The following is a 57,671-nucleotide window of genomic DNA, read 5'->3' on the forward strand; positions in this document are numbered from 1 at the left end:
AGTTTTAGGAGAGGCATTAGGTGATCACTATTGCACCCGTTTGAGCAATCAAAATACTATCAATACAGTAGTTAATGGCAGCTTAGCACCATCCAATGGTCTTGAGCGTGTAACAGATATCAATATCTATGCTGGCGATCAAATTGTGCGTCGTTCATCTGCACTGCAATTAACCCGTGATGCAAAACGTGCCAATCAAGTTGGTTTAGGGCAAGCACTCTTCTCAGAATTCAGCCTGAAAGAGGGGGATGTTGTTCGCGTCACTCAGGGTAGCCAATCCATTGATTTGCCAGCGACACTAGAATTGAATTTAGCCCCTGGTGCCGTCAGAATTTCTGCAGGCACCGTGGCGAGCACACGATTGGGATCCATGTTCGGTCCTTTAACAGTTAGTAAGGTGTAGAGGGTCGAGATGAATGATTTCTTGAACCTCATTACCACCCAAGGGGAAGCTATTTTTGGTTCCTTGTGGCCACTCATTTGGGCCTTGGTCCGAATTGTGATTATCGTTTTGCCCATGTTTGCTTGCGTCGCTTACTTGACGCTTTGGGAACGTAAGTTAATTGGTTGGATGCATATTCGTATTGGACCTAACCGGGTTGGACCTTTAGGTTTGTTACAGCCAATCGCTGATGCATTAAAACTCTTGATGAAGGAGATTATTGCTCCTGCACAAGCTAGTAAGGTGCTGTATTTCATTGCGCCAATTATGGTGATCATGCCGGCGTTTGCTGCCTGGGCAGTGATTCCATTTCAAGCCAAGATGGTCTTAGCCGACGTCAATGCTGGCTTGCTTTACATTATGGCAATCTCATCGATTGGTGTTTATGGTGTGATTCTGGCTGGTTGGTCTTCAAACTCCAAGTATCCATTCCTTGGTGCCATGCGCGCATCTGCGCAAATGATTTCATATGAAATCGCCATGGGCTTTGCCTTAGTGACAGTATTGCTAACTTCAGGCTCTTTGAACTTGAGCACTATCGTAGCTTCGCAAGAGCAGGGCTATTTTGCGAGCCTAGGCTTGAATTTTCTCTCTTGGAACTGGTTGCCATTGTTGCCCATGTTCTTGATCTACTTTATCTCTGGCGTTGCTGAAACGAATCGTCATCCGTTTGACGTGGTTGAAGGGGAGTCTGAGATCGTTGCTGGACATATGGTTGAGTATTCCGGTATGTCATTTGCCATGTTCTTCTTGGCTGAATATGCCAATATGATTTTGATTGCAGCAGTAGCATCCATTATGTTTTTAGGTGGTTGGTTGCCAATCGTTGATTTGCCTATCTTGCGTGATATCCCAGGATTCTTCTGGTTGTTCGGCAAAACTTTCTTCTTGCTGTCTTGCGTTATTTGGTTGCGTGCGACATTACCTCGCTATCGTTATGACCAGATTATGCGTTTGGGCTGGAAGATCTTTATTCCCATCTCAGTATTTTGGGTGGTTGTTATCGGCGCGTGGGTTGTATCCCCATGGAATATTTGGAAATAAGTTGATCAATCATGTTTAAGAAAATTTCCCAATTCCTTGACAGCTTGATGCTCAAAGACATCTTGACTGGCATGTCAATTACTGGTCGTTATCTCTTTAAGCCCAAAATTACTATTCAATACCCAGAAGAAAAGACGCCTTTATCACCGCGTTTCCGTGGCTTACACGCATTGCGTCGTTATGAAAATGGAGAAGAGCGTTGTATCGGTTGCAAACTCTGTGAAGCAGTATGCCCGGCATACGCCATCACTATTGAGACAGCAGAGCGTGATGACGGTACTCGTCGTACTTCTCGTTATGACATCGATTTAACGAAATGTATTTTCTGCGGCTTCTGTGAAGAGGCTTGCCCTGTAGATGCTATTGTCGAAACCAATATCTTTGAATATTTCGGTGACAAACGGGGTGATCTGTATTTCACGAAAGAAATGCTCTTGGCTGTGGGCGATAAGTATGAAAAAGACATTGCCGCTAACCGCGCTATTGACGCACCCTATCGCTAATCGAATCGAGCACCTATCACTATGACATTCGATCCCTCCACTTTATTTGCTGTTTTCTTCTATGGCTTTGCAGGCCTATTGGTTATTTCTGCATTGCGCGTGATTACAGCGCGTAACCCAGTGCATGCCGCTCTGTTTTTAGTATTGGCCTTCTTCTGTGCTTCTGGTCTTTGGATGTTGCTCAAAGCTGAATTCTTAAGCTTGGCTTTGATCTTGGTCTATGTTGGGGCGGTGATGGTCTTGTTCCTGTTCGTTGTGATGATGCTCGACCTTGATCTGGAGCATTTACGCCGTGACTTTAAGAAATATCTGCCGGTCGCTTTCTTAATGGGTGCAGTGATTGTGCTTGAGTTATCAATCGTCATTATTCGCAGCTTCATTGGCACTAATGCACCTGTGCAGCCAATGCCTGAAGAAGTCATGGCCAATAATACCCAAGCATTGGGTATGCTGATCTTTGGTGACTATGTCTACGCCTTCGAAGTTGCCGGTGTGATCTTGTTGGTAGCCATTATTGCGGCAGTTGCCTTGACTCTCCGTAATCGTAAAGACTCCAAGTCGCAGAATATTCATGAGCAAGTGAATGTGGTTGCTGCAGATCGCATGCGCATTGTCAAAATGGGTTCAGACATGGCAGCAAAACAAGACGTTAGAGGAGGGAAGTAATGAATATCACTCTAGCGCACTACTTGGTACTGGGTGCGATCTTATTCGCAACTAGTGTTATCGGAATTTTCCTGAACCGCAAGAACGTGATCGTGCTGTTAATGGCTATTGAATTGATGTTGCTTGCGGTCAACATGAACTTTGTTGCCTTCTCGCATTATTTGGGTGATATGGCAGGTCAAGTATTCGTATTCTTTATTCTGACTGTAGCAGCTGCTGAAGCGGCTATCGGTTTGGCAATTCTGGTTGTGCTCTTCCGTAAGGTTGACACCATTAATGCCGAAGACCTTGACCACCTCAAAGGCTAGTCATGCAATTGACCCTAAATATTCCCGTGCTCTGCGCAATTCCATTGGCTCCTTTAGTGGGTTCAATCATTGCCGGCTTCTTTGGCACCAAGTTAGGTGGTAATCGCATTGGTCGCGGCGCAAGTCAGTTCGTCACTATTTTAGGCGTAACGATTGCTTTCATTCTGTCATGTAATGTTTTGTCGCAAGTCATGGATGGTTTCTACTTCAACGGCACCGTCTATCGCTGGATGCAATTAGGTGAACTCAATTTAGATATTGGCTTTCTAATCGATCCTTTGTCGGCAACCATGATGTGCGTGGTGACCTTTGTGTCCTTAATGGTCCATATCTACACCATTGGCTATATGCAAGGCGAAGAGGGCTACAACCGCTTCTTCTCTTACATTTCCTTGTTTACTTTTGCCATGTTGATGTTGGTAATGAGTAATAACCTCTTGCAACTCTTCTTTGGTTGGGAAGCCGTAGGTGTTGTGTCTTATCTCTTGATTGGCTTCTACTTTGAGCGTCAATCAGCGGTCTTTGCCAATATGAAGGCTTTCTTGGTGAATCGCGTAGGCGACTTTGGCTTTATTCTCGGCATTGGGCTATTACTAGCCAGCACAGGCTCCATGCAATATGACGTGATCTTCGCGCAAAATACTGCCTTAGCTGCGCAAACATTGCCTGGTACCGGCTGGAATCTGCTAACGGTTGCTTGTATTTGCTTATTCATCGGCGCTATGGGTAAATCAGCTCAGTTCCCATTGCATGTCTGGCTACCTGATTCCATGGAAGGCCCAACCCCAATTTCTGCTTTGATTCATGCTGCAACCATGGTAACTGCTGGCATCTTCATGGTCTCACGCATGTCACCATTATTTGAGCTCTCCGATGTTGCCTTGAGCTTCATTTTGGTTATCGGCTCTATTACCGCGCTTTTTATGGGTTTCTTGGGGATTGTGCAAAACGATATCAAGCGCGTTGTGGCGTATTCCACATTATCGCAATTGGGTTACATGACGGTAGCTTTAGGTCTATCTGCATATCCAGTTGCTATCTTCCACTTAATGACGCATGCTTTTTTTAAGGCCCTGTTGTTCCTTGCTGCTGGTAGCGTTATCTTGGGCATGCACCATGAGCAAGATATGCGCAAGATGGGCGGTCTTTGGAAATATATGCCTGTTACTTGCCTGATGATGCTATTGGGTAATTTGGCTTTAATCGGCACACCATTCTTCTCTGGTTTCTATTCTAAAGATTCCATCATTGAAGCGGTTGCTGCAAGCCATATTCCTGGTTCAGGGTTTGCTTACTTTGCAGTTATGGCAAGTGTATTCGTTACGGCTTTATATTCCTTCCGTTTGTATTTCTGGGTTTTCCATGGCAAAGCACGTTGGGGTCATGCTGATTCACATGATCACCATCACGATCATGCAGAGCAGGGTGATGATCACGCTCATCACGGATTATCCCCAGGTGAGAAGCCGCATGAATCTCCTTTAGTAGTGACCTTGCCTTTGATTCTGTTGGCTATTCCATCCGTGATTATTGGTTTCTACACTATTAGCCCATTATTGTTTGGCACCTTTTTTGGCGATTCCATCTTCATTGATTTGGCTCGCCACCCAGTGATGAAAGAACTTGAAGATGAATTCCATGGCCCAATCGCCATGGCAATACATGCATTTACTTCTCCTGTATTAGGTCTAGTAGTGCTTGGCGTTTTAACGGCTGCCATTGGTTATCTCTGGGCTCCGAAGTTGCCTGCAGTTGTTGCGCAAATATTTGCTCCACTCAAAAAATTATTTGATAACAAATACTATTTAGATGATTTAAACCAAGCTGTATTTGCTAAAGGTCTGATTTGGATTGGTAGTGTCTTGTGGCATCGCGGCGATCAAAAGGTTATAGATGGCTTTTTTGTGAACGGCAGCGCCCATACAGTAGGGCGCTTTGCTGGCGTGATTCGTCATTTGCAATCCGGTTATGTTTACCACTATGCGTTTGCAATGATTGCAGGCCTTGCGGTATTGCTAGCTTGGGTTTTGTATGCTTACCTGCCTTTTGTTCGATAGGCCTTTGTTACTTAAGTAGCCACTATGATTCTTTCTTACACCATTTGGACCCCAATTGTTTTTGGACTCATTATTTTGTTTTATGGGTCTGAGAAGCCGTCTGCTGGAGTACGGTGGTTAGCCCTCATCGGTTCTATTGTTGGATTTATTGCAACTCTTCCCTTGATTATTAATTTTGATATTGCCAATCCAGGGATGCAGTTTGTAGAGAAGATCAGCTGGATTCCGCGCTATGACATTAATTATTTCCTTGGTATCGATGGTATTTCCGTTTGGTTCATCGTACTGACTGCCTTCATCAATATTTTTGTCGTGATCGCTGCTTGGGAGGTTATTGATACTAAGGTTTCACAGTACATGGCTTCGTTCATGATCCTATCGGGATTGATGATTGGTGTTTTCTGTGCGCTTGATGCCTTATTGTTTTATGTCTTCTTTGAAGCAACCTTGATTCCGATGTACATCATCATTGGTGTGTGGGGTGGTCAGAACCGGATCTATGCGGCTTTCAAGTTTTTCTTATACACCTTGCTTGGCTCCTTATTGACCTTAGTAGCCATGCTTTATCTTTATAACGTCACCAATAGCTTTGATATTTTGGTTTGGCAAAATGCTCGGCTTGATATCGTTGAACAAATCTTACTGTTCTTTGCATTCTTCATGGCCTTTGCAGTGAAAGTGCCCATGTGGCCACTGCATACCTGGTTACCAGACGTTCACGTGGAGGCACCTACTGGTGGTTCTGTAGTGTTGGCTGCAATCATGCTGAAACTCGGGGCTTATGGCTTCCTTCGTTTCTCACTGCCAATAGCGCCAGATGCAAGTCAATATCTTAGCCCCTTTGTGATATTCCTCTCCTTGGTAGCTGTGATTTATGTCGGCGCAGTGGCCTTAGTTCAAAAAGATATGAAAAAGCTGGTTGCTTATTCATCTGTGGCTCATATGGGATTTGTTACTCTCGGCTTCTTCCTCTTTAGCCCATTAGGTATTGAGGGTGGCATCGTGCAAATGATTTCACACGGTTTTGTGGCTGGTGCGATGTTCCTGTCTATTGGTGTTTTATATGACCGGATGCATACCCGTCAAATTGCAGATTACGGTGGCGTAGTACACCGTATGCCGGCTTTTACTGCTTTTGCAGTTTTGATGGGCATGGCTAACTGCGGATTACCAGCTACATCAGGCTTCGTTGGTGAATTCATGGTGATATTGGCTGCAGTTGATTACGACTTTGTGATCGGTGTCTTAGCAGCAACTGCATTGATCCTTGGAGCTGCCTATTCATTGTGGATGGTCAAACGCGTATTTTTTGGCACTATCAACAACGTACATGTTGAGACACTCAAAGATCTCAATACCCGTGAATATTTCATGATGACTGTATTGACGATCTGTGTGATTGGAATGGGTGTATATCCAAAACCATTTACCGACATCATTCATCCAGCCGTAATCAATCTGCTGCAGCATGTTGCTGTTAGCAAACTCTGAGTAAAAGCAAATGCAAGCATTCGACCTATACGCTATCCTGCCGGAACTCGTTTTACTAATTGCTACCTGCATATTGCTGGTAGCCAGTGTTTATGTTCGCGAAACAGTCACTTCAACCCCTGGAGTTGAGCAAGATATTTTCCATACACCCCGTGGTGTAGGTTTTGTTTATTTCTTCTCTTTAATTCTGCTGATTTATTTGATTTTTGCTTTTGTGGGTCGTTTGGGTGACGTGTCTTTAGTGGCAATGAACGGCTTATTCCAGTCCGACCCTTTGTCAAATCTGCTCAAAGCATGTTCTTGTGTGGCCGTATTAGTGAGCTTGATTTATTCCAAGCAATATTTATCGGATCGTGCTTTATTCCGTCCAGACTTTATTGTGCTGGTGCTGTTGGCTCTATTGGGTCAACTGGTATTAATCTCAGGCGCGAATCTCTTAACCCTTTATCTTGGTCTCGAGCTCATGGCTTTGCCGATGTACGCCTTGGTCGCGATGCGCCATACTAGTGAGAAGAGTGTAGAGGCTGGTATTAAGTATTTCATCCTAGGAGCTCTTGCTTCAGGCTTTCTTCTGTACGGTATGTCCATGCTGTATGGCGTGACGGGTTCTCTAGATTTAATTGAGATTTTCAAAACAGTTGCTGACCCTCGCGTTAACCACTTAGTCATGGCTTTTGGTCTGGTATTTATTGTTTCTGGTTTGGCATTCAAGTTAGGCGTTGTACCTTTCCACATGTGGGTTCCTGATGTTTATCAAGGTGCGCCTACTGCAGTTACCCTCATGATTGCTGCGGCCCCTAAGTTAGCGGCATTTGCATTGTTATTCCGTTTATTGATTAATACCTTATTGCCGTTGATGGGCGACTGGCAGCCAATGTTAGTGCTGTTGGCTGTTCTATCCTTAGTTGTTGGCAATGTGACTGCGATTGCTCAGACTAACGTGAAACGTATGCTGGCTTACTCAGCGATTGCGCAGATGGGTTTTGTACTGCTTGGCATGTTGTCGGTGTTTGATGATCATGCCTTTAGTGCATCGATGTTTTACGCCATTACGTATGTTTTGACTACCTTGGGTACCTTCGGTCTCTTGATGGCGCTCTCGCGCAAAGGATATGACTCTGAGACCTTAGAAGGGCTCAAAGGTTTAAATAAGCAACATCCTTGGTTTGCCTTTATTGGCTTAGTCATGATGTTCTCATTGGCAGGTATTCCGCCTACAGTTGGTTTTGCAGCTAAATTGGGCATACTAGAAGCCTTGGTGGATGCTGAGCATACCTTCTTGGCTGTCATTGCCGTAATGGCCTCTTTGATCGGTGCTTTCTATTACTTGAGAGTGGTAAAAGTCATGTACTTTGATGAACCATCTCACGAAGTTACAGTCTCAGGCTCTGGATTTGCCAAGGGATTATTGAGTCTGAACACGATCTTGGTATTATTAATCGGTATTATTCCTGCCGGATTGATGAGTGTTTGCTTAGATGCAATGCGCCGAACTTTATTGGGCTCATAATTTCATTTGCTGGATGAATTAAAGGCTCCCATGGGGGCCTTTCTTGTTTTAGGTAGCTCGTATGACATTTGAATGACATAAGGCCTTTGTACGATTGCTTAATTATTGATTGAACCCATTGAAAGATTCTCCATGACCGAAAAATCATTCAAAGACCTACCTGTAGGTGATGAGCATTTACGCGAAGATCGAATTTCTGGCGAAGATATCTATGGCGGCATCTTTTTAAATATGAAACGAGACCAAGTGCGTCTACCAGATGGTGAGTTAGCAGCTCGAGAGTATTTAACGCATCCTGGTGCAGTGGCAGTCCTTGCATTATTAGAGGATGGTAGGGTTCTGCTTGAGCGCCAGTACCGGTACCCTATTGCAAAAGCTTGTATTGAAATCCCAGCTGGAAAATTAGAAATTGGTGAGGATCATCTCTTGTGCGCAAAACGAGAGTTAGAAGAAGAGACTGGCTATACCGCCAGAAAATGGAGTTACATTCGCCGCATTCATCCAGTCATTTCGTATTCAACAGAATTCATTGATATCTATTTAGCGGAAGACTTAGTTCCCGGTAAGAGCAAATTAGATGATGAAGAGTTTTTAGACGTCTTTGCGGCGCCTTTAGAGCAATTACTTGCTTGGGTGGAAGAGGGCGAGATTACAGACGTTAAAACCACGATTTCGACCTATTGGCTGGATCGTTATCGCCGTGGCTTGATTAGCCCTAGGCCTATTGAATAGGTCATTTTCAAATCCTATTAAAATAAGACCTATTGATTTTGGTAATTTTGCCCCTATATAGGTCTTATGAAAGTCTACAACCTCGCTTGCCCCTTGGATCATCGCTTTGAGGGATGGTTTGCCTCAGAGGACGATTGTCTTGCTCAGCAGGATAGGGGTATGCTCGCCTGTCCAGTTTGTGATAGCCCTGAAATCACGCGTATGCCTTCTGCACCTCACATTGCAAAGACCACCTCCACAGCGCTAACTACTCCCAATGAGAATATTGGCTCTACCAGCGGCGACGTGGTTGCCTTAACTGGAAATGATCATTCCCATCTGGAGGCCCAGGTTCAGGCTGCCTTTTTGAAGGGGATGCGTGATTTGATGGGTAAATCTGAAGACGTTGGCACTTCGTTTGCTGAAGAAGCTAGGAAGATCCACTACAAAGAGTCACCGGAGCGGAGCATCCGTGGACAAACTACCCTAGATGAGGCTGAGTCTTTAAGGGAAGAGGGTATTGAGGTCTTAGCCGTTCCTTTAATGCCGGCTTTCAAAAATACCCTGCAGTAATTTCTTGGCTGCAATATAAAAAATAGCGATCCGAGATCGCTATTTTTATTTGGATTGATGAGTGCTTATTTTGAGGTCGGCATGACAAACTCTGCGCCCTTGGCAATACTTTCAGGCCAGCGCTGCATGACACTCTTTTGCTTGGTGTAAAAGCGAACACCTTCTTTGCCATAGGCATGCATATCGCCAAACAGAGATTTTTTCCAGCCACCAAAACCGTGCCAAGCCATGGGTACAGGAATAGGCACATTGATACCAACCATGCCAACTTGCACGCGTCGAGCAAATTCACGGGCGATATTGCCATCGCTAGTGAAACAAGCAACACCGTTACCAAATTCACAAGAATTGACGAGGTTTAGCGCCTCAGTGAAATTGGCCACACGCAAGCAAGAGAGAACTGGCCCAAAGATTTCCTCGAGGTATATTTTCATATCGGGGGTCACGTTATCAAATAAGGTGCCGCCCAAGAAGAAGCCATTTTCATTGCCGGGAACTTTGAGTCCACGACCGTCTACAAGTAGTTTGGCTCCAGATGCAACGCCACTAGCAATATAACCAGTGATGCGCTCTAAAGCGGCTTTAGTAACGATAGGACCCATCTCAGCATCAAGCTCCATACCATTTTTCACTTTGAGTGTCTTGGTGCGCTCAATTAGCTTAGGCATAATCTTCTCAGCAGCATCACCAACTAAAACAGCAACAGAGATTGCCATGCAGCGTTCACCAGCGGATCCGTATGCTGCGCCTACCAAAGCATCAATGGCTTTATCAATATCAGCATCAGGCATGATCACCATATGGTTCTTGGCACCACCTAATGCTTGTGAACGTTTGCCAAAGTGGGCGCAACGCTCATAAATATAGTTCGCAATGGGTGTCGAGCCAACAAAACTGATGGCTTGTACGTCAGGATTTTCGATCAAGGCATCAACCGCTTCCTTGTCACCCTGAATCACGTTAAATACACCATCAGGAAGACCTGCTTCTTTTAGTAACTTCGCCATGAGCAAAGATGCGGAAGGGTCTGTTGGACTTGGCTTCAGGATGAAGGTATTACCGCAAGCAATCGCAACCGGGAACATCCACATCGGGACCATGACCGGGAAGTTAAATGGTGTAATACCAGCGACAACTCCTAAAGGTTGGCGCATGACCCAGTTATCAATATCAGTTGAAACCTGTTCGGTGTATTCACCTTTGAGGAGTTCTGGAATCCCAGTAGCAAATTCCACGATCTCAATCCCACGGGTGACTTCACCTTGAGCATCTGTGAATACTTTGCCGTGTTCAGCGGTAATGATGGCTGCTAATTCATCTCGGTGAGTGTTGAGCAGATCAAGATACTTAAAAAGGATGCGAGCGCGACGCAGTGGGCTAGTTTGACTCCATGAAACAAAAGCCTTTTGGGCAACGGCAACGGCAGCGTCTACCTCCTTACGACTAGCTAATGCAACCTTGCGAGCAACTGAACCCTTTGCTGGGTTATAGACATCCGCAAAACGACCATCTTTAGGATTAACAATAGAGCCGCCAACAAAGTGGCCGATATCTTCTTTAGATTCAAAGGCTTGGGGTGCATTCATAGTATTTTTTGCTTGGTTTGGATAGTTTTTCAGGGTAGAAAAGCCGGATGCTAGGTTAGCCTGCGCGACTTTGCTGTCTCGTATATTCTGGTTTTTAGTATTCTATCGCTTTAAGGCATTTTTAGTATTTTGACCCATTTTTCGACCTTTAAGACACCTTTATGAGCCTGCTGTTTTCAAGCTATACCCTTCATTCTCCGCGTGGACCCTTAGCGCTGGCCAATCGCATTGTTGTCGCCCCCATGTGCCAATACTCAGCCTCTAATGGCGAGGCAACAGATTGGCATTTAATGCATTGGGGTAACCTGCTCAATAGCGGGGCAGCATTATTTATTATTGAAGCAACAGCGGTTACTCCAGAGGCTAGGATTACCCCGGCCTGTTTGGGATTGTGGGATGACCACACTGAAGCAGCTCTAAAAGACAAGCTGAGTCGTGCACGTCAATTGGCCCCAGCAACCCCAGTGTTTATTCAGTTAGCTCATGCTGGCCGCAAAGCCTCGAGTGCAACACCTTGGCATGGTGGTCAGCTATTGCCAGTTGGTCAGGGTGGCTGGGAAACGGTAGCTCCTTCAGCGATCCCTCAGCTAGAGGGCGAGCGTTTGCCGCACGAACTCTCAAAAACAGAGCTTAAAGAATTAATTGATGCATTTGTGATTGCGGCTAAACGCGCAGATCGCATAGGCCTTGATGGGATTGAGCTCCATGGTGCCCATGGTTATTTACTCCATCAATTTTTATCGCCGATTGCCAATCAACGAACCGATGAATACGGTGGCTCTTTTGAGAATCGCATCCGTTTTCCCTTGGAATTGTTTGCAGCAGTAAGAGCTGCCTATTCAGGTGTATTGGGTATTCGTATTTCAGCCAGTGACTGGGTGGAGGGCGGCTGGACTCCTGAAGAGACTGCGAACTTTGCAAAGCAACTCAAACCTTTGGGTTGTGACTTTGTTCATATTTCTTCAGGTGGAATTTCGCCTAAACAAAAAATTGCCTTAGGACCAAACTATCAAGTGCCTTTTGCAAAGATTGTCAAAGATCAATCTGGTTTACCAACCATGACGGTTGGTCTAATCACTGACCCTCATCAAGCCGAAGCTATTTTGCAAGCTGGTGATGCTGATTTTATTGCCTTGGCTCGGGCTTTTTTATACAAACCGCGATGGGGCTGGGAAGCTGCAGCAGCTCTAGAAGGCACAGTGAATGCGAATGAGCGTTATTGGCGTTGTTTACCACGAGAGGCTCAAGCAGTTTTTGGTAACGTTAAGGTAGGCCAGAGATAAGCTTATTCAAGAAATGATCAGGAGATAGACATGAACACATACACTCTTACAAAAAAAGTATTGGCAATCTTCAGTTTTATGGCGGCTACCAGTATTGCTAGCGCGCAATCCTATCCCGATAGGGCAATCACCTTGGTCGTACCAAATCCTCCAGGTGGTTTGGTTGATACCTCTGCCCGCTTACTCAGTGAGCCGCTTACAAGAGTGATTGGTCAAACTGTTGTGGTGGACAATAAACCAGGTGCCAGTGGAAACATTGCCTATCAATACGTGGCCAATGCAAAACCAGATGGCTACACATTATTAATTTCATACTCTGGTTATCACGTTGGTAATCCAGCCTTGATGGATAAATTGCCCTGGGATCCTGTTAAGGATTTTTCACCAATTGCTTTACTGACTGTGTCGACCAATGTGATCGCAGTTCACCCTTCAGTACCAGTCAATAATTTGAAAGAATTCATTGCCTACGCAAAAGCCAATCCAGGTAAGCTCAATTACGCCTCACAAGGTAACGGTTCTGTTTCTCATATTGGTACTGAAATGTTTAAGCAAACTACTGGTATTGATATGGTTCACGTTCCCTATAAGGGCTCTGGTCCAGCGATTCAGGATGTATTAGCAGGGCAGGTGCAGGTATTTATCTCTACGCCACCGTCAGTCATGCAACACGTTCAGAGCGGCAAGTTGAAGGGCTTAGCGGTAACTGGTAAGAATCGTCACCCTGGTATGCCTAATGTTCCAACGACTGCCGAAGCTGGTTTACCATCATTTCAGTTGGAATCATGGGTTGCATTATTTGCCCCTGCTGGAACTCCTGCTCCAATCGTGACAAAGCTCACTGATTCTGTCAAAAAAAGCTTAGTGCTGCCTGAAGTGAAAGAGCGTGCGGATGCAGCAGGTGTGGAATTACGTTATCTCACTCCAGCTCAAACTGAAGCTTTGGTAAAGAAAGAATTGCCTTATTGGAGCAAAGTCATTAAGTCAGCGAATATCACCTTGGACTAAATCTTTAATAAATGAAGCCTGATCTCGTGCTTAGGATCCGGGATCAGGTAATGAAGAGGATTGGGTAACTTGTGATGTGCTTACCCTTTTCAGACCTTCCGCCCATTCTATTGTTGGTGGCGCATAATCGTCGTTTACCTTTTTTCTTAATCTAAATCTTTATATAAATGAAGCAACATTCTGTTCGTGAAGCATGGTTGGAAGATGCCGTGAGACATCTTGAGCCAGTATTTTCTAAAGCCGGTTATGCTATTCCTCCTGTCAGAGTTTCTTGTGGTTTTCCTGCATCTAGTAGCCCCAGAACGACTTTAGGGCAATGTTGGCCGCGTGAGCGATCTGGTGGAGGAGTCAATGAGATTTTTATTTCTCCTAAGATTGATGATCCAGTTCAACTGCTAGATACCTTGGTGCACGAGCTCTGTCATGCAGTAGATGATTGTTTCAGTGGACATGGAGAAGATTTCAAGGGCATTGCGCAAACCGTTGGCCTTGAGGGTCCTGCCAGAATGGCTCATGCCACTGAAGAACTCACCGTCAAACTCATGATGATTAGCCAGGAGCTCGGTCCGTATCCTCATCAGGCTATCGTTTTTCCACCACCAAGACCTAGCAATGCCAGTCGTAGCAAAGCGAAATGTGGTCAATGTGGTTACGAGGTCACATTATTAAAAAAATGGGCCAGTTATGGTGCGCCTATCTGCCCAAAAGACAATATTCGGATGCTAGAGGATGCTCCTGAAACAATTGAAAATACCAGTGATTACGACAGTGATTCTGTCGGCAAGGGTGGCAAAGCCCCGCCTGATGAGATCCGTCGCGCTATTAGCTAGTGATAGATAAGTGGGTAAAATTAAGGTTTTATGCCAATTATTTGGCCAACAATCATTACTTGAGACTACTAACAAATGAACGCCAAAAAAATATTTAAGAATCCTAAAATTGCAGTAATCCCAGGCGATGGAATTGGTAAAGAGGTTATTCCGGAGGGTGTGCGTGCGCTGGAGGCTGCCAATCGTAAATTTGGTATTGGTATGCAGTTCGATCACTTTGATTTTGCAAGCTGCGATTACTACCTCAAGCACGGCAAGATGATGCCGGATGATTGGTTTGATACCCTAATGAAGTATGACGCTATTTTCTTTGGCGCAGTGGGTATGCCTGATATTTTGCCGGATCATGTGTCATTGTGGGGTAGCTTGATTCAGTTCCGTCGCGGATTTGATCAATATGTCAATTTACGTCCAGTACGTCTATTGCCCGGAGTACCTTGCCCGCTTGCAAATCGTAAACCAGGTGATATTGATTTCTTCGTAGTACGTGAGAACACGGAGGGAGAGTATTCCAGCGTTGGTGGAAAAATGTTTCCAGATACTGACCGCGAGTTTGTGATTCAAGAATCGGTCTTTACAAGACAGGGCGTTGATCGTATTTTGCAATATGCCTATGATTTAGCCCAGAGTCGTCCTAAGAAACACCTCACTTCAGCTACTAAATCAAATGGTATTGCGATTACGATGCCTTATTGGGATGAGCGCGTAGAGTCGATGTCTAAAAAGTTTTCTGATGTAAGAACGGATAAGTACCATATCGATATCTTGGCAGCGCACTTCGTAATGAATCCTGATCGTTTTGATGTAGTTGTTGCTAGTAATTTATTCGGAGACATCTTGTCAGATTTAGGCCCTGCGTGTACTGGCACTATTGCGGTAGCTCCATCGGGAAGTATTAATCCAGAAGGCAAGTTTCCGTCACTATTTGAGCCGGTACATGGTTCAGCCCCCGATATTTACGGGAAGATGATTGCCAATCCCATTGGGCAAATTTGGAGCGGTGCAATGATGCTCGATCACCTGGGATATCCAGAGGCGGGTAAGGCGATTTTTAACGCCATCGAAAAAGTCTTATCAGCAGGCCCAGGCCATGCACCATTAACCCCTGATCTTGGGGGTACTGCTAAAACGGATGATCTTGGTAAAGCGATTGCTGCAGCAATTTAATTGCTTGATGAATTAAGCCATGGCTCAGCCCTACGCGCCATTACTACAGCAAATGATGCTGGAGTTTCAAAGCCAGCGGCTTGAGTCTGCAGAGAGAATAGCGCGCTCAATATTGCGCATTAATTCTAAAGATATCGTAGCTCTTCAAGTTCAAGGCCTATGCATGGCAATGCAAGGGCGAGTAGCAGAGTCTGTAGAGCCCTTTACTAGAGCTTCAGCATTAGACCCTAAAAATCCTGAGCTACTTACCAATCTAGCGAAGGCCCAGCATCAATCTGAACTCTATGATGCATCAACTAAAACATTTGAAAAGCTTAATCAAGTTACACCCAATAGACCACAGGTACTAACTGATCTGGGTACTGGGTATAGTAAACAGAGGCAATATGAAAAGGCGGCAGTTGCTTTTGACAAAGCAATTCAGTTGGACCCAAACTATTTTCTAGCATGGTCCAATCGAGGTAACCTATATGCAGACCAAGGCTACCCTGCTGAAGCGATTGAATGCTTTGAGAAAGCCCTTCAATTAAATTCAGGTTATGCTGAAGCTTGGTCTAACTATGGCAATGCTTTATTTGATTTGGGTAATTTTGAGGAGGCCTGTAAGGCACATGATCAATCTTTAGCATGTGATCCCAATTATGCGGAGGCTTGGTTTAATAAGGCAAACTCCCTAACTGAGATGAAGCAGGGAGAGTTGGCCCTAGAGAATTACTCTAAAGCCTACGAACTAAAGCCTAAGATTCCATTCTTGATTGGACAATTGATCAATTCACTGGCTACCCATTGCAGTTGGGAGAAAAATGGTGCGCTGATTACAGACGCGCTCAAGGCAGTATCTGAAAATAAATCTGTCGTTCCTCCATTTATATTGCTTCAAACACCAGCGTCTCCTCAGCTACAGAAACAAGCTGCCCAAATTTATATTCGCGAGCGTATTTCGTATATAAATCCTGCTAGCCAACCAGTAAAACCCCGAGCTGCTGGAAAAAAAATCAGGATAGGTTATTTTTCAACTGATTTCAAAGAGCATCCTGTTGGAATATTGATAGAGAATTTAATCAAACTCCATGATCGCTCAAGTTTTAAAATTTACGGATATTTTCTAAATAACAAATTAGGAGATGCTTTAGAAAATAGGCTTAAGCAATCTTTTGATAAGTCTATTGATTTGTTTGGCATTCATGATGTTGATGCTCATCAATTGATTGCTGAGCATGATCTTGATATTGCTGTCGATCTTAATGGTCACACGGCAGGAGCTAAAACTAGCTTGTTCGCAAGAAAAATTGCCCCAGTTCAAGTTAACTACCTTGGTTTTGCTGGAACGTCAGGGGCTAATTTTTATGACTATTTAATAGCTGACAAAGTAGCAATTCCACCGACCATTCAAGACTGTTTTACCGAAAAGCTTGCCTACATGCCACATTCTTTTTTCCCTGTGGATACTTTAGTCTCGCTCGAGGAATTTGGATCCCTTCCTACAAGGGAAAGTCAGGGGCTACCATCGGAAGGTTTTATATTCTCTAGTTTTAACAATTCTTATAAGATCACCCCGCAAGTTTTTGAGTTGTGGATGAAGTTACTTAAACAAGTCACAAGTAGCGTATTGTGGTTATCAACGCCATCGGAATTAGCTATTAAAAATTTACGTGAAAGTGCTGCAAAGTTAGATATTGATCCTGCGAGATTGATATTCGCGCATCGTGTTCCAGCAAGGAAGGATCATTTAAGTAGACTGCGCTTAGCTGATCTATTTTTAGATACACCGTTTTTTAATGCCCATAGCACTGCTGCCGATGCTTTATGGGCTGGTGTGCCTGTCTTAACGCAGCTAGGTCAGACCTTTGCAGGCAGAATAGCAGCTAGTCAGCTGTCTGCATTAGGTATGCCTGAATTGATTGTGAATACCCCAGAAGAGTATTATGCAAAAGCTCTAGAGCTTGCTACTCAACCGCAACTAATAAAAGATTTACGCATGAAACATGAGGCTAATCGCTTAACAGCCCCTTTGTTTAATACCAAAGAATATGTGAGAGATTTAGAAAAACTTTACACGGACTTTCTTGAGCAGAAGTCTTAGTTGCTAACATTCATAGCACTCCAAACGGGGTCTTTTTTGCTTGATTTAGCGATCTCAGCCAAAATCTTTTCATGCTGTTCCAAGTCTTCACTATTAGCTAGCATTAATTTTAAGCTTGTTGGCAGTGCTTTTGTATGGCCGGTTGAGTCAGCGCCTACTGTGTAATCGATTAAGTCAATGGAGAGGTCTTCCTGACCTCGAGTCATTGCGATATAGACTTCAGCTAACAGCTGAGCATCTAATAACGCTCCATGCAGAGTACGATGTTCGTTACTGATTGAGAAGCGATCACATAAGGCATCTAGAGAGTTTCGTTTACCCGGAAACATTTGCCGTGCATCTAGCAAAGTATCAATAATCTTAGAGGCTAGGCCACGAAATGGTGGTCTCTTGAGAAGTGCAAATTCATTGTCCAGAAATCCCAAGTCAAAGGCTGCGTTATGAATCACAATCTCAGCACCATCTACAAATTCAATCAACTGTTCAACAATACTGCCAAATAATGGCTTGTCAGATAGAAATTCCCTAGAGAGGCCGTGAACGGCAAAAGCTCCCGCATCAATATCTCGCTCAGGGTTGACGTAATAATGGAAGGTGCGATCCGTCAAGCGACGGTCGATAACTTCAACGCAGCCAATTTCAATAATGCGATCACCAGTTGCTGGATTTAAACCAGTAGTTTCAGTGTCTAAAATCACTTGACGCATTAGGTTCCCTCAAGAACGGATGGTGGAATTTCCATGGGACCATTACCTGCATATTTATCTAGATAGAGATAAATCACGGGTGTAATGATCAGAGTTACAAACTGAGAGAAGATGAGCCCACCTGCCACGCTAATGCCTAAGGGTTGTCGTAACTCTGCACCTGCACCAATACCAAATGCAATAGGTAGAGCACCCATCAACGCAGCAAAAGTTGTCATCATGATTGGGCGGAAACGCAAGATACAGGCTTCACGGATTGCTTTCTCAGGCGTCATGCCTTGGTTACGTTGGGCATCTAGAGCAAAGTCAATCATCAAAATCGCATTCTTTTTAACAATACCAATTAAGAGCAAAATACCAATCGAGGCAACGATGGTTAATTCAAAACCGAATAAGCGCAATGAAACAATTGCACCAATTGCGGCTGAAGGTAGGCCTGCCAAAATAGTCAGTGGGTGAATATAGCTCTCATAGAGAACACCCAGAAGAATATAGATCACACCTAAAGCAGCAAAGATTAATATCAACTGGCCAGATTGATTGCTCTTAAAGACCGCGGCATCACCGCCGTAGCTCGTGATGATGGAGGGTGGTAGGTCAATTTGCTTGGTGTATTCCTCTATCTTCTTGGTGGCGTCACCCAGAAAGATATCTGGAGCTAAATTAAATGACAATGTTACCGCTGGAATTTGCCCCTGATGGTTTACCGCAGTTGGACCAATGGTGCGCGTGAAGCTTGCTAAGCTAGATAGAGGGATTAATTTATCTGTTGCGCGACCACGTACAAAAATCTTATTTAGATCAGTCTCAAACTGACGATCATCCTCAGAAGCCTCAAGAATGACGTAGTAAGTATTTACAGGGGTATAAATGGTTGAAACTTGCTTCTCGCCATAGGAAGAGTAAAGCGCAGTTCGAATATCAGAAATGGAAACGCCAGCGCTAGCTGCCTTCTCGCGATTGATATCAATTTTGACATTCAGGCCCTTGAGTTGTGAATCCGAAGTCACATCCCGGAACGTGGGATCAGCACGCATTTTTTGCATGAGCTTGTCTGCCCACTCGTTAACGCCTTCAAAACCAACGCTTTGCAAAATGAATTGATAGCGAGATTTACTATTTTTACCGCCAAGTTGTAAGTTCTGAACAGGACGCATGTAAACCTGTAAACCTGGTAGCTCTCTAAATTTAGCACGTAGACCTTCCATCACCTTAGACATCTTCTGGCGATTGGCCTTGTCTTTTAAAATAATGAAGATACGGCCTGTATTGGTTCCAGAACTAGCGCCACCACCAACAACCGAGATCGAGCTGGCAACGTTAGGGTCGTTATTTACAAGTTCCGCAGCTTTATCCTGCAATTCCAGCATCGCTCTAAAGGATATATCTTCTGAAGCTTCGGTAGTCGCCTGAATTTGACCGATATCTTCCTCGGGGAAGAAGCCCTTTGGGCTATTGATGAACAGCACAACGGTAATGACAAATGTAGAGACTGCACCCCAGAGTACTATTTTGCGATTCTTGAGAGCAAGGTCTAAGTAGTGAATATAAGTTTTGAGCATCCAGTCAAAGAGGCGATCAAACTTTTTATTAATTGCATATTCTTTAGCATGCTGCCCGGGCTTTGGCAAAAAACGACTGCAGAGCATTGGTACAACTGTCAGAGAAACAATAGCCGATACCAAGATTGAAAGGGAAACTACGACAGCAAATTCTCTAAAGAGGAGGCCTATTGGACCAGCCATAAAGAAGAGCGGAATAAAGACCGCAACCAATGAAATCGAAATCGAAATAATAGTGAAGCCGACTTCTTTACTACCTTTAAGGGAGGCTTTGAGTGGATCCATGCCTTCTTCAACATGGCGCATGATATTTTCAAGAACAACGATCGCATCGTCAACTACCAAACCAACTGCCAAAGTAATGCCTAACAAAGAGATGTTATCTAAGCTGTAGCCTAAGAAATACAGTAAGAAAAAAGCACCAATCAACGAAATGGGTAGACTAATAGATGGAATGACAGTGGCTGATACATGTTTTAAGAACAAGAAAATCACTAGTATCACTAATGCCACTGTTAAGGCTAAGGTGTAGTTCACATCATGAATCGCCTCAATAATCGATAAAGAGCGATCATTTAAAAGCTGTAATTTGATGGACTCTGGCATTTGTTTTTGGAGTTCTGGCAGCAATTGCTTGACAGACTTGACGACTTCAACGGTATTTGCGCTGGGTTGACGCAAAATAGCGATTGCAATAGAGCGCTCACCATTGGCAGTTGCTAATGTTTTAACATCTTCGTAACTCTCAGTAACTTCAGCAATATCTTTCAAGTAAACCGGTAAACCATTTTTTTGGCTAATGATGAGGTTGCCAAATTCTTCAGGTCTAACTAATTGAGGATTTGCATAAATCGTAATTGCTTGACGAGGACCGTCCAGAATACCGACTGGACTATTGGCATTTGCTTTATTGATTGCAATTGCTACGTCATCCATTGTTAAGTTGCGATTCGCCAAGGCGTCAGGATGAGCGCGAACACGAACTGCATAGCGCTTTGCGCCGTAGACCAGTACTTGAGCTACACCGCTGATCGTAGAGATATTGGGTGACAGCAAGTTCTCTGCATAGGCATTGAGGTCAGAAAGGTTCACTGATGGAGAGCTCAAGCGAACTACAAGAATTGGCGTATCGGCAGGGTTGACCTTGCGATATGACGGTGGGATCGTCATTTCAATCGGCAATCGTTTCTGTGCTCGCAAGAGTGCGGCTTGGACGTCTACTGCCGCCTTATCAATATCACGATCATTATTAAATTCAAGCGTAATACTGGTGCTACCCAAAAAGTTTGTCGAGCTAATTACAGTAATACCGTCAATGGTAGAAAACTCTTTTTCCAGTGGTAACGCAACAGAAGCAGCCATGTTCTCTGGTGATGCTCCCGGGAGAGAAGCGCTGACAGAAATAATGGGAGAGTTAAAGCTAGGAAGGGCGGCTACTGGAATCTTTAAATAAGCTATTGTGCCAGCAACAACGGTCGCTACAGAAAGCAACACCGTCATTACGGGCCGCCGAATACATAACTCAGATAGCGTCATTTTTTATCTGTTGTGCTTTTTGCAGTTGTAGGGTTTGCGGTAGCAGGGGCATTTTTTTCAGTCTTAGCTTCAGCCTTGGTGTTTGACTTTGCTTCGCGAGTTTTGCCGCCTGGTCGTAAGTTCTGCTTACCCTCTACAACAACTTTATCACCCGCTTGTATGCCGGTGATGACTGAATTACCCAGATATTCGTAAACCACTTTAATGGGGACCATACTGGCCTTGCCATCTTTGTCTAAGGTGAAAACAAACTTGCCGCGGGGATTAATTACTACAGCCTGAGACGGTACTGATAAAGCATCTTTCAAGTCACTAGCAACTAAAGACACACGGGCAAACTGACCCGGAAGCAATGTCATCGCATTGTTTTGAATTTGTGCTTTCACGCGGACCGCTGCAATAGAAGGATCCACTTGGTTATCTATAACAAGTACCGTACCTTCATAAGCTTTCTTACTAGAATCTCCTACGGTCACTTGGACTTTCAGCGGCTCACCGTCAAGTTGATTTTCAAGCAGGGTTGGTATGTCTTTTTCCGGGATAACAAACTGAACATTGATTGGGTTAAGTTGAGTAATGGTCACCATCGAACCAACGCTTGAAGTGGCGGTTGAGCTGGTAGCAGTGGTAACCACGTTACTTGCTTGTACCAAGGATCCTGGGAATACATTCACAATACCAGCACGACCATCAATTGGTGAGCGAATGTAATCAAAAGAGAGTTGAACTTCTGCTGCTTTGGCAGCGGCCTGTGCAGACTTAGCATTGGCTAGGGAAGTTTCTAGCCCTGCTTTGGAAATAAAGTTTTTCTCAACTAACTCTTTAGCACGTAAATATTGCTTTTGAGCATCGTCAGCCAATGCTTTAAGCTTTTCGTAGTTAGCTTTATCGTTCCGATCATCGAGGGTAAATAGGAGGTCGCCAGCCTTCACCTCTTGACCATCTTTAATGTTGATTTTTGCAACAGTATTGGTAACCATTGGTCGAATATCAACAATACTGTTCGATACGATAGTGCCGGTAGCCTCAATGATGAGTGGCACATCTTTTTTCTCAACAACAATCGTGGTTACGGTAACCGGCCCACCGGCTTTATCTGCAGGTGGAAAGAAATAATCATACGCTTTAGATCCTGCGTACAAAATGATGATGACTATTAGGATCCGCCATTTGTATCGAATCGCAAAGGATTTGACAGTAGCAAAATCGAGCAGCTTTAACTTATCAGTAATGGGCGATAGTTTTTGCCAAAGTGCACACATACGGGCTTTGCCAACATTTTTAAGCTGGCCTAACTTGGCGACTAACTGATCGAGAGAAGATTCTATTTTTGACACAGTCTCGTTTTTCTAAGTTTTTTGTAGTTTAAATGCGGTTTCTGGCTAAATGATGCCTGCCCATTCTCTCATAAGCGGGCTTTAATCGCGCTGGGCGAGGGCTAATCTAACCTAGGGTAAAAACTCTTCAACACCCTTATTAGCAAGCTGATCAGCCAGCTCGTTTCCGGGATGGCCATTGTGACCCCTGACCCAGTGCCAAGAAATATCGTGGTCAGGGAGCAAGGCGTCCAATTCTTGCCATAAATCAGCGTTTTTGACTGGATCTTTGCTGGCGGTCTTCCATCCACGCTTTTTCCAGCCCTCAAGCCATTCAGTGACCCCTTTTTGGACATATTGGGAATCCGTCCAAAGCTCAACGGAACTTCGTTGTTTCAAGGCGCGAAGGGCAAAGATCACGGCACAGATTTCCATGCGATTGTTGGTGGTGAGTTTTTCACCGCCATGGATCTGCTTCTCATGATTACCTGAACGCAGGACCGCACCCCATCCTCCTGGCCCGGGGTTACCTTTGCAGGCACCATCGGTATAGATGACGATATGAGGAGGGTGATGTGCTGGTTTGGTATGAGGCATATTGCTAATTTAATTGACCTCAGTCTTGTTCAAGGAATCGCATAATTGATTACGTTCGGCAGCAGGGGCTAACTGGTTGATTGCTGGAAGGCGAACAGATGCCACTTGACCTATTAGCCTCATGCCTTTGTGACGCTTGATTGCCGAGACGATGAACACTGCACCAAAGATAGGCCACCAACGGTTGCCCATCGGTTCGAGAAAGTCCATGCGGTTCATGGCAGGTTCGCCGTGCAAAGGAAATTTGTAACACCCGAAGTGACCACGGTCGAGTGAATAATTCAATAGTTGCAGCCAATCTTTAATACGTAAGAGGCCAATAAATTGGCCATCCCGCGGTAGATAAGGATTGCCAACCAGCCTACTGAGATATTGTCTTGCGCCCCATAAGCTGGCAGGATTAAAACCAGAAATGACCAAGCGACCCTCGGGGAGCAATACTCGATCCACTTCACGCAAAATTTGATGGGGATCGGCTGCAAACTCGAGGACGTGAGGCAAAACAATGAGGTCAATACTTTCATTGGCAAAGGGGAGCTCATTCGCGTTACCTTCTATGACACGCCAACCAAAACGGTGCGCATCTTTTCGACTATCTTGTGAGTTCACCAAGAGGGCATGCAAGGGCATGCGGTTTTCGCTTAGGGCGTTAATTTGGGGTAGGCCAATTTGGACGGCATGGAAGCCAAAAACATCCGCAACAATGTGATCAAAGCACTTTTGCTCCCAGCCGAGCACATACTGCCCAGGAGGCGACTGGAGCCACTTCTCCCATGAACTCCAAGGGGGTGCTGGCATCTGCGAAGGAATAGGTGGGGTTGGTATCATCGGTTTATGGATAAGAATACTTTATTGCAAGTTTGGCCGATCCCGGCCTTTGATGACAACTACATCTGGTGCATCCATGATGGAAAGTCAGCCTTGGTGGTTGATCCGGGCGATTCTGCTCCTGTTCTGGATTACCTCTCAAAGTCTGAGCTGACGCTAAAAGGCATTCTGATTACCCATCATCATGCGGACCATACTGGTGGCATTCTCAACTTATTGAATGCATTGGGTCCCCAGATACCGGTATATGGCCCTGCCGGTAACGATATTCCTGGGCGAACTCAAGTGGCAAAAGAGGGCGATCAGTTTGAGATCGATTCCCCGCGTATTAGTCTAAAAGTTTATGAGGTGCCAGGCCATACCCTAAGTCACATCGCTTATTTTGCGGATATGCAATCTAACCTTGTCGAGCCTATGTTGTTTTGTGGCGATACCCTATTTGCTTCTGGGTGCGGACGCTTGTTTGAGGGCACACCAACCCAGATGACAGAGTCTTTAGCCAAGTTTGCTGCACTCCCTATGAATACATTGGTGTACTGTACCCATGAATACACTTTATCCAATATTCGATTTGCACTTGCAGTCGAGCCAAATAATGCGAACTTAATCTCTTGGTCAGAGCGTGCGCAGAAACTTCGTCAACAAGGTTTGCCAACGCTACCGACAACAATTGGACAAGAGCTACAAGTAAATCCGTTTATGCGCAGTGATCAGGCGGTGGTGATTGCGTCTGCCAAAGCGGCTTCTCATCAAGCAGATCTTCCGAGTCCAGCGCATGTGCTAGCAGTGATTCGTGCTTGGAAAGATCGATTCTGATGCGTTTGATCTATGCGGCAATCGCGGTTGCCGTTTTTTTATCAGGCTGTGCCAGCACGGGTGTTTGGTCATCGGATACGCCAGCTAAAGCAGGCTCTAAAGCATCCAAGGCTACTTCCGTTAATCTGAAGAATCAGTCTGTTAGTAAGGTGTATGCACCTTCTGATAATTTATGGATACGGATTCGGGATGGCTTTCAAATGGAGCCGATGAATACCCCATTAGAGATTGAGCAAGTTCGCTGGTTAAGTGCTCGACCTGATTATGTCAACCGCTCTATGACACGTTCATCGCGTTACCTTTTTTATATTGTGCAAGAAGTCAATGCGCGCAATATGCCAACCGAAATAGCCTTGCTTCCCTTTGTGGAGAGTGCATTTGTTACCCATGCTAAATCGAGTGCAAAAGCGGTAGGCCTGTGGCAATTTATGCCAGCAACTGGAAAAGATTTTCAATTAACGCAAAACGTCTTTCGCGATGAGCGTAGAGACGTTTTGCAATCCACCGATGCTGCTTTGGATTATTTACAGCGTCTCTATAATCAATTTGGTAGTTGGGAGTTGGCTCTCGCAGCTTATAACTGGGGTGCCGGCAATGTTGCTAAAGCCCAAAAACGCAATCTCGCTGCAGGCCTATCAACGGATTATGCGAGTTTGAACATGCCTCGCGAAACCCGCATGTATGTTCCTAAATTGATGGCCTATCGACAGATTGTTTTAGATCCATCAGCTTATGGCATCGTCTTGCCAGAATTAGAAAACCACCCTTACTTTGTTGCGCTAGATGTTGGTAATGATATTGATGTTGCCTTGGCGATTAAGTTGGCAGAAATTCCAGAAGATGAATTTCATAGTTTGAATCCCTCATTTAATAAGCCTGTAATTCTGAGTAATGCTAACCAACAAATCTTATTGCCGTTCGGCCATGCAGAAATCTTTCAAGAAAATCTCAAGAAGTACACGAAACCCCTGTCTTCTTGGACCGCAGTGAGGATTAGTAAAACTGAAAGCGTTGATCAAGCTGCCAAAACATTGGGCGTCAGTCCAGAGGCGCTAAGACAAGTGAATGCCATTCCGAGTGGTATGCGTATCAAGGCGGGATCTACCGTGATCATTCCTAAGGTTGGTAATCGTTCAGGAGATGTTTCTTCGGCGATGGCAGACAATGCCAGCCTGAGTCTAGTTAAGCCACCGCCACCCACACCGAATTGCCCTAAACCCGCTAAAGGGGTGAAGAATGTTAAAGCAGTGAAATGCGCCCCAGTTAAACCAAACAAAGGCGTTGAAACGGTTGCTAAGGCTAAATCTCCGCAAAAAAATGCTGCATCTCAGCATAAATCCGCATCGACAGGACTTGCAAAATCTGCGAAAAATGTTAGTTCAGCGTCCTCAAGCGGTAACCCTAGTGCCAAGGGGGCGAGTAAAAACCCGTAATTTCAGAAACTTTTAGATTAGGTTGACCATGTCTTATAAAGCACATCACGAACGCTCGATCAAAGACCCAGACGGATTTTGGGCTGAGCAGGCTAATTTGATTCATTGGGAAAAGCCCTTCGATCAGGTTCTGAACTACGACAACCCCCCATTTGCAAAATGGTTTGAAGGTGGCCTAACGAATCTTTGCTACAACGCTGTGGATCGTCACTACCAAGTCAACCCAAATCAAATTGCATTAGTAGCGGTTTCTACAGAAACCGATCAAGAGAAGGCGTACACATTTAAAGAGCTCTACGAAGAAGTGAATCGTATGGCTGCTATTTATAAAGCCAATGGCATTAAAAAAGGTGATCGTGTATTGATTTATATGCCGATGATTGCCCAAGCCTGCTTCGCAATGTTGGCTTGTGCCCGTATCGGGGCTATTCACTCAGTAGTATTCGGTGGCTTTGCTTCCCATAGCCTTGCTTCCCGCATTGATGATGCAAAACCAAAAATGGTGGTGACTTCTGAAGCAGGTATGCGAGGTGGTAAAGCGGTGCCATATAAGCCACTATTGGATGAGGCAATTACTCTCGCCAGCTACAAACCAGAAAAAGTATTGATCGTAAATCGTGGACTGTCTGAGTTCACTACTGTGGCTGGAAGAGACTTGGACTATGCGTCTGAGCGCCAACAACACCTCAACGATATTGTTCCGATTGAATGGGTAGATGCAACGCATCCTTCCTACATTCTCTATACCTCAGGAACGACCGGTAAACCTAAGGGTGTTCAACGTGACACCGGTGGTTACGCAGTGGCATTGATGTCCACCATGAACCATATTTTCTGTGGCAAAGCTGGTGAAACGATGTTCACCACCTCAGACATTGGTTGGGTAGTTGGGCATAGCTACATCATTTATGGCCCATTGCTCAATGGCATGGCAACGATCATGTATGAAGGCACGCCATTACGTCCCGATGCTGGCATTTGGTGGGAGTTGGTTGCCAGATACAAAGTATCCGTGATGTTCTCTGCACCTACTGCGGTGCGTGTTCTCAAAAAACAAGATTCTGCATTCTTAACCAAGCATGATCTTTCCACATTACGTGCTTTATTCTTGGCTGGTGAGCCACTCGATGAACCAACAGCAAGTTGGATTCATGATGCGATTAAAAAACCAATTGTCGATAATTACTGGCAGACTGAAACTGGTTGGCCAATGTTGGCGATTCAACGTGGCGTAGAAGTGATGCCCCATAAGTTCGGTTCACCAGGCGTGCCATCCTTCGGTTACAACATGAAACTTCTAGATGATGCTAGCTCCGCCGAGTTAGGCCCTGATCAAAAGGGTGTCATCGCGATTGAAGGTCCGCTACCTCCAGGTTGTATGCAAACTGTTTGGGGCGATGACAAGCGTTTCGTGAGCACCTATTGGGAAACGATTCCTGGGAAGTTAATTTATTCCACCTTCGACTGGGGTATTAAAGATAAAGATGGTTACTTCTTTATCTTGGGTCGTACTGATGATGTGATTAACGTTGCTGGCCACCGCCTTGGTACACGGGAAATTGAAGAAAGCATCTCTAGTCATCCCAATATTTCTGAAGTTGCGGTGGTTGGTATTGAAGACAAGCTAAAAGGTCAGGCAGCCATTGCCTTTGTTATTCCTAAAGATTCATCCAAAGCGGACAATTTAGAAAAAGAGTGCATGAAGACAGTAGATAGCCAGTTAGGAGCGATTGCTCGTCCCGGCCGTGTTTATGTCGTGACCGCATTACCGAAAACCCGTTCTGGCAAGATCGTGCGCCGCGCATTGCAAGCGGTTGCTGAAGGGCGCGATCCAGGTGATATCAGCACTATGGAAGACCAGACAGTGTTAGCTCAGATCAAGACCATTATTGAGCAAGGTGCAGCTGCTTAAACTCCAGCAGCAAAAAACACTTTTTTGCATCACCCCAGATTTCGAATTTGGGGAGGAGCCACCTCTAAAGCCCATTAGGCTGGGGATTCAAGGGTTTATGGACCAAAACTGGTATGATTGCAAGGTTCGAAACTTATTAAATACCCTAGCGCTTAAAGACACTCACCTCCCGCATAAACAAGCCTCGGGTTAGTCTTTTTAGGGGTTTTGAGCGTCGGATGGAGCAGGGACTGGAGATGGTTTGTCACCCTTGCTTCCTTCTTTTCCTCCTGCCGTGTTGGCTCTAGCCGATGGCACCATATTCCCCGGTTTTAGTATTGGCGCTCCTGGCGAAACTACCGGTGAAGTTGTTTTCAATACCGCCTTAACGGGTTATCAAGAGATCATTACCGATCCAAGTTATTCACGCCAAATCGTGACCTTGACCTACCCTCATATTGGGAATGTCGGCGTAAATCCACAAGATGCTGAATCAGATCAAATTCATGCTGCTGGTCTCGTGATTAAAGATCTACCAAAACGGGTTTCTAATTTCCGCTCTGAGGGGAGTTTAGATAGCTACCTCACTAAAGCCGGAGTTGTTGGGATCTCTGGAATCGATACCCGTAAACTCACCCGTATCTTGCGTGATCAAGGCGCCCAATCTGGCGCTATTGTGGCGGGTAAGTTGGGCGAGGATTACGAGGTCTTGTCTAAAAAGGCGCTTGAGCTAGCTAAAGCCTTTACTGGAATGTCTGGACTGGACTTAGCCAAAGTAGTGACAACTCCCAAAGCGTATGAATGGCGTGAAGCTGAGTGGGAATTACATGGTCCCGATGACAAACCAGTTTATAGAACTCTAGATAAAACCAAACCCACCAAAAAAGTGGTTGCTTATGACTTTGGCGTGAAGCGCAATATTTTGCGCATGCTCACTGAACGTGGATGCGAGTTGACAGTGGTACCTGCACAAACCTCTGCTGCTGAAGTTTTAGCAATGAATCCCGACGGCGTATTTTTCTCAAACGGTCCTGGAGATCCTGGTCCTTGTGATTACGCAATCGCTGCTGCAAAAGAAATCATTGAAAAAGGCGTACCCACTTTTGGTATCTGCTTAGGCCATCAAATTATGGGCTTGGCAGCAGGCGCTAAAACCCTGAAGATGAAGTTTGGTCACCATGGTGCAAATCATCCAGTGAAAGATTTGGATACTGGCCGTGTTGCTATTACTTCTCAAAATCATGGCTTTGCTGTGGATGCCAATACCTTGCCAGATAACATTCGCGTGACGCATGTTTCCTTATTTGATGGATCGTTGCAAGGCTTGGCTTGGAAGGATAAGCCAGCGCTTTGTTTCCAGGGCCACCCTGAAGCATCACCTGGACCGCATGACATCGCCTATTTATTTGATCGATTTGTGGAGCTTATGAATGCTGCCAGCAAGAAGGAGGGCAAATAATGCCTAAGCGTAGCGACATTCAGAGCATCTTGATTATTGGCGCTGGTCCGATTGTGATCGGACAGGCGTGTGAGTTTGACTACTCCGGTGCACAAGCTTGTAAAGCACTACGAGATGAGGGTTACAAAGTCATTCTAGTAAACAGTAATCCTGCAACTATCATGACCGACCCTGAGATGGCTGATGTAACTTATATTGAGCCAATCTCTTGGGAGGTAGTAGAGCGCATCATAGCAACCGAAAAACCAGATGCCATCTTGCCAACTATGGGCGGTCAAACTGCTTTGAACTGCGCATTAGATTTGCATCGCTATGGCGTATTAAAAAAATATGGCTGTGAATTAATTGGTGCTTCACCAGAAGCTATTGATAAAGCAGAAGATCGTCAGAAATTTAAAGATGCAATGACCAAGATTGGTCTTGGCTCTGCAAAATCTGGTATCGCTCACTCCATGGATGAAGCATTAGATGTCCAGCAGCGGATTCAACAGGAAACTGGCAGTTCTGGTTTCCCAGTAGTAATACGTCCTTCCTTCACCATGGGTGGATCGGGTGGCGGGATTGCTTATAACCGTGAAGAGTTCGAAGAGATTTGCAAACGTGGTCTTGATTTATCCCCAACTCGTGAACTCTTAATTGAAGAGTCGTTGCTTGGTTGGAAAGAATTTGAGATGGAAGTGGTGCGTGACCGTAACGACAACTGCATCATTGTTTGCTCAATTGAAAACTTAGATCCAATGGGTGTCCACACGGGTGACTCCATTACTATTGCGCCCGCCCAAACATTGACCGATAAAGAATATCAAATTATGCGCAATGCATCGATTGCGGTTCTCCGTGAAATCGGTGTGGATACTGGTGGCTCAAACGTTCAGTTCTCTATCAATCCAGTGGATGGTCGCATGATTGTGATTGAGATGAACCCTCGAGTTTCCCGCTCATCAGCTTTGGCATCCAAAGCCACTGGCTTCCCGATTGCCAAGATCGCAGCCAAATTAGCAGTGGGTTACACACTGGATGAACTGAATAACGACATCACTGGTGGCGCTACTCCAGCATCATTCGAGCCATCGATTGACTACGTAGTCACCAAGATTCCCCGTTTTGCGTTTGAAAAATTCCCACAGGCCGATTCCCGTTTGACAACCCAAATGAAGTCGGTTGGAGAAGTAATGGCTATTGGCCGCACTTTCCAAGAGTCTTTTCAAAAAGCCTTACGTGGCTTAGAGGTTGGTGTGGATGGTTTAGACGAGTTCTCGACAGATCTGGATGACATCATCAATGAAATCAATGAGCCCGGACCTGACCGTATTTGGTACCTTGCTGATGCCTTCCGCATGGGCATGGGTTTAGATGAAATCTATAACGAAACCAAAGTAGACCCTTGGTTCTTAGAACAAATTGAAGAACTCATTACGATTGAGACTGAACTGAAGCTACGCAAGATTGATAGTCTCTCAGCTGCAGAACTGCGTTTTGTAAAGCAAAAAGGCTTCTCTGATCGTCGCTTGGCAAAGTTACTGGGAGTTGACGCATCTTCCGTGCGTGCTGCACGTCATCGCTTAAAAGTAGTACCAGTCTATAAGCGGGTAGATACCTGTGCCGCTGAGTTCTCGACCAATACAGCCTATATGTATTCGACATATGAGGCTGAGCATGGTGAATGCGAATCTCGTCCCACAAGTAAAGAGAAAATTATGGTCTTGGGCGGCGGCCCTAACCGTATTGGTCAAGGTATCGAATTTGACTATTGCTGTGTGCACGCTGCCTTAGCGATGCGGGATGATGGTTATGAAACCATTATGGTCAACTGCAATCCAGAAACTGTTTCTACTGACTACGATACTTCGGACCGCTTGTATTTTGAGCCCCTCACGCTTGAAGACGTATTAGAAATTGTTGCGAAAGAAAAACCCAAAGGGGTAATTGTCCAATACGGTGGCCAAACGCCTCTGAAACTCGCTTTAGACCTAGAGCGCAATGGTGTACCGATTATTGGTACATCGCCCGACATGATTGATGCAGCGGAAGATCGCGAGCGCTTCCAAAAACTCTTGCAAGACCTAGGTTTGCGTCAACCGCCTAACCGGACTGCACGGGCTGAAGAAGAGGCATTGAAACTTGCCGAAGAAATCGGCTATCCCTTGGTAGTGCGTCCCTCCTATGTATTAGGCGGTCGCGCCATGGAAATCGTTCACGATGGTCGTGATCTTGAGCGATACATGCGTGAAGCAGTCAAAGTCTCTCATGACTCTCCAGTTTTACTTGATCGCTTCCTCAATGATGCAATAGAGTGCGATGTGGATTGCATTAGCGACGGTCAGAAGGTTTTTATTGGTGGCGTGATGGAGCACATTGAGCAGGCCGGTGTTCACTCAGGTGACTCAGCATGTTCATTACCTCCTTACTCACTCTCCGATGAAACAGTTCAAGAGATCAAGCGTCAAACTGCAGCGATGGCTAAAGGTCTCAATGTTATTGGTCTCATGAATGTTCAGTTTGCGATTCAGAATGTAGATGGTAAAGATGTGATTTACGTTTTGGAAGTTAACCCACGGGCATCTCGCACCGTACCGTTTGTCTCTAAGGCAACGGGTTTACAACTAGCGAAGATTGCTGCTCGTTGCATGGTGGGCCAATCTTTGGAGCAGCAAGGTATCAAGTCTGAAGTAAAGCCTCCATACTTCTCTGTCAAAGAGGCAGTATTTCCATTTAATAAGTTCCCCGGCATTGATCCTATTCTGGGACCGGAAATGCGCTCTACTGGTGAAGTGATGGGTGTGGGTAAAACCTTTGGTGAAGCGCTCTTCAAATCGCAATTGGGTGCTGGCATTAAATTGCCGAAGAGCGGTACTGTGCTCCTGACAGTGAAAGATAGTGATAAGCCCAAGACAGTTGAGGTGGCTAAGTTATTGCACCAGCTCGGTTTCCCAATGGTGGCTACCAAAGGAACGGCTGCTGCTATTGAGGCTGCTGGGTTGCCGGTGCGCGTCGTGAATAAAGTCAAAGACGGCCGTCCTCATATTGTAGATTTCATTAAAAATGGTGATATCTCCTTGGTGTTCACGACGGTGGATGAGACCCGGACTGCCATTGCTGACTCTAGGTCTATTCGAACTAGTGCTCAAGCAAATGGCGTGACCTACTACACCACCATTAGTGCAGCTCGTGCAGTCATGGATGGATTGCTGGCATCCCAAAATGGCAGCAAAGAGTCACTCGAGGTGTATTCATTACAAAACTTACATCGGACGCTCATTTAATCTAAAATCCAATCTATAGGCGCGTTTTGCGCCTGTTTTTAAGTTAGGTTAGTAGCATGAGCACAATTCCCATTACCAAGCGTGGTGCAGAACTCCTGAAAGAGGAGTTGCACCGCCTCAAGCATGTCGAACGTCCAGCAGTGATTAATGCCATTTCTGAAGCGCGCGCTCAAGGTGATCTTTCAGAAAATGCTGAGTACGATGCCGCTAAAGAAAAGCAAGGTTTTATTGAGGGTCGCATTCAAGAACTAGAGGGCAAACTCTCTGCTGCTCAAATTATCGATCCTGCAACATTAGATGTTTCTGGCCGTGTCGTTTTTGGTGCCACAGTTGATCTTGAGGATCTCGAAGACGGCACAAAGTTCACTTATCAAATCGTAGGTGATGATGAAGCAGATATTGCATCAAACAAAATCTCTATTAGCTCTCCGATTGCCCGTGCCTTAATCAGCAAAGAAGAGGGTGATGTGGTTGCTGTGCAAGCTCCTGGCGGCAATCGAGAAGTCGAGATCTTGTCAGTCCGCTATATCTAATTAATATCATGAGCGCTGCTCACTATTTTGGAGCGCAAAGACTCTTTACGCTAATAGCATCATTTTGGGTAGGTAGCCTTCTAACCGTTGGCTATTTAGTGGCACCAGCTATCTTTAGTGCTTTGACAGATCGTCAAGTTGCCGGAATGGTAGCGGGAGCCATTTTTAGAATTGAAGCGTACTTGAGCATTACCATTTCCATTGCATTATTGGTACTGGCCAATCTCTTGGTTAGACGTGGCCTGAATGCTTATCGCTTGGCTCGTTGGCTTTTGTTAGCAATGTTGCTGTGTTCTTTGCTGGGTGTGCTGGTCTTGATGCCTTGGATGAATACTCTTCGCGATCAAGCTTTAATGCAAGGTATGCCGGTAATGCTTTCGCCCTCCGCCGAACTCTTTGGCAAACTCCATGGAGCCTCTAGTGCGTTGTACTTAATACAGAGCGCGCTTGGCATCTATTTAGTCTGGCGCTTAATCGGTTCATATACCAAGCAGTATTAGATTGCTAATAAAAAACGCCGACTAGCGACGCTCTTTAAGAAAAAATTAAGCTCTAGGAGCCAAGAGATTTTTTCTTATTGCTACTCATGCGAACCTTGCGTCTCTTAATCGGGGCAGGTGCTGCAGCTGCCTTGCGATAGCCAGGTGAGGACCAGCCAATCTTAGACTCAGCAGCTTCTGAGCGAAGAACGCGCTTCTTAGGTGTTGAGGATTTGACGGCCGCCGCACGTTCAAATGGCGATTTATTGGACGCTGAACGACGGTCTGATCTTTCAGAGCTGCTGGTGCGAACACCCGATTTTGCTGGTGCACGATTAGGCTGACGTTTGGTGCGGGGTGCTTGCAAAGTTTTTTTAGTTTGTTTGCTGGAGCGACCTAAATTGGCATAAGCCTCATCAACGATATCTTTTGGTTTCCAAAGCACCAGTAATTTGCCAATGTGCTGCACTGGTGCGGCATCTAATTGCTCGCATAGCTCTTCATAGATTGCGATGCGAGCTTTACGATCATCACCAAATACGCGGACCTTAATTAAGCCATGATGATTGATGGCTAACTTTGCTTCCTTAATGACTGCTGGAGTGAGGCCGTCCCCGCCAATCATCACCACAGGACTTAAATCGTGTGCATCAGCTTTGAGGGATTTACGTTGGGCAGGGGTAATAGTCAGTGCTGTCATGGACTTGATGATAGAGCATTGATTGGTAAAAGCGCCTATTTAGACTGGATTTGCTTGGTTTTCAGTCGATTCCTTTTGCTTTAGGGGGCAGAAACTAGGAAAATGTAGGGCGAAAGTGGGTAAGTTGTGGCGAAGAATAAATTTAATAAAAGTTGGTTGCAGGATCATCTGACTGATCCTTATGTGAAGATGGCTCAAAAAGAGGGCTATCGCGCAAGAGCGGTTTATAAGCTCAGTGAAATCGATGAGCAAGATCACCTGATTAAGGCAGGGATGACGATTGTTGACTTGGGTAGCGCCCCCGGCAGCTGGTCTCAATATGCCCGTAACCGTTTGACTGAATTGGGCAAAAGTAATCCTAAGATTGAGTCAGGTAAACCCGATGGCCAAATTATTGCGATTGATATCTTGCCAATGGAAGATATTGCTGATGTGAGCTTTATCCAGGGCGATTTTCGTGAGGAGGAGGGTCTTGCAGCTCTCGAAGCCTTATTGCCAAAAAATGCAGAAGGCAAGGTTGATCTCGTTCTCTCGGATATGGCCCCTAATCTTTCGGGGGTCGGCGTAGCTGATGCTGCCCGCATGGCCTTTTTGGCAGAGATTGCGCTCGACTTTGCAGTTGATCACCTTAAGCCTGAGGGTGCCCTACTGATTAAATGCTTCAATGGCAGCGGCTATAGCCAGATCGTGGAATCGTTCAAAAAGGTCTTCAAAACCGTCGCCTCTAGAAAGCCCAAGGCCTCTAGAGCCAAGTCTTCAGAAATCTTTCTCTTGGGAAGAAACCTAAAATCTCCTAAATAAGGGAGCAATTCGTCCTAGAATAGTCCAATAACCCCCTGAAATGAATGGGTTTATCAAATAAACATCCCATTAGCCCTTGAAAAAGGCTGGTAGTAGAATCAAATACTTATGTAGCGATTCGCTTTAACTCCTGGTTTTCTCCAGAAAAGGACTCAATTTTGAACAGCAATATGTTCCAAAAAATCGGTGTGTGGCTCATTGTGGGCTTGGTGCTTTTTACTGTTTTTAAACAGTTCGATAAGCCTAAGGACCAGAATCAGGTTACCTATTCCCAATTTATGGATGACGCCAAATCCGGCAAGGTAAAGCGCGTTGATGTACAAGGTCGCACATTGCAGGTTACTCCTGCGGATGGTAATAAATATTCCATCATCTCTCCAGGTGATATCTGGATGGTGGGTGATTTAATGAAGTATGGCGTTCAAGTGACTGGTAAAGCAGAAGATGAACCGAATATGCTGGTTTCTGCTTTGTACTATCTTGGACCTACTTTATTAATTATCGGTTTCTGGTTTTTCATGATGCGCCAAATGCAAGGTGGCGGTAAAGGTGGTGCATTCTCCTTCGGTAAGTCGAAGGCTCGTCTTATTGATGAGAACAGCAACACCGTTACCTTCGCCGATGTAGCGGGTTGCGATGAAGCAAAAGAAGAAGTATTTGAGTTGGTCGACTTCTTAAAAGATCCGCAGAAGTTCCAAAAGCTTGGTGGACGTATTCCCCATGGCGTCTTGCTTGTTGGCCCTCCTGGTACTGGTAAGACCTTATTAGCGCGAGCGATTGCGGGTGAAGCGAAAGTTCCTTTTTTCTCGATTTCAGGATCTGATTTCGTAGAAATGTTTGTGGGCGTTGGTGCATCTCGCGTGCGCGATATGTTTGAAAACGCCAAGAAGAATTCTCCATGCATCATCTTTATTGACGAGATCGATGCAGTAGGTCGTCATCGTGGTGCTGGTATGGGCGGTGGTAATGACGAGCGCGAACAAACCTTGAATCAAATGCTGGTTGAGATGGATGGCTTCGAAAGCAATAGCGGCGTGATTGTGGTTGCCGCAACTAACCGTTCAGACGTGTTGGATAAAGCCTTATTGCGTCCGGGACGTTTTGATCGTCAAGTGCATGTTGGCTTGCCAGATATTCGTGGCCGTGAACAAATCTTGCAAGTACATATGCGTAAGGTTCCGATTGACCCAGATGTGAATGCTGCAGTATTGGCTCGTGGCACTCCCGGTTTCTCTGGTGCTGACTTAGCGAATCTAGTAAATGAAGCTGCTTTGTTTGCTGCACGCCGTAATAAGCGTTCAGTCGATATGAAAGATTTTGAAGACGCTAAAGACAAGATCTATATGGGTCCTGAGCGTAAGTCTGCTGTGATGCGCGAAGAAGAGCGTCGCAATACGGCGTATCACGAGTCTGGTCATGCGGTAGTTGCTAAGGTGCTGCCTAAGGCTGACCCTGTGCATAAAGTGACCATCATGCCGCGTGGTATGGCACTAGGCGTGACCTGGCAGTTGCCTGAATTTGATCGTGTAAATCTTTATAAAGATCGCATGTTGGAAGAGTTGGCAATTTTGTTCGGTGGTCGTGCTGCTGAAGAAATATTTTTGCATTCCATGAGTACTGGTGCTTCTAATGACTTTGAGCGTGCCACCAAAATGGCTCGCGATATGGTTACTCGTTACGGCATGAGTGATAGCCTCGGTACGATGGTGTATGTCGATACTGAATCAGAAAGTATTTTTGGTCGCAACAGTACTAAAACGGTTTCTGAGTTGACACAGCAAAAAGTGGATGCAGAAATTCGGATGCTGATTGATAGCCAATATGCTTTAGCAAGATCAATCCTCGAGCAAAACCGCGATAAAGTTGAAGCGATGGTAGCCGCATTGCTAGAATGGGAAACCATTGATGCTGAACAAATCAACGACATCATGGAAGGTCGTCCACCACGGACGCCTAAGCCACCACCTGCAACCCAGTTTGGTAACTCTGCTGGTACACCAGGTCCAGCAACGGGTAGCGCCCCAGCAACAGCATAAATATCAGTCTTAGTTAACAGGCTGTCTTTATGGACAAACAAGGCATGCAGTTAATGCCCACAATATGGCGTTGTGGGCGTTTTCTTTTTAACTTTCATCAACGCAAGCGTCCCCTCGTTATGGGGATTCTGAATACCACACCGGATTCGTTTTCTGATGGTGGCAAATTTAGAGTAGCAAAAGATGCATTGGCCAAAGCAGAGCTAATGATCACAAATGGCGTTGATCTGATTGATATTGGTGGTGAGTCGACTAGACCAGGTGCTGAACCTGTTTCTCTTCAAGAGGAATTAGATCGCGTATTGCCTGTTATCGAGGGTTTAAAGGATTGCGGCGTGCCGCTATCAATTGATACCTACAAAGCCGAAACAATGCGTCAAGCGTTAAAAGCTGGCGTAGATTGCGTCAATGATATTTGGGCATTGAGGCAAGAAGGTGCAATAGATGCCGTGCTAGAACATGCTAATTGCGGCATCGTCTTAATGCATATGCAACGTGACCCCCTCACAATGCAATTTAATCCGGAATATCAAGATGTGATTGCAGAGGTGAAGCAATTTCTTCAAGAGCGGGCTGAATTGTTACAAGCAAATGGTGTCGAGCGAAACAGAATAGCTATAGACCCAGGCTTTGGATTTGGTAAAAGTCTTGTACATAATCTGCATATGCTTTCTCAATTTCAAGCATTCTCAACACTGGGCTATCCTGTCCTTGCGGGGATATCCCGCAAATCAATGATTGGCAAAATTACTGGTAAAGATGCAAACGATCGGGTTGCCCCTAGTATTGCAGCAGCGATCATGGCTGCTGATCGAGGCGCAAATATTATTCGTGTGCACGACGTTGCCGAAACGGTTGACGCCTTAAAGCTTTGGGAGGCCATAAACACCCAGACTTAGATCTAAAAATCTAAAGTTCTGAGTTTTATAATGATATTTATGAAAAAACAATACTTTGGCACTGATGGTATTCGCGGCGAAGTAGGCACCTTTCCGATAGTTCCAGAATTCATGACCCGCCTAGGCTATGCCGCTGGCATGGTATTGAATCAGGATGTCAAAGCAGGTGAGCGTTGCAAAGTGCTGATCGGCAAAGATACCCGCGTATCGGGTTACTTGCTTGAAGCGGCCCTAGAGGCTGGCTTTGCTGCTGCAGGTGTTGACGTTCTGTTATGCGGCCCCATTCCAACTCCGGGCGTTGCCTATCTCACGAAAGCACTGCGTCTTTCTGCAGGCATTGTGATCTCTGCATCACACAATCCCTATCAAGATAACGGGATCAAATTCTTTTCCGCTAATGGCGATAAGTTATCGGATGAGTTTGAACTATTAATTGAGGCTGAGCTAGAAAAAAGCATGGGGTGCGTAAACTCCAAAGAATTGGGAAAAGCCTATCGCTTGGACGATGCAGCAGGGCGCTATATTGAGTTTTGTAAGTCCACTTTTCCAGGTGAATTAAATCTTAAAGGTTTGAAGCTGGTAGTGGACTGCGCCAATGGCGCTGCTTATCACACTGCACCTCATGTATTTCATGAGCTTGGTGCCGAAGTCATCTCTATTGGCGTTAACCCAGATGGACGCAATATTAATGATGGATGTGGAGCTACAGCACCAGCAGCCTTGATTGCTAAAGTTAAAGAAGTGAATGCTGATATCGGTATCGCCCTTGATGGTGATGCAGACCGCTTGCAAATGGTGGATGCTACCGGTCGTCTCTTCAATGGCGATGAGTTGCTCTACGTCTTGGCAAAAGATCGCCTAGATCGAGGCCAAAAGCTGGGCGGGGCAGTAGGCACCCTCATGACGAATTTAGCCGTTGAGAATGCTATTAAAGGACTTGGCATTCACTTTGAGCGTGCCAATGTTGGCGATCGTTATGTTTTGGAATTACTCAAGCAAAGAGGCTGGATCATTGGTGGTGAGGGATCTGGACACTTACTTTGTTTAGATCAACACTCCACAGGTGATGGCACGATTGCAGCATTGCAAGTCCTAGCGGCCATGAGTCAGAACAAGAAGAGCCTTGCCCAACTGCTGGAAACAGTGAAGATTTTCCCGCAAGTACTCTTGAATGTGAAATTCAAACCAGGGTACAACTGGAAGTCGGATGAATCTCTACAGCAGCAGATTGCTAAAGTAGAAAATGATCTCAAAGGTACTGGCAGGGTATTGATTCGGGCATCTGGCACTGAGCCTCTCTTGAGGGTCATGGTTGAAACCATGGATGCTGATGTTGCTATGAGTGCTGCAAAGAGTATTGCAGATCTAGTGCCTACAATTTAGTCATACATCATCATCGCTAATTCTGAATTTGGTTACCTATGGGCTGTTAGTGCAAACTTATCGTAACCAGTAACGAGAGAATTGCGCCACATCTCCCATAAGTAGATCTTCACTCTACAAACGAAATATGACACGTGTGTGTGGATTGCGTGATATTTCATGTAGTGATACGAATCTGATGCAGGATATCAAAAAATATGCCTTAGGTCTTAGGTCTTAGGGCCTAGGAAGACTCATATTCTGCCTTAACAGAATTGGCGTGAAACTAAATGGTTGCTCAGACTTAGGATTGACTTGGACTTTAACTGCTTGGACTTGTTCCGCACCCATTACTTCCAGGCGCAGAACATTTTCGACGACGTGTTTTTGGTCTATGGTTTTTAATGGCTGGTCTATGATGAGTCGATGGCTATCGCCATGGATTAAGAGAACGGGCTTCTTAAACTCCTGCGCATGTTTGCTGAGCGTGTGCAAGGTATCTCGATAGCCGCTTTCCGCATGAGTTGCTTGCGTAGGGGTATAAAACATATCGGCCTGATAGCAAAAGACAATGCCTAAATAGCCCTTCATCGAGGCAAGTGCAAAAGCACTTTGTATCCAATCTAGATTGGCTTGGTTTCGTTCATAGTATTCCGCTTTGGATTGTTCATCTCGCTCAAAATTATTATTGGATCCAGGGATATGGAGATTGACAAAGAGAAAATGATTTTTAACCCAGTAAGCATTCTCAACGAACTTTTTATTTTTAGGATCTACATCGGCTTGTCTGGTGAGATCAAGCGTTTGTTTGCCAAGACTCTTAGAGGTATTAAAGAAGATGTTTCTGAGCTTATCTAGTCGCTCAATGGGATCATAAGAACCAGCGAGCGGTCTATGACAATCAGTCCATTCATTATCACCAAGGCTGTAAATGAGAGGCGAGATAAATTGATTGAAATAGGTCTTAACTTTCTGATTGTATTCATCGCTACATGGAGTAGAGCCCGATTTTGTATCACCGATAAAGATGCTAAAGCTCGGTTTGGTTTTATTAATCTCAGAAATCAATCTCTCATAGCGAACATCATCTTCCGGAAGAGAGTAGGGCATGTCACCTAAGGCGACAAACTGAAAAGGCTCAAATGATTGGGCAGAGATAACGCCCGAGCAGGCGATGAACAGCCCAACTAAAAACGCTTTAAATAATTGCATATTTATTTGTGAGAGATAGGCGCATCAGTTAACTCCTTAATTTCCAGTTCGCCAAATATATAGGATTCTAAGCTACAGTGTTTCCAGCCGAGATCGTGAAAGACATCCGCATAATTCTTAGAATATTTGCGGTTACTTTGGTAAAAGATATCCGTGAGCTCATCTTGCTCATCTTCCCCGACAGTATCGGAAAAGTAAATCACTTTCTCTCCACCGTAAGTCTTGCTGATTGCGCCACCAGGAATATCATCGACGCAAATCCCAATATTAGGATCGTAAGCCTTGATGAAGGATGGCTTGATGCTGGTTAAAACGGAGCCTAATTTCCAAACTGTTCCACACTTAATCTCTTTATTTTCTTGCTGGAAGATATTGCGTTCTACTAAGGAGCCCATCTCTAGGGGAATGATTTGATAGTACATGGCAGACTCCAATTCAATGCATTAATGGTTAGAGTGATTTTGCTATGCGATTGTGACAATTTTGTAGCTGTTAAAAATAGATGTCGAGCTTACTCAGAATCTCCAAGTGATTCCGACTTCGCTGCGCGTGGCATTAGCTTGTTGCGATGCAAAAGTTTGACTGTAATTCATGCCGGTACGCATATAAGAAAGTCCTAAATCCAGGCTCTCAGTAAGTGAGTAAATTCCTGCGATCAGGGCGTAATGGCTGACATATTGTTCAACTGTCGGTGGGTTTGTTGTTACTCCAAGATCCAGTGCTATTTTCAAATCTTTGCTGATTGACCAAACAGGCGCTACTGAAACTAGAAATATGTTTGTACGATTATTGTCGGTAGCAAACCCTACGCTGTAATTGATGTTGTAGGGCGATCGCATATACATCGCATTCATATGAACTTCTATGTCATGCCAGTATTTTGAGGCGATAAAGTTAATTCCATAATTGAATGCTGCTAAGCCTAGTCCAGCCACTTGTTGCTGTTTGCCGGCCGGCAATACGACTGTGGGCTTAACGGCAAAGGCATAACCTAGTTGCTCGTCCTCATAAAACCGCCATTTACTTGCAAGGACATAGTTGGCAAACTTTGCGTAATATCCACTAGGTTGGTTGTAGTAGGTCGTGGAAACTGAGGCCTCAAATTGATCGCTTAAGCCACGGGTATAAGTAAAAGGAAAGGCTTTTGCATCTGTTCTGCCCGTATATTCCTCACCAGGCGTGTTCACGTCTGCTTGTTGATTGCCGCCATTACGATTAATCGAGAAAAAATACTGCTCTATTTGATTGCCACCAGCTTTTACCGTACCTGCATCATCCGTATTCAATGGTTCAAATCCATGGGACAGCATTGGGAGAAGCAGAAGAGCAAAGCAAAGGCGTTTCATGAGAATCTTGCAGGACGTACTAATGATTTAAAGATTTTTTATAGTCCAATTCCATGTCATTTAGATGTCTGATGCTTAGGGAGTTCTTTTGCCTCTCTTTGCTTGAAAAACATGCATAAAACAAGGTGCTTCAAGTCATTCATGATCATTTTCTGACCGAGTAATGAGTTTAATCAATATTCTGCAAGATATTGATTAATATAGATATTATCTGTAAACGTTGGCTTGTCACTAAATCGTCATAGTGAAAACGTATCGTCAATCCATCGCAATGTTGCGTTATTTCAATATCAGGACTAATCACATGAAATCTTTTTTGAAAAAGGCACTCGTTATCGGCGCTATTTCACTTGCTCCAGCAGCATTTGCTGTGGACATGACCGGTGCAGGCGCAACATTCCCATATCCTATTTATGCTAAGTGGGCTGAAGCCTTCAAGGCCAAAACGGGTTCTAACTTGAACTATCAATCTATTGGTTCTTCTGGCGGCATCAAGCAAATCAAAGCAAAAACAGTTGATTTCGGCGCTACTGATAATCCAGTCAAATTTGATGAACTCGAAAAAGATGGCATGGTTCAGTTCCCAGCCATTATTGGCGGCGTTGTTCCAGTGATTAACGTGGATGGTGTGAAGCCAGGCGAGATCAAATTAGACGGACCAACATTGGCAGACATTTTCCAAGGCCTTATTTCTGATTGGGGTGATAAGCGTATCGCCATCATGAACCCAGGCGTTAAGATTCCTTCTGGTCCAATCACGGTAGTGACCCGTGCAGACGGTTCTGGTACTACTGCAATTTTCACTGACTACTTAGCAAAGACTAGTACTTTGTTTAAGGATTCAGTTGGCTCTGGTGCTAACGTGAAGTGGCCTGCAGCCTCTACAGTTGGCGGTAAAGGCAATGAAGGTGTTGCTGCAAACGTGACCCGCGTGAAGAACTCGATTGGCTATGTTGAGTACGCCTATGCCAAGAAAAATAAAATGACCTTTATTTCTTTGAAAAACAAAGATGGAAATTATGTTTCTCCTGATGACCTCACTTTTTCTGCAGCTGCAGCTGGAACTGACTGGTCAACTATTCCAGGTATGGGTACATTTATTACCAATGCTCCTGGTGCTAAATCATGGCCAATCACTGGTGCATCTTTCATCCTGCTCTACAAGAATCCTGAAAACAAGGCAAATGCTGCTGAAGTGATTAAGTTCTTCGACTTTGCCTTCAAAGATGGCAAAAAAATGGCAGAAGAGTTGGATTACGTTCCAATGCCAGACAAGACTACTGAATTCATTCGCAAGAATGTGTTTACGAAGGTTGTAACTAAGTAAGATTTGATGCTTGTTTTCTTAATCAATCATTCATGAGCAGCTCCACAACTTTGTGGGGCTGTTTCAATATTTAAATAAGCCAATCTCAATGGACATTACTCAGTCTCACTCGGCACCTACGCCGCAAGCTCTGAAAATCGCGAAATTACAGCGAGTACAGGATTTCTTATTCCATGCGGTCACGCAATTCTTTGCGGTGTCAGTTTTAATTGCATTGATGGGAATATTGATCTCTTTGGTGATGAATGCTTGGCCAGCCTTGCATACATTTGGCCCAGGATTCTTTTTCTCACAAGAGTGGGATGTTGTTAATGGTGAGTTTGGTGGACTGATTGCAATTTATGGCACAGTAATCACCTCATTAATTGCCCTGTTGATAGCTGTTCCTTTGAGCTTCGGCATTGCCGTCTTCTTAACAGAGTTATGCCCAGGCCCACTTCGCAGACCATTAGGTACAGCAGTTGAATTATTGGCTGCAGTGCCATCCATCATTTATGGCATGTTTGGCTTATTTATTTTTGCCCCTTTGTTTGCTGAATATATTCAACCAGTATTAGCTGGTACCTTAGGACAAGTTCCTGGTTTCGGAATCTTATTTTCTGGCGCCTTTAATGGCATTGGTATTCTTTGTGCAGGTTTGATCTTGGCAATGATGATTCTCCCTTTTATTGCCTCTGTCATGCGCGATGTGTTTGAAATCGTGCCACCAGTTCTCAAAGAATCAGCGTATGGCATTGGTTGTACTACTTGGGAAGTGGTTAAGAATGTTGTGTTGCCTTATACCAAGGCTGGCGTAATCGGTGGCGTGATGTTGGGATTAGGTAGGGCACTTGGCGAAACAATGGCTGTTACCTTCGTTATCGGTAATGCACATCGCTTATCAGCTTCTTTATTCTCCCCAGGCACTTCGATTGCTTCAACTCTGGCTAATGAATTTGGCGAGGCTGAAGCTGGTAACCATTTATCTTCTTTGTTTGCCCTAGGCTTGGCACTGTTCATTATTACCTTCGTTGTTTTAGCGTGCGCAAAGTGGATGCTAAATAATATGGAGAAGAAGCAGGGCTTGAAAACATGAACAATTCTTCTAACATCGACAAAAGCATTTTTGCTAAACGTAAAAGAGCCAATAAGATTGGCCTTACCTTGTCTATGGGTGCCATGCTCCTAGGAATGATCTTCCTTTTTTGGATTCTGGGTGTTTTGTTATTTAAGGGCTTTTCAGCTATTGATTTGAGTCTGTTCACTCATAGCACGCCAGCTCCTGGTTCAGAAGGTGGTGGACTAGCTAATGCAATCGTCGGCAGTCTTCTATTGGTAGGAACCTGTACCTTGGTCAGTACCCCCATTGGTGTTCTAGCAGGTCTGTATTTGTCTGAATACGGTGATCGCAGCCGTGTTGCGGCAGTGACCCGCTTTGTAACCGACATTATGTTATCTGCACCATCGATTGTGATTGGCTTGTTCGTCTATGCCTTTATTGTGGCGCAAGCAAGGCACTTTTCTGGCTGGGCAGGTACTGTAGCTCTTGCTCTGATTGCGATACCTGTTGTGGTTCGCACTACTGAAAATATGTTGCGTTTAGTACCAGGCAGTTTACGTGAGGCAGCTTATGCATTGGGTACACCCAAGTGGAAGGTAGCTTTTATGATTACTTTGCGGGCTGCGCAAAGTGGTGTCATGACTGGTATCTTGCTGGCCTTAGCACGTGTAAGTGGTGAAACAGCCCCATTGCTCTTCACAGCACTGAATAATCAATTTTTCTCAACCAATATGAATGCACCTATGGCCAATTTGCCAGTGGTGATTTTCCAATTTGCCATGAGTCCTTATGACAACTGGGTTGAGCTTGCCTGGGGTGGTGCCTTGCTGATCACGTTTGCCGTTCTCGGCTTAAATATTTTGGCACGCGTTGTATTCCGTGAGAAGGTCCAAGGATGATGAGTAATATGAAATCAATGTTTGACTTAAATAAGATTGATAGTCAAGGGGGTAGTGTGGAAACAACAAATCAACAATCAGGTCAAGCTGCGATTAATGCGCTTGAAGTGAGAGATCTTAACTTTTATTATGGCTCTTTCCAAGGTCTGAAGAATATCAATCTTGATATTGAGCAAGGTAAAGTTACTGCCTTTATTGGCCCATCAGGTTGCGGTAAATCCACTCTGTTGCGCACGCTAAATCGTATGTATGACCTCTATCCAGGTCAACGTGCAGAGGGTGAAATTAACTTCTATGGTCAAAATATTCTTGAGCCAGGCCAAGATTTGAATTTATTACGTTCACGTATTGGCATGGTATTCCAAAAACCAACGCCATTTCCAATGTCTATTTATGAAAACATTGCCTTTGGTGTTCGCTTATATGAAAAACTCTCACGCTCTGAAATGGATGAGCGGGTAGAGTGGGCTCTCAATAAAGCTGCTTTATGGACCGAAGCAAAAGATAAATTAAACCAAAGTGGTTTGTCTTTATCTGGCGGTCAGCAGCAGCGATTATGTATTGCACGAGGTGTTGCTGTGAAGCCATCCGTTATCCTGCTCGATGAGCCTACCTCAGCTTTGGACCCAATCTCTACTGGAAAAATTGAAGAGCTAATCAATGAGCTTAAGCACGAATACACCATTGCGATTGTTACCCACAACATGCAACAGGCTGCCCGCGTCTCGGATTACACTGCCTATATGTATCTTGGTAGTTTGGTGGAGTATGGTAAAACAGATGAAATCTTTATCAAGCCTAAGCGTAAAGAAACAGAAGACTATATTACCGGTCGCTTCGGTTAATTGGAGACATTAAATGCCAGATAAACACCTTTCATCCCAATTTGATGCTGACCTCAATTCGCTTTCAAGCCGTTTGCTTGAAATGGGCGGATTGGTTGAATCTCAAATTGCTACCGCTATGCGTGCCTTTACGCAAATGGATCTTGATACCTGCAATATCGTCATTGAAAATGAAAAGCTGGTAAATGACCTAGAGATACAAATTGATTTAGCTTGTACAGAAGTTATTGCTCGTCGCCAACCTACTGCTCGTGATCTTCGTTTAGTAATGGCAGTATCCAAAGCGATTACGAATTTGGAGCGCGCAGGTGATGAGGCGGAGCGTGTAGCTAAGAGAACCAAGCGTTTAATTGAGGCTGGTGCACCACATAACATCAACGTTGCAGAGATTCGTCTTTCAGGACAGATGGCTATTAATCTCTTGCGCCGTAGCTTAGACGCCTTTGCAAGGCTTGATACCACAGCTGCTGCTGAAGTTGTTGCTGAAGATCGCCAGATTGATGAAGAATTTAGAGGCTTCGTCCGCAAGTTGATTACATATATGTCTGAAGATCCGCATACCATTTCTACAGGCCTCGATATGCTGACGATTGCTAAGGCGATTGAGCGTATTGGTGATCACGCCAAGAATATTGCTGAGTTTGTGATTTATATCGCAAAAGGCTCTGATGTACGCCATATTCCGCACGAAGATTTAGTGCGCGAAGCGAACAAAAGCGATTAAATAAGTCCAACTATTCGCATGACTCACCGCATACTAGTTGTTGAAGATGAGCCATCGATTGCAGAGTTGATTGCAATCAACCTATCACATGCTGGCTTTGAGGTAGAGAAGGCGATGCAAACTGATATCGCCCAAGGTCTCATGAAGGAGCGATTGCCAAGCCTTATTATCTTAGACTGGATGCTCCCTGGAAAATCCGGCGTGCAGTTTGCAAAAGAATTGAGAGCAAATGAGCGCACCAGAGGTTTACCAATTTTGATGCTCACTGCCAAAAGCGAAGAGGCCGATAAGGTCTTAGGATTAGATTCGGGTGCAGATGATTATGTGACCAAGCCTTTTTCTCCTAAAGAGCTCATTGCCAGGGTTAGAGCCCTTTTACGCAGACAAACTCCAATTGAAGATACTGGCCCGCTGACCGTGGGTCCTTTGAGGCTCGACCCAAGTTCCCACCGGGTTTTAGCTATTTGGCCCAATACTGATCCAAGACCGATTTCTTTAGGACCTACTGAATACAGACTCCTTCAGTTCTTTATGAGCAATCCTGAAAGAGTCCATTCACGTACCAATTTACTTGATAACGTATGGGGCAATGAGGTCTACATTGAAGAACGTACGGTTGATGTTCATATTAAGCGTTTGAGGGCTGCACTAGCCCCGGTCGATTGCGATCGTTATATTGAAACGGTCAGGGGTAGCGGTTACCGGATTACCAAGACTCCTACAGAGTCTTAAATCCATCAATTTTTGTCCTTTTCGCTCATTTCCGTGGTGTTTCTGGAGATGATCTAAGATGGCAGCATGATTTCCGCCTTAACCCGCTTTTTTTTCATTGTTGGTCTTGCAATCATTGCCGCCTTCATCACCCTATTTAATCTAGGTGCTGAGTGGGCTATTGTTGTTGGGATTGCGCTCTTGGCGGTACCGCTCATCTATACCTATATCAACTTAGCGCGACTAGGTAAATATGTACAAGATGACTCCATTGAGTCCATGCCTTTGCCAAGCGGACTTTGGGAAGAGGTGCTTTATAAGTTGCAGCGTTTAGTGAAGAACTTAAAGCTAAGAATGCGCAATATTGAGCAGCAACACGAGAATTTTATCGAGGCTTTTCAGGCTTCACCTAACGGCATTGTGATGCTAGATGAAAATGATCAGATTGAATGGTGCAACTCCATCGCTGAAAGTTTCTTTGGTTTGAACTTTAGGCGCGATGCGATGCAAAGGATTAATTTTCTGATCCGTCGCCCTGAGTTTATTCAATATTTAATGAGACGAGATTTTGAGGAACCTTTGCTATTAGAGCGAATGGGGCCTCAGAGTAGTCTGAGCTTAATATTGCAACCATTTCCGTTTGGTAATCAACGACACTTGCTACTGGTACAAAACGTCACCGATCTGCAAAAAGCAGATGCGATGCGTCGCGATTTCGTAGCCAATGTTTCGCATGAGATGAGAACCCCGATTACTGTTTTAATGGGGTTTCTTGAAACAGTCCAAACATTGGATCTTGAGAAGAGTCAACGTGATCAGTATTTCGACATGATGATGTCTCAAGCGCAGCGTATGAAAAGCCTCGTTGAAGATCTATTAACACTTGCTAATCTAGAATCTAATTCGCTGCCTGCCACTACAAATAAGGTGAATGTCGAAACAATCATGGCATTACTTAGGAATGATGCGGAAGCTTTGTCTCAAGGAAAACATAGTTTTAGTTTTGAGGTGCTTGCTAAGGAAAATATCTTGGGAGATGAGCGCGAGATACTGTCTGCATTTAGCAATTTAGTATCCAATGCTATTCGGTACACACCAGATGCTGGGGAAATTCAGGTGCGATGGGATGTGAACGCACAAGGTCAGGGTGAATTTTCTGTAACAGATACAGGCCCTGGAATAGCGTCAGAACACTTATCAAGATTAACAGAACGTTTTTATCGGGTAGACCGGAGCAGATCTCGTGATACTGGAGGGACTGGCTTAGGCTTGGCCATCGTTAAGCATATTGCCAACAGGCATCAAGCTCTATTAAACATTGAAAGTACTTCAGGAAAAGGGAGTACTTTTACCTTGCAGTTTCCAAAAAACCGCTTAACTGCTTAAGCCTTTTAGAAAATCAATCCTTCTTTTTCTTTTTCTTTTTCTTGGATTCTTTTGGCAATTTATCGGCTTTGCCGCTGGCGTATAAACACCAAACCTTGATTTCTTCAAATAACTCGACAAGGTCCTCATGTGGGAGACTTTTTAAGTCAACTAGCCCAATTGCGCCAGTTTCTTGCAGTTGTTTAACTGCATCTTCATATCGATAATCACTCATGGCTTCAACTTGTCATTGTTAGGGATAGGCAATCCTACCAAACTAATATGACAAATCCCCCTTTTTGACTGTTTTAATGGGTTTTTAGTCCGGATCGTCAGAAACTTCTGACTCTCTTTTAACTCCGGTTAGCCCTGCCATCAGTCGCTCTAGAGGGCCGCCGATGATCAGGGTTAGCAAAATTGCTCCCAAGGATAATCCCCCCAAAACAAATTGCCCAGCCCCAAAAGACGCGCCAATCAGAGCGCATGCCCAAAGACTGGCTGCCGTAGTCAGGCCATGAACTTTTTGGGAGCGTTGCTCACGAATGATGACTCCAGCACCTAAAAATCCTAGACCAGTGATCAGTCCTTGGAGTACGCGACTGACAGCCTGTGCATCATCTTGGACAAAGTCACTAATCAGCATGACCGCTGTTGCTGAGCCAATGGCAACTAAGGAGTGAGTCCGAATGCCAGCAGATTTGTGATGAAGCCAACGGTTAAGGCCAAGAATAGCGCCAACTATCAAGGCTAGAGCTAGTCTTAATGCGATAGTGCTGTAAAGGCTCCAATCCATGATTCAAATTCCTTAATGAATGATTATCAAATCAGTGTATCCCAGTCACTTCAATCTGTCATAAAAACGCCTCTCCCTTGTCATTTCATTATCGAATAATCTGAATGAGGTTGTTACTGCATTTCCACACAATGGAAATGCCGAGATTAATCTTTCACCACAAGGATGAAATATGAAAAAATTGATTTTACGTTTATGGAACGCTTGGAATGAAGCAAGAGTAGGGTATGCAAATCGATATGCGAATCACCGAATTGGTAGCTAGTCATCAGCATGTCATTTATTAACGCTATATTTAATTGTCCGATATTTTCTGACCAAGACAAAGTGGTAGCACTTTCCCTTAGGCCCAGTTTCGACTGGGTTTTTTCTTTGATTGATATTAATAAAACTGAAATAAAGACGCACTAGGATAGTGTCATCTTCTCTTTAGAAAGTGAAATCGACATGAACACAAATCTTACTCAATATTTGTCTGATGTATTTCGCAACGAAGTCCAAGAAAAACCTCCACTAGACTCCGGTGAAGTTAAGCCTAAAATTGCCTACTTAAATGATCGAAAAACAAATCAATTTCTAATAGACGGAAAGTATGCATTGCGTCTCGATGAAATTATTTGAACTGAAAATTTATCTATTCATTTCTGATGACTCGCCCCTATAACATTCTCTTTCTGTGTACTGGCAACTCTGCTCGCTCTATTCTTGGAGAAGCCCTAGCTACGACTCTTAGTCATGGCCGCTTTATTGGCTATTCGGCTGGTTCAAAGCCAAAAGCCTATGTACATCCTATTGCTTTAAAACTTGCTAGGGAGATGGGTTATCCACTTGAATTACTGAGAAGTAAAACCTGGGACGAGTTTGGTAAAGAGGATTCACCTCAAATGGATTTCATCATTACCGTTTGTGATTCTGCGGCTGGGGAAGAATGTCCTTATTGGCCCGGTCATCCTACTACTGCCCATTGGGGCTTTATGGATCCTGCTGCTGTAACTGGTAGCGAGCATGATATGTGGGAAGCCTTTAGAAAAGTTGAAATGGGATTGCGTAATCGGATTGAATTATTAATTGATCTTCCAATAGATAAGTTGGATCACTTGCAGATCAAAGATGAACTGCATGCTATTCATCATCAATGCAAATAAGACGGATTAATAACAGATCTTAATATGGCGACCTATAGTGTTTATTACGCCGGCTTATCGCTGACAACCCATCAAAAATTCACCCTTGCCAAAGCGATCACCAAAATTCATGCAGATGTGACTGGTGCAGAGGCCTATTTTGCTCAGGTGATCTTTAAGCAATTAGATCAGCATGATTGCTTTATTGGTGGCGTTCTGCTTGATGAACCACATATTTTTCTAAATGGTCAAATCCGCATCGGTAGAAGCGAGCAAATGAAGAAACAATTGTTAGTTGAGCTCGAGATTGCTATACAAAGCACTACTAAATTAGCAGGGCACCAAATTTGGGCCTATATTGACGAAATTGTCCCCGGTCAAATGATTGAATACGGCCAAATCTTGCCTGCCGTAGGTGATGATAGTGTTTGGTTCTCGACTCTCCCGGCAAGTATTCAGAAAAAGCTGATTTACCTCAATTCTTAATCAACCCTCCTTATTTGTATAAGCATTAAGATGTGCAGGTAAGTTCATTGCCTAGGTAGCCCATGTCTTCTGAGAAGAAACCCCTATTTGCCGTTCTGAGGTCAGTAGAGTCCTTTAAAAATCCTCGCCCAAGTATCAAAAAGCGAATGGCCGATGGCAAGGCCTTACGCAAGCAGGTGAGCATTGCCGAGCAAGGGGTATATACAGCGCCAAAAAGCCGCATTGATCCTGTCACGATCTTGGAAGAGCAGGCCAAGCAACGCATTCAATCTTTAATTCCGATTCGCTATGAACGGATGCTGCAGTCTCCCTTCGCTTTTTACCGTGGTGGCGCTGCCATCATGGCACAAGATTTAGCCAATCAACCCACAACTAATATCATTGTCCAGCTCTGTGGAGATATGCATGTTTCCAACTTTGGTTTATTTGGAACAGCGGAACATCGATTGGTATTTGGTATCAATGATTTTGATGAAACGCTACCTGGCAGCTGGGAGTGGGATATCAAACGTTTAGTTTCTAGTGCTCTGATCGCATCAGAGAGTTTGGGTGGCGATAAGGCCTTGGGTAAAAAGTTGGTTTACCACATTGCATCAGAGTATCAAAAGCGGATTGAGCAATACGCCAAAATGCCTTATTTGGATTTGGCGCAAGAATTTATTGGTGAGAAAGATATTCGCAAGCACTTTAGTAAGGAGCATCAGAAAAAATTAGATGCCTACCTGAAGGAGACCAAGGGGCAGGGTAATATTCAGGTGCTGCAAAGTTTGACAACACTGGTGGGCAAGAATCGACGCATTATCAATAGACCTCCATTAATTGAACATTTTAAGAAAGATGCCTATGGCGTCTCCTTAGAATCCATGATTGATAAAGCCTTGTTGAATTACTCCAGCACATTATTGGTAGATCGACAAATCTTGTTTCAGCGTTACTCACTCAAAGATTTCGCCAGAAAAGTAGTCGGTGTTGGTAGCGTTGGAACCAATTGCATGGTCTTATATTTCGAGGGTGATAGCGAAAACGATCCCTTATTTCTGCAATACAAGGAAGCGCAAAAATCGGTCTTAACGCCCTATCTTGGTGAATCTATTTATCGCGATATGGGTCACCGTGTTGTAGCTGGCCAGAGATTGCTTCAGGGTGCCCCCGATATCTTCTTAAATTATGGCGCCGTTCAATACGATATCCATAGGAGTCAGGGTTTCTATTTGCGTCAATTGCGTGATATGAAAGGCGGTATTGGAGTTGGTACTGGTGGAGTGACTTTAAAAAACTTTCCTGATTATGCAAAGTTATTCGGTTGGGCCTTAGCCTTAGGTCATGCACGTTCGGGTGATGCTGCCATGATTGCGGGATACTGCGGTCAATCAGCAGAGCTCAATGAAGCGCTGTATTCTTTTGCCAAGTCTTATTCAAAGCAAAATATGAAGGACTATGAGCAATTCTGTAAGGCGGTTAAATCTGGAAAATTACAGACGGCAAAGAAAAAAATCGCCCTTTGAGACATATTACCGTTTAGTCATCAGACTGTCATTTTCTGGGTGGATATTGTAGTTTCCCCAAACTTTTTTCTTGCTTCATTCTATGAAAATATCCTATCTCATTAAAGCCGTACTCCCGATTTTGTTTACTTCCTTTGCGGGATTCATTGAGGCGGCTGCGATCTATCCAATTGATCAAGCTAGTATTTTGGCCAGCTCTAAATTCGATATCAAAGTAGAGTTCAATCAAGTAGTTGATCCCAGTAATCTCTCCATCACTATCAATGGAGCACCTGTCAATCAACTGATCACTAGCAAATCAGAATTTATCTCTGACGAAAACGGCAAGGGTAGCTCAGTGATCTATCGGGATGTGCAACTGCCTAAGGCAGGAAAATATGAGTTAGTAGCTCGTACACCACAAGAAAAGTTACAAGTGACTTGGGATGTTTATGCAAGCGGTCCACGTAAAGTAAAAAATGTCATTTTGTTCGTGGGTGATGGCATGACCATTGCCAACCGAACTGCTGCCCGTGTTTTATCCAAAGGCATCACAGAGGGTAAATATCAAGGTAGGCTGGCATTCGATGACATGCCTAGTACGGCGATGATTGGAACTTCGGGCTCTGATTCTTTGATTACCGATTCTGCCAATTCCATGAGTGCTTACACAACAGGACACAAGACTGCTGTTAATGCCATGGGCGTTTATGTTTCTCGTGCCAGCGATAACTTATCTCACCCTAAGGTAGAGACGATCACTGAGTTGCTCAAGCGCAAGACCAAGATGTCAGTAGGCATTGTGTCTGATGCTGAATTACAAGATGCCACGCCAGGAGCTATGGTGGCCCATACAAGACGTCGCGCTGATAAGCAATATATTGCTGATCAATTATTAGCCAGTGGTGCCGAGGTTATTTTAGGCGGTGGTGCTGCTTACTTTTATCCTCAATCGGCAAAAGCATCTAAGCGTAAGGATGAAAAAAATCTCATTGAAGCATTTAAAACCGATGGCTATCATCTGGCCTTTACTAAGCAAGAGTTAATGTCTGCTGCGGATAATAAAAACACGAAAAAATTATTTGGCGTGTTTCATCCAGACAATATGGACGGCTCTTTAGATCGCCTTTTTCTCAAAAAGAATACTGTTGCCCAATTCCCGAATCAACCTGATCTCACAGAGATGACTCAGTCGGCGATAGAGGTCTTATCTAGAAATCCAAATGGATTCTTTTTGATGGTAGAGGCTGCGTTAATTGACAAGTTCAACCACCCATTAGATTGGGAGAGGGCGGCTTTTGATACCATCATGCTGAGCAATGCTGTGCAAATCGCTAAAGATTTTGCCAAAAAGAATCCGGACACACTGATTATTGTGACGCCTGATCATACCCATAGTGGTTCGATCAGTGGCGTAGTTCATGACGATATACCGGGCCCACTGCGCGAGAAGGTGGGCACCTATGCATCGGCAGGATTCCCTAATTATCCTAAGGCAGATGTGCAGGGTTATCCCAATCAAATTGATGTGACTAAACGTCTGGCATTCTTCTACGGCAATTACCCAGATCATTATGAAACCATGCATCCGAAGCTAGATGGGACTTTTGTCCCAGCGGTCAAGAATGATTCTGGAAAATTTGTAGCTAATCCGAAATATATTCAGCTACAAGAAGATGCCATTCATGTGGGTGGCAATTTACCATCTCATCAGGATGTTGGTGTGCATACTGCAGACGATGCCTTGCTCAATGCAATGGGCCCAGGTTCAGAGAAATTCAAAGGCTTTATGGACAACACAGAGGTATTTAAAGTCATGGTGGAGTCTTTGGGTCTTGGCTCAAAATAAATGTCCTGATTTTGAGGTTTGTTACTCATATTAATTAGCTGTCATTGACTGAAACTGCATTCAGTCAATGACACAATACTGAAACATTCCTGGTTCAGTATTGCGCTGTGAATACTAAGCCTGAACTCCTAGAATCAATCCTTACCTGTCCTCATTGCCAAGCCTCTGAGGTCATCAGCATTGAAGTGGGTAGCTCTTACCACCTCTATCGTTGCCATTCTTGCAGTACGATTCTGAAGCCCAAGTCGGGTGATTGCTGCATTTTGTGTAGTTTTGCTAATCGCGATTGCTCAAGCTCTGAGCAAAACTTGGCTGCCTAAACGAGTCCTGCCAAGCCCAGCCCATTAGGCCTGCTGTCATTTTCATCAATGTGTCACGGTTTTTACATAAAATAGACATATTCGATACAGCATTCCATTTTTGGGGAATATTTTGGCAAGTCATCCCGTAGATCCTTTATCTAATCCTGCAGACCTCATTGCTGCAGTGGATTTGGGATCTAATAGTTTCCGGATGCTCATTGCTCAGGCAGTCAATACACCCTCTGGCACTCAACTAAGACCTATAGATACCTTGCGTGAGTCGGTGCGTCTCGCTGCCGGCCTTACAGAGAATAAATTACTTGGTAATGATGCTTACCAAAGAGGCTTAACCGCTATTCGCCGCTTTGGCGAGCGTATTAGAGGCTTTGATCCTGCCAACGTGCGCGCGGTTGCGACAAATACCCTACGGGTTGCAAAAAATGCTCAGCAATTTGTGGATGACGCTCAAATAGCTTTAGGCTTTCCAATCGAAGTGATTGCAGGGGTTGAAGAGGCGCGTTTAATCTATATTGGTGCCGCCCATGAAGTCCAAGCCGTGCAAGGCAATCGTTTGGTGGTTGATATCGGCGGTGGCTCGACAGAATTTATCATCGGCAAAGGCTATGAACCCAAGCTCTTGGAAAGTCTCTACATAGGCTGCGTTTCTCATAGTATGCGTTTTTTCCCCAAGGGAAATATCGATGCACATGAATTTAAAGAGGCGGAGTTAGCTGCCAGGCGGGAAATTCAAGTCATTGCTGGGGCTTATCTCAATTCTGGCTGGAAGCAGGCGATTGGGTCATCAGGTACGGCGAGAGCTCTGGCGGAGCTGATTTCCGCAAATGACCTCAATGGTCACGGGGATAGCCTGAGCATGGGTCGCGCGAATCCCAGCAGCGGTTTGATTACGCGTGAAGGCTTAAAAGCCCTTAAGAAACATTTGCTTAAATATGAGAATGTCAATCAAGTTGAGTTGGTAGGTCTTAAGGATGACAGAAGGTCTGTTTGGCCTGGTGGCTTAGCCATCATGCTGGCGGTATTTGATGAGTTGGGCATCGAAGAGATGGAAGTCACTGATGCGGCTTTAAGAAGCGGCGTCTTATACGATTTACTGGGGCGCTCACAACATCATGATATGCGCTACGTAACTGTTGAACAGTTTATGCAGCGTTATGCGGCTGATCGTGAGCAGGCTAATCGGGTTGGCAAACTGGCGGTTGATTTTTTACAGCAGCTACCAAAGCCTGAGGCAGAGAATAGAGCAGATAATGTGGCTTTGTTGCAGTGGGCGGCTAATTTGCATGAAATCGGCCTTTCAATTTCCCATAATGGTTATCACAAGCATTCAGCTTATATCGCAGCGAATGCCGATATGCCTGGTTTTTCGAAGAATGATCAAGCTAGATTGGCGGCCTTATTGATTGGCCATACTGGCAAGCTTGGAAAGCTTGCAAACAACCATAGCTTTTATGATTGGCGCATGTTGTTTTGCTTGCGCTTAGCTCAAGTGCTGTGCCGTGGTCGTAATGACACCAATTTACCGCGTATTAAAGTTTCTGAACACGATGGATCTTATCTAGTGAGCCTTTCTAAAGAGTGGGCCGCTGAACACCCTCTAACAGAATTTAGTCTAATTAAAGAGGCGGCTGAATGGGAGAGAGTGGGCCGCTCTTATCAAGTCAGCCTGAAGTAATCTGCTGCAGAATAAAAAAAGCCGCTTCACGTGGAAGCGGCCAATTCACCTGAAAATATTTTCTTAGAATTACATCCCCAAGAAATGCTTTGCATAACGTGGATTGATATCTGACAAACGCAGCATGGTCAGTAAGTCTGCAGTATTGAAGTCAGGATCCCATGCTGGAGCGCTACAAATCTTGGCACCCAATTTAAGGTAACCCTTAATCAATGGAGGAGCGTCAACTTCTAGACCACCATTGAGCTTATCTAAGGGCAATGGTAAGCGGGGGAAGGCATGAAACTCAGTTGGCGCCATTTGATCGCTGCCAAGTGAGTTATAGAGACTGGCTGCAAAGTGACCACCGTCTGCCATCGGAATGCTTGCGCAACCGAGCATGATTTCGTAGCCATTTTTCAGCATGTACTGGGCTAAACCACTCCACAGAGCCATGATGACAGCACCAGAGCGATAGTCCTGGTGAACACACGATCTGCCAAGCTCGACTAATTTAGGGCGCAAGTGATCTAAACGGGTGAGGTCAAACTCAGAGTCAGAATACAAGCGACCAATTTCCTTAGCCTTGTGTGGTGGCAGAACGCGATAGGTGCCAACCACCTTAAGTGTGTCTTGATCGCGAATTAATAGGTGGTCACAATAAGCATCAAACTCATCGACATCTAAACCCTCTGGGTTTTGAGAGAGATTTGCGCCCATTTCTTCTGCGAAGACTTTATAACGTAAACGTTGTGCTTCTTTAACCTCACTTGCGCTACTAGCCCATTGAATCTGAAAAGCAGGGCGTTTTGCTTTTGCTGCCTGAGGTACAACGGCAACTGCTTCAGCTGCCGCTAATTCAGCGCGGGCTTTGGTAGCAAATTTTTTCCCAAATAGCTTCTTGGCCAGCTTTTTAGAGAGCTTTTTAATGGGATTTAACTTAGATTGGCTTGGATCCTTTTTCTTTCTAGGAGAAAAGATCTCAAAGGCGCCAATTGGGTTTGGTATATCAG

General features: G+C 44.7%; 53 protein-coding genes (2 of these 53 only partly in view). 40 read left to right on the forward strand and 13 right to left on the reverse strand.

The features are described 5' to 3' along the window. From nuoG to VC178_RS05055, 10 genes are all read left to right on the forward strand, one after another. On the forward strand, window positions 1-403 hold the end of the coding sequence (gene nuoG / locus VC178_RS05010) for an NADH-quinone oxidoreductase subunit NuoG (protein WP_323481782.1). The gene continues 1,913 nt to the left of window position 1, outside the view; 403 of the gene's 2,316 nt are visible here — the last part of the coding sequence; its start codon lies beyond the left edge, outside the window; the stop codon is at window positions 401-403. 9 nt (window positions 404-412) lie between these two features. After that, entirely contained in the window at window positions 413-1,486 is a 1,074-nt protein-coding gene (gene nuoH, locus VC178_RS05015) for an NADH-quinone oxidoreductase subunit NuoH (protein WP_215296982.1), read from the forward strand. A gap of 11 nt (window positions 1,487-1,497) precedes the next feature. Beyond that, window positions 1,498-1,989 carry an NADH-quinone oxidoreductase subunit NuoI gene (gene nuoI, locus VC178_RS05020; protein ID WP_215296983.1) on the forward strand — a complete coding sequence of 164 codons (492 nt, stop codon included), beginning with the start codon at window positions 1,498-1,500 and terminating at the stop codon, window positions 1,987-1,989. A gap of 21 nt (window positions 1,990-2,010) precedes the next feature. Then, window positions 2,011-2,655, forward strand: coding sequence for an NADH-quinone oxidoreductase subunit J (locus VC178_RS05025; RefSeq protein ID WP_215296985.1), 645 nt, complete (start codon window positions 2,011-2,013; stop codon window positions 2,653-2,655). Further along, window positions 2,655-2,963 (forward strand): NADH-quinone oxidoreductase subunit NuoK, encoded by a 309-nt coding sequence (gene nuoK / locus VC178_RS05030; protein ID WP_215291988.1) that lies wholly within the window; start codon window positions 2,655-2,657, stop codon window positions 2,961-2,963. Before VC178_RS05025 ends, nuoK begins: the two co-directional genes overlap by 1 nt. Window positions 2,964-2,965: 2 nt before the next feature. Then, window positions 2,966-5,020, forward strand: a complete 2,055-nt coding sequence (gene nuoL / locus VC178_RS05035; protein ID WP_323481783.1) for an NADH-quinone oxidoreductase subunit L — start codon at window positions 2,966-2,968, stop codon at window positions 5,018-5,020. A gap of 24 nt (window positions 5,021-5,044) precedes the next feature. Next, entirely contained in the window at window positions 5,045-6,511 is a 1,467-nt protein-coding gene (locus VC178_RS05040; RefSeq protein ID WP_323481784.1) for an NADH-quinone oxidoreductase subunit M, read from the forward strand. A 10-nt stretch (window positions 6,512-6,521) separates the two neighbouring features. Beyond that, window positions 6,522-8,021 (forward strand): NADH-quinone oxidoreductase subunit NuoN, encoded by a 1,500-nt coding sequence (gene nuoN, locus VC178_RS05045; RefSeq protein ID WP_323481785.1) that lies wholly within the window; start codon window positions 6,522-6,524, stop codon window positions 8,019-8,021. Between the two features lie 132 nt (window positions 8,022-8,153). Further along, window positions 8,154-8,753 carry an NUDIX domain-containing protein gene (locus VC178_RS05050; protein ID WP_215296992.1) on the forward strand — a complete coding sequence of 200 codons (600 nt, stop codon included), beginning with the start codon at window positions 8,154-8,156 and terminating at the stop codon, window positions 8,751-8,753. Between the two features lie 66 nt (window positions 8,754-8,819). Then, window positions 8,820-9,305 carry a DUF1178 family protein gene (locus VC178_RS05055; RefSeq protein WP_323481786.1) on the forward strand — a complete coding sequence of 162 codons (486 nt, stop codon included), beginning with the start codon at window positions 8,820-8,822 and terminating at the stop codon, window positions 9,303-9,305. A 65-nt stretch (window positions 9,306-9,370) separates the two neighbouring features. On the opposite strand, the gene VC178_RS05060 is transcribed toward VC178_RS05055, so the two are convergent. Continuing rightward, window positions 9,371-10,891 carry a CoA-acylating methylmalonate-semialdehyde dehydrogenase gene (locus tag VC178_RS05060; RefSeq protein WP_323481787.1) on the reverse strand — a complete coding sequence of 507 codons (1,521 nt, stop codon included), beginning with the start codon at window positions 10,889-10,891 and terminating at the stop codon, window positions 9,371-9,373. A gap of 161 nt (window positions 10,892-11,052) precedes the next feature. Between VC178_RS05060 and VC178_RS05065 the strand changes: the two genes are divergently transcribed. The 5 genes from VC178_RS05065 (at window position 11,053) to VC178_RS05085 (ending at window position 17,262) form a co-directional block, all read left to right on the forward strand. Further along, the gene (locus VC178_RS05065; RefSeq protein WP_323481788.1) at window positions 11,053-12,174 is read left to right on the forward strand and encodes an NADH:flavin oxidoreductase/NADH oxidase; all 1,122 of its coding nucleotides are present in this window, start codon (window positions 11,053-11,055) and stop codon (window positions 12,172-12,174) included. 30 nt (window positions 12,175-12,204) lie between these two features. Further along, window positions 12,205-13,182 carry a Bug family tripartite tricarboxylate transporter substrate binding protein gene (locus VC178_RS05070; protein ID WP_416350536.1) on the forward strand — a complete coding sequence of 326 codons (978 nt, stop codon included), beginning with the start codon at window positions 12,205-12,207 and terminating at the stop codon, window positions 13,180-13,182. Between the two features lie 167 nt (window positions 13,183-13,349). Beyond that, window positions 13,350-14,012: a SprT family zinc-dependent metalloprotease gene (locus VC178_RS05075; protein ID WP_323481789.1), complete on the forward strand. Its 663-nt coding sequence runs from the start codon at window positions 13,350-13,352 to the stop codon at window positions 14,010-14,012. A 75-nt stretch (window positions 14,013-14,087) separates the two neighbouring features. Further along, the gene (locus VC178_RS05080; protein ID WP_323481790.1) at window positions 14,088-15,179 is read left to right on the forward strand and encodes a tartrate dehydrogenase; all 1,092 of its coding nucleotides are present in this window, start codon (window positions 14,088-14,090) and stop codon (window positions 15,177-15,179) included. A 19-nt stretch (window positions 15,180-15,198) separates the two neighbouring features. Further along, window positions 15,199-17,262: a tetratricopeptide repeat protein gene (locus VC178_RS05085; protein ID WP_323481791.1), complete on the forward strand. Its 2,064-nt coding sequence runs from the start codon at window positions 15,199-15,201 to the stop codon at window positions 17,260-17,262. Here the strand turns inward: VC178_RS05085 and dnaQ are convergent. The 5 genes from dnaQ to VC178_RS05110 form a co-directional block, all read right to left on the reverse strand. Further along, a complete protein-coding gene (gene dnaQ, locus VC178_RS05090) occupies window positions 17,259-17,969 on the reverse strand; it encodes a DNA polymerase III subunit epsilon (RefSeq protein WP_323481792.1) in 711 nt (236 codons plus the stop codon). The two genes, VC178_RS05085 and dnaQ, sit on opposite strands and share 4 nt — an antisense overlap. Continuing rightward, window positions 17,969-21,067: an efflux RND transporter permease subunit gene (locus VC178_RS05095; RefSeq protein WP_323481793.1), complete on the reverse strand. Its 3,099-nt coding sequence runs from the start codon at window positions 21,065-21,067 to the stop codon at window positions 17,969-17,971. The genes dnaQ and VC178_RS05095 overlap by 1 nt, the downstream gene beginning before the upstream one ends. Next, window positions 21,064-22,404, reverse strand: a complete 1,341-nt coding sequence (locus tag VC178_RS05100) for an efflux RND transporter periplasmic adaptor subunit (protein WP_323481794.1) — start codon at window positions 22,402-22,404, stop codon at window positions 21,064-21,066. The genes VC178_RS05095 and VC178_RS05100 overlap by 4 nt, the downstream gene beginning before the upstream one ends. 111 nt (window positions 22,405-22,515) lie before the next feature. Beyond that, window positions 22,516-22,980: a ribonuclease HI gene (gene rnhA / locus VC178_RS05105; RefSeq protein ID WP_215320442.1), complete on the reverse strand. Its 465-nt coding sequence runs from the start codon at window positions 22,978-22,980 to the stop codon at window positions 22,516-22,518. Between the two features lie 9 nt (window positions 22,981-22,989). Next, complete coding sequence (locus VC178_RS05110; protein ID WP_323481795.1) at window positions 22,990-23,808, reverse strand: class I SAM-dependent methyltransferase; 819 nt, start codon at window positions 23,806-23,808, stop codon at window positions 22,990-22,992. Window positions 23,809-23,814: 6 nt separating this feature from the next. On the opposite strand from VC178_RS05110, the gene gloB reads away from it, so the two are divergent. The 7 genes from gloB (at window position 23,815) to VC178_RS05145 (ending at window position 33,703) form a co-directional block, all read left to right on the forward strand. Then, window positions 23,815-24,624, forward strand: coding sequence for a hydroxyacylglutathione hydrolase (gene gloB, locus VC178_RS05115; RefSeq protein ID WP_323481796.1), 810 nt, complete (start codon window positions 23,815-23,817; stop codon window positions 24,622-24,624). Beyond that, on the forward strand, window positions 24,624-26,057 hold the full coding sequence (locus tag VC178_RS05120) for a transglycosylase SLT domain-containing protein (protein WP_323481797.1): 1,434 nt from the start codon (window positions 24,624-24,626) through the stop codon (window positions 26,055-26,057). Before gloB ends, VC178_RS05120 begins: the two co-directional genes overlap by 1 nt. A gap of 28 nt (window positions 26,058-26,085) precedes the next feature. Next, entirely contained in the window at window positions 26,086-27,969 is a 1,884-nt protein-coding gene (locus VC178_RS05125; protein WP_323481798.1) for a propionate--CoA ligase, read from the forward strand. 250 nt (window positions 27,970-28,219) lie between these two features. Next, window positions 28,220-29,407, forward strand: coding sequence for a glutamine-hydrolyzing carbamoyl-phosphate synthase small subunit (gene carA / locus VC178_RS05130; RefSeq protein WP_216177991.1), 1,188 nt, complete (start codon window positions 28,220-28,222; stop codon window positions 29,405-29,407). Beyond that, on the forward strand, window positions 29,407-32,670 hold the full coding sequence (carB, locus tag VC178_RS05135) for a carbamoyl-phosphate synthase large subunit (protein WP_323481799.1): 3,264 nt from the start codon (window positions 29,407-29,409) through the stop codon (window positions 32,668-32,670). The genes carA and carB overlap by 1 nt, the downstream gene beginning before the upstream one ends. A 56-nt stretch (window positions 32,671-32,726) precedes the next feature. Next, on the forward strand, window positions 32,727-33,203 hold the full coding sequence (greA, locus tag VC178_RS05140) for a transcription elongation factor GreA (RefSeq protein WP_216123576.1): 477 nt from the start codon (window positions 32,727-32,729) through the stop codon (window positions 33,201-33,203). A gap of 8 nt (window positions 33,204-33,211) precedes the next feature. Further along, a complete protein-coding gene (locus tag VC178_RS05145; protein ID WP_323481800.1) occupies window positions 33,212-33,703 on the forward strand; it encodes a DUF4149 domain-containing protein in 492 nt (163 codons plus the stop codon). Between the two features lie 52 nt (window positions 33,704-33,755). Here VC178_RS05145 and VC178_RS11435 read toward each other — a convergent pair whose 3' ends face one another. Then, window positions 33,756-34,382, reverse strand: a complete 627-nt coding sequence (locus VC178_RS11435; RefSeq protein WP_416350537.1) for a YhbY family RNA-binding protein — start codon at window positions 34,380-34,382, stop codon at window positions 33,756-33,758. A 126-nt stretch (window positions 34,383-34,508) separates the two neighbouring features. Between VC178_RS11435 and VC178_RS05155 the strand changes: the two genes are divergently transcribed. From VC178_RS05155 to glmM, 4 genes are all read left to right on the forward strand, one after another. Beyond that, window positions 34,509-35,183, forward strand: a complete 675-nt coding sequence (locus VC178_RS05155) for an RlmE family RNA methyltransferase (RefSeq protein ID WP_215297023.1) — start codon at window positions 34,509-34,511, stop codon at window positions 35,181-35,183. Between the two features lie 158 nt (window positions 35,184-35,341). After that, window positions 35,342-37,219 (forward strand): ATP-dependent zinc metalloprotease FtsH, encoded by a 1,878-nt coding sequence (gene ftsH, locus VC178_RS05160; RefSeq protein ID WP_215297025.1) that lies wholly within the window; start codon window positions 35,342-35,344, stop codon window positions 37,217-37,219. 29 nt (window positions 37,220-37,248) lie between these two features. Beyond that, the gene (gene folP / locus VC178_RS05165; protein WP_323481801.1) at window positions 37,249-38,118 is read left to right on the forward strand and encodes a dihydropteroate synthase; all 870 of its coding nucleotides are present in this window, start codon (window positions 37,249-37,251) and stop codon (window positions 38,116-38,118) included. A gap of 39 nt (window positions 38,119-38,157) precedes the next feature. Beyond that, window positions 38,158-39,501, forward strand: coding sequence for a phosphoglucosamine mutase (gene glmM / locus VC178_RS05170; protein WP_323481802.1), 1,344 nt, complete (start codon window positions 38,158-38,160; stop codon window positions 39,499-39,501). A 216-nt stretch (window positions 39,502-39,717) separates the two neighbouring features. On the opposite strand, the gene VC178_RS05175 is transcribed toward glmM, so the two are convergent. From VC178_RS05175 to VC178_RS05185, 3 genes are all read right to left on the reverse strand, one after another. Beyond that, window positions 39,718-40,692: a hypothetical protein gene (locus tag VC178_RS05175; RefSeq protein ID WP_323481803.1), complete on the reverse strand. Its 975-nt coding sequence runs from the start codon at window positions 40,690-40,692 to the stop codon at window positions 39,718-39,720. A 2-nt stretch (window positions 40,693-40,694) separates the two neighbouring features. Further along, on the reverse strand, window positions 40,695-41,114 hold the full coding sequence (locus VC178_RS05180; RefSeq protein ID WP_323481804.1) for a hypothetical protein: 420 nt from the start codon (window positions 41,112-41,114) through the stop codon (window positions 40,695-40,697). A gap of 93 nt (window positions 41,115-41,207) precedes the next feature. Then, window positions 41,208-42,038, reverse strand: a complete 831-nt coding sequence (locus VC178_RS05185; protein ID WP_323481805.1) for a hypothetical protein — start codon at window positions 42,036-42,038, stop codon at window positions 41,208-41,210. Window positions 42,039-42,342: 304 nt separating this feature from the next. On the opposite strand from VC178_RS05185, the gene pstS reads away from it, so the two are divergent. The 7 genes from pstS to phoR all read left to right on the forward strand — a co-directional run bounded on the left by pstS (window position 42,343) and on the right by phoR (window position 48,969). Continuing rightward, entirely contained in the window at window positions 42,343-43,365 is a 1,023-nt protein-coding gene (pstS, locus tag VC178_RS05190) for a phosphate ABC transporter substrate-binding protein PstS (protein ID WP_323481806.1), read from the forward strand. Between the two features lie 88 nt (window positions 43,366-43,453). Next, window positions 43,454-44,440, forward strand: a complete 987-nt coding sequence (pstC, locus tag VC178_RS05195; RefSeq protein ID WP_215320470.1) for a phosphate ABC transporter permease subunit PstC — start codon at window positions 43,454-43,456, stop codon at window positions 44,438-44,440. Continuing rightward, the gene (gene pstA, locus VC178_RS05200; RefSeq protein ID WP_216123592.1) at window positions 44,437-45,303 is read left to right on the forward strand and encodes a phosphate ABC transporter permease PstA; all 867 of its coding nucleotides are present in this window, start codon (window positions 44,437-44,439) and stop codon (window positions 45,301-45,303) included. The genes pstC and pstA overlap by 4 nt, the downstream gene beginning before the upstream one ends. A gap of 8 nt (window positions 45,304-45,311) precedes the next feature. Beyond that, window positions 45,312-46,148, forward strand: coding sequence for a phosphate ABC transporter ATP-binding protein PstB (gene pstB, locus VC178_RS05205; protein ID WP_416350538.1), 837 nt, complete (start codon window positions 45,312-45,314; stop codon window positions 46,146-46,148). A 13-nt stretch (window positions 46,149-46,161) separates the two neighbouring features. Then, on the forward strand, window positions 46,162-46,872 hold the full coding sequence (gene phoU, locus VC178_RS05210) for a phosphate signaling complex protein PhoU (RefSeq protein WP_215320474.1): 711 nt from the start codon (window positions 46,162-46,164) through the stop codon (window positions 46,870-46,872). 18 nt (window positions 46,873-46,890) lie between these two features. Further along, on the forward strand, window positions 46,891-47,604 hold the full coding sequence (phoB, locus tag VC178_RS05215) for a phosphate regulon transcriptional regulator PhoB (RefSeq protein WP_215320476.1): 714 nt from the start codon (window positions 46,891-46,893) through the stop codon (window positions 47,602-47,604). 66 nt (window positions 47,605-47,670) lie between these two features. Next, window positions 47,671-48,969: a phosphate regulon sensor histidine kinase PhoR gene (gene phoR / locus VC178_RS05220; RefSeq protein ID WP_323481807.1), complete on the forward strand. Its 1,299-nt coding sequence runs from the start codon at window positions 47,671-47,673 to the stop codon at window positions 48,967-48,969. 13 nt (window positions 48,970-48,982) lie between these two features. On the opposite strand, the gene VC178_RS05225 is transcribed toward phoR, so the two are convergent. Next, window positions 48,983-49,183 carry a hypothetical protein gene (locus VC178_RS05225; protein WP_215297043.1) on the reverse strand — a complete coding sequence of 67 codons (201 nt, stop codon included), beginning with the start codon at window positions 49,181-49,183 and terminating at the stop codon, window positions 48,983-48,985. Window positions 49,184-49,267: 84 nt separating this feature from the next. Then, window positions 49,268-49,741 carry an MgtC/SapB family protein gene (locus VC178_RS05230; RefSeq protein WP_216860792.1) on the reverse strand — a complete coding sequence of 158 codons (474 nt, stop codon included), beginning with the start codon at window positions 49,739-49,741 and terminating at the stop codon, window positions 49,268-49,270. A gap of 447 nt (window positions 49,742-50,188) precedes the next feature. Between VC178_RS05230 and VC178_RS05235 the strand changes: the two genes are divergently transcribed. The 7 genes from VC178_RS05235 to ppx all read left to right on the forward strand — a co-directional run bounded on the left by VC178_RS05235 (window position 50,189) and on the right by ppx (window position 56,679). After that, window positions 50,189-50,362, forward strand: coding sequence for a hypothetical protein (locus VC178_RS05235; protein WP_216123597.1), 174 nt, complete (start codon window positions 50,189-50,191; stop codon window positions 50,360-50,362). A 26-nt stretch (window positions 50,363-50,388) separates the two neighbouring features. Then, window positions 50,389-50,886 carry an arsenate reductase ArsC gene (locus VC178_RS05240; protein ID WP_216123598.1) on the forward strand — a complete coding sequence of 166 codons (498 nt, stop codon included), beginning with the start codon at window positions 50,389-50,391 and terminating at the stop codon, window positions 50,884-50,886. Between the two features lie 24 nt (window positions 50,887-50,910). Then, window positions 50,911-51,351 carry a tautomerase family protein gene (locus tag VC178_RS05245; protein WP_215320481.1) on the forward strand — a complete coding sequence of 147 codons (441 nt, stop codon included), beginning with the start codon at window positions 50,911-50,913 and terminating at the stop codon, window positions 51,349-51,351. A gap of 62 nt (window positions 51,352-51,413) precedes the next feature. After that, window positions 51,414-52,856 carry a DUF2252 domain-containing protein gene (locus VC178_RS05250; protein WP_215297046.1) on the forward strand — a complete coding sequence of 481 codons (1,443 nt, stop codon included), beginning with the start codon at window positions 51,414-51,416 and terminating at the stop codon, window positions 52,854-52,856. 82 nt (window positions 52,857-52,938) lie between these two features. Further along, complete coding sequence (locus VC178_RS05255) at window positions 52,939-54,684, forward strand: alkaline phosphatase (RefSeq protein ID WP_323481808.1); 1,746 nt, start codon at window positions 52,939-52,941, stop codon at window positions 54,682-54,684. 107 nt (window positions 54,685-54,791) lie between these two features. After that, window positions 54,792-55,004 carry a GDCCVxC domain-containing (seleno)protein gene (locus VC178_RS11440; protein ID WP_416350539.1) on the forward strand — a complete coding sequence of 71 codons (213 nt, stop codon included), beginning with the start codon at window positions 54,792-54,794 and terminating at the stop codon, window positions 55,002-55,004. Window positions 55,005-55,116: 112 nt separating this feature from the next. Next, window positions 55,117-56,679 (forward strand): exopolyphosphatase, encoded by a 1,563-nt coding sequence (gene ppx / locus VC178_RS05260; protein WP_323481809.1) that lies wholly within the window; start codon window positions 55,117-55,119, stop codon window positions 56,677-56,679. Between the two features lie 69 nt (window positions 56,680-56,748). Here the strand turns inward: ppx and VC178_RS05265 are convergent, their stop codons facing one another. Beyond that, on the reverse strand, window positions 56,749-57,671 hold the 3' portion of the coding sequence (locus VC178_RS05265) for a GNAT family N-acetyltransferase (protein WP_255534242.1). Its footprint extends 4 nt past the window's final position; the window shows 923 of its 927 coding nt (coding positions 5-927); its start codon lies beyond the right edge, outside the window; its stop codon occupies window positions 56,749-56,751.

This window comes from Polynucleobacter sp. AP-Sanab-80-C2, from assembly GCF_035012965.1.
Classification (GTDB): Bacteria; Pseudomonadota; Gammaproteobacteria; order Burkholderiales; family Burkholderiaceae; genus Polynucleobacter.

What these genes read in the sequence shown, in the direction of transcription:
- VC178_RS05025 (WP_215296985.1), top strand. Translation starts at nt 2,011, where the DNA reads ATGACATTCGATCCCTCCACTTTATTTGCTGTTTTCTTCTATGGCTTT.
- carB (WP_323481799.1), top strand. Translation starts at nt 29,407, where the DNA reads ATGCCTAAGCGTAGCGACATTCAGAGCATCTTGATTATTGGCGCTGGT.
- glmM (WP_323481802.1), top strand. Translation starts at nt 38,158, where the DNA reads ATGAAAAAACAATACTTTGGCACTGATGGTATTCGCGGCGAAGTAGGC.
- VC178_RS05110 (WP_323481795.1), bottom strand. Translation starts at nt 23,808, where the DNA reads ATGATACCAACCCCACCTATTCCTTCGCAGATGCCAGCACCCCCTTGG.
- VC178_RS05240 (WP_216123598.1), top strand. Translation starts at nt 50,389, where the DNA reads ATGACTCGCCCCTATAACATTCTCTTTCTGTGTACTGGCAACTCTGCT.
- VC178_RS05080 (WP_323481790.1), top strand. Translation starts at nt 14,088, where the DNA reads ATGAACGCCAAAAAAATATTTAAGAATCCTAAAATTGCAGTAATCCCA.
- gloB (WP_323481796.1), top strand. Translation starts at nt 23,815, where the DNA reads ATGGATAAGAATACTTTATTGCAAGTTTGGCCGATCCCGGCCTTTGAT.
- VC178_RS05120 (WP_323481797.1), top strand. Translation starts at nt 24,624, where the DNA reads ATGCGTTTGATCTATGCGGCAATCGCGGTTGCCGTTTTTTTATCAGGC.
- VC178_RS05125 (WP_323481798.1), top strand. Translation starts at nt 26,086, where the DNA reads ATGTCTTATAAAGCACATCACGAACGCTCGATCAAAGACCCAGACGGA.
- dnaQ (WP_323481792.1), bottom strand. Translation starts at nt 17,969, where the DNA reads ATGCGTCAAGTGATTTTAGACACTGAAACTACTGGTTTAAATCCAGCA.
- VC178_RS05230 (WP_216860792.1), bottom strand. Translation starts at nt 49,741, where the DNA reads ATGGATTGGAGCCTTTACAGCACTATCGCATTAAGACTAGCTCTAGCC.
- phoU (WP_215320474.1), top strand. Translation starts at nt 46,162, where the DNA reads ATGCCAGATAAACACCTTTCATCCCAATTTGATGCTGACCTCAATTCG.
- VC178_RS05070 (WP_416350536.1), top strand. Translation starts at nt 12,205, where the DNA reads ATGAACACATACACTCTTACAAAAAAAGTATTGGCAATCTTCAGTTTT.
- VC178_RS05255 (WP_323481808.1), top strand. Translation starts at nt 52,939, where the DNA reads ATGAAAATATCCTATCTCATTAAAGCCGTACTCCCGATTTTGTTTACT.
- nuoK (WP_215291988.1), top strand. Translation starts at nt 2,655, where the DNA reads ATGAATATCACTCTAGCGCACTACTTGGTACTGGGTGCGATCTTATTC.
- VC178_RS05040 (WP_323481784.1), top strand. Translation starts at nt 5,045, where the DNA reads ATGATTCTTTCTTACACCATTTGGACCCCAATTGTTTTTGGACTCATT.
- nuoL (WP_323481783.1), top strand. Translation starts at nt 2,966, where the DNA reads ATGCAATTGACCCTAAATATTCCCGTGCTCTGCGCAATTCCATTGGCT.
- VC178_RS05050 (WP_215296992.1), top strand. Translation starts at nt 8,154, where the DNA reads ATGACCGAAAAATCATTCAAAGACCTACCTGTAGGTGATGAGCATTTA.
- VC178_RS05075 (WP_323481789.1), top strand. Translation starts at nt 13,350, where the DNA reads ATGAAGCAACATTCTGTTCGTGAAGCATGGTTGGAAGATGCCGTGAGA.
- phoR (WP_323481807.1), top strand. Translation starts at nt 47,671, where the DNA reads ATGATTTCCGCCTTAACCCGCTTTTTTTTCATTGTTGGTCTTGCAATC.
- VC178_RS05145 (WP_323481800.1), top strand. Translation starts at nt 33,212, where the DNA reads ATGAGCGCTGCTCACTATTTTGGAGCGCAAAGACTCTTTACGCTAATA.
- folP (WP_323481801.1), top strand. Translation starts at nt 37,249, where the DNA reads ATGGACAAACAAGGCATGCAGTTAATGCCCACAATATGGCGTTGTGGG.
- VC178_RS05055 (WP_323481786.1), top strand. Translation starts at nt 8,820, where the DNA reads ATGAAAGTCTACAACCTCGCTTGCCCCTTGGATCATCGCTTTGAGGGA.
- VC178_RS05085 (WP_323481791.1), top strand. Translation starts at nt 15,199, where the DNA reads ATGGCTCAGCCCTACGCGCCATTACTACAGCAAATGATGCTGGAGTTT.
- nuoN (WP_323481785.1), top strand. Translation starts at nt 6,522, where the DNA reads ATGCAAGCATTCGACCTATACGCTATCCTGCCGGAACTCGTTTTACTA.
- pstC (WP_215320470.1), top strand. Translation starts at nt 43,454, where the DNA reads ATGGACATTACTCAGTCTCACTCGGCACCTACGCCGCAAGCTCTGAAA.
- phoB (WP_215320476.1), top strand. Translation starts at nt 46,891, where the DNA reads ATGACTCACCGCATACTAGTTGTTGAAGATGAGCCATCGATTGCAGAG.
- greA (WP_216123576.1), top strand. Translation starts at nt 32,727, where the DNA reads ATGAGCACAATTCCCATTACCAAGCGTGGTGCAGAACTCCTGAAAGAG.
- VC178_RS05250 (WP_215297046.1), top strand. Translation starts at nt 51,414, where the DNA reads ATGTCTTCTGAGAAGAAACCCCTATTTGCCGTTCTGAGGTCAGTAGAG.
- VC178_RS05180 (WP_323481804.1), bottom strand. Translation starts at nt 41,114, where the DNA reads ATGTACTATCAAATCATTCCCCTAGAGATGGGCTCCTTAGTAGAACGC.
- VC178_RS11435 (WP_416350537.1), bottom strand. Translation starts at nt 34,382, where the DNA reads ATGACAGCACTGACTATTACCCCTGCCCAACGTAAATCCCTCAAAGCT.
- VC178_RS05095 (WP_323481793.1), bottom strand. Translation starts at nt 21,067, where the DNA reads ATGACGCTATCTGAGTTATGTATTCGGCGGCCCGTAATGACGGTGTTG.
- nuoI (WP_215296983.1), top strand. Translation starts at nt 1,498, where the DNA reads ATGTTTAAGAAAATTTCCCAATTCCTTGACAGCTTGATGCTCAAAGAC.
- VC178_RS05245 (WP_215320481.1), top strand. Translation starts at nt 50,911, where the DNA reads ATGGCGACCTATAGTGTTTATTACGCCGGCTTATCGCTGACAACCCAT.
- VC178_RS05235 (WP_216123597.1), top strand. Translation starts at nt 50,189, where the DNA reads ATGAACACAAATCTTACTCAATATTTGTCTGATGTATTTCGCAACGAA.
- VC178_RS05175 (WP_323481803.1), bottom strand. Translation starts at nt 40,692, where the DNA reads ATGCAATTATTTAAAGCGTTTTTAGTTGGGCTGTTCATCGCCTGCTCG.
- pstS (WP_323481806.1), top strand. Translation starts at nt 42,343, where the DNA reads ATGAAATCTTTTTTGAAAAAGGCACTCGTTATCGGCGCTATTTCACTT.
- VC178_RS05225 (WP_215297043.1), bottom strand. Translation starts at nt 49,183, where the DNA reads ATGAGTGATTATCGATATGAAGATGCAGTTAAACAACTGCAAGAAACT.
- pstA (WP_216123592.1), top strand. Translation starts at nt 44,437, where the DNA reads ATGAACAATTCTTCTAACATCGACAAAAGCATTTTTGCTAAACGTAAA.
- VC178_RS05060 (WP_323481787.1), bottom strand. Translation starts at nt 10,891, where the DNA reads ATGAATGCACCCCAAGCCTTTGAATCTAAAGAAGATATCGGCCACTTT.
- VC178_RS05185 (WP_323481805.1), bottom strand. Translation starts at nt 42,038, where the DNA reads ATGAAACGCCTTTGCTTTGCTCTTCTGCTTCTCCCAATGCTGTCCCAT.
- nuoH (WP_215296982.1), top strand. Translation starts at nt 413, where the DNA reads ATGAATGATTTCTTGAACCTCATTACCACCCAAGGGGAAGCTATTTTT.
- rnhA (WP_215320442.1), bottom strand. Translation starts at nt 22,980, where the DNA reads ATGCCTCATACCAAACCAGCACATCACCCTCCTCATATCGTCATCTAT.
- pstB (WP_416350538.1), top strand. Translation starts at nt 45,312, where the DNA reads ATGAAATCAATGTTTGACTTAAATAAGATTGATAGTCAAGGGGGTAGT.
- VC178_RS05065 (WP_323481788.1), top strand. Translation starts at nt 11,053, where the DNA reads ATGAGCCTGCTGTTTTCAAGCTATACCCTTCATTCTCCGCGTGGACCC.